At 71.8% G+C, this 46,722-nt stretch carries 33 protein-coding genes and 1 pseudogene; 23 read left to right on the top strand and 11 right to left on the bottom strand.

All coding sequences use genetic code 11. The features are described 5' to 3' along the window. The 5 genes and pseudogenes from H0487_RS07180 to H0487_RS07160 form a co-directional block, all read left to right on the top strand. A pseudogene (locus tag H0487_RS07180) lies at positions 1-486 on the top strand (hypothetical protein); the annotation flags it as partial. Positions 487-743: 257 nt separating this feature from the next. After that, positions 744-4,235: a DNA-directed RNA polymerase subunit beta gene (rpoB, locus tag H0487_RS07175; protein WP_183093547.1), complete on the top strand. Its 3,492-nt coding sequence runs from the start codon at positions 744-746 to the stop codon at positions 4,233-4,235. 86 nt (positions 4,236-4,321) lie between these two features. Next, a complete protein-coding gene (locus tag H0487_RS07170; protein WP_183093546.1) occupies positions 4,322-8,179 on the top strand; it encodes a DNA-directed RNA polymerase subunit beta' in 3,858 nt (1,285 codons plus the stop codon). Between the two features lie 83 nt (positions 8,180-8,262). Continuing rightward, positions 8,263-9,513, top strand: coding sequence for a geranylgeranyl reductase family protein (locus H0487_RS07165; RefSeq protein ID WP_183093545.1), 1,251 nt, complete (start codon positions 8,263-8,265; stop codon positions 9,511-9,513). Positions 9,514-9,580: 67 nt separating this feature from the next. After that, positions 9,581-10,453, top strand: a complete 873-nt coding sequence (locus tag H0487_RS07160) for an NUDIX domain-containing protein (RefSeq protein ID WP_183093544.1) — start codon at positions 9,581-9,583, stop codon at positions 10,451-10,453. Positions 10,454-10,464: 11 nt separating this feature from the next. Here the strand turns inward: H0487_RS07160 and H0487_RS07155 are convergent, their stop codons facing one another. Beyond that, entirely contained in the window at positions 10,465-12,174 is a 1,710-nt protein-coding gene (locus tag H0487_RS07155; RefSeq protein ID WP_183093543.1) for an RCC1 domain-containing protein, read from the bottom strand. A 77-nt stretch (positions 12,175-12,251) separates the two neighbouring features. Between H0487_RS07155 and H0487_RS07150 the strand changes: the two genes are divergently transcribed. After that, complete coding sequence (locus H0487_RS07150; protein ID WP_183093542.1) at positions 12,252-13,517, top strand: hydroxyacid-oxoacid transhydrogenase; 1,266 nt, start codon at positions 12,252-12,254, stop codon at positions 13,515-13,517. Positions 13,518-13,671: 154 nt separating this feature from the next. On the opposite strand, the gene H0487_RS07145 is transcribed toward H0487_RS07150, so the two are convergent. Beyond that, a complete protein-coding gene (locus H0487_RS07145) occupies positions 13,672-15,384 on the bottom strand; it encodes an RCC1 domain-containing protein (RefSeq protein ID WP_183093541.1) in 1,713 nt (570 codons plus the stop codon). Positions 15,385-15,568: 184 nt separating this feature from the next. Here H0487_RS07145 and H0487_RS07140 point away from each other — a divergent pair, with 184 nt between their 5' ends. From H0487_RS07140 to H0487_RS07120, 6 genes are all read left to right on the top strand, one after another. Next, on the top strand, positions 15,569-18,274 hold the full coding sequence (locus H0487_RS07140; protein ID WP_183093540.1) for an FAD-binding and (Fe-S)-binding domain-containing protein: 2,706 nt from the start codon (positions 15,569-15,571) through the stop codon (positions 18,272-18,274). Between the two features lie 106 nt (positions 18,275-18,380). Continuing rightward, a complete protein-coding gene (locus H0487_RS07135) occupies positions 18,381-19,643 on the top strand; it encodes a class I SAM-dependent methyltransferase (protein WP_183093539.1) in 1,263 nt (420 codons plus the stop codon). Between the two features lie 5 nt (positions 19,644-19,648). Beyond that, positions 19,649-20,638, top strand: a complete 990-nt coding sequence (locus tag H0487_RS23275) for a YjiK family protein (protein WP_246383079.1) — start codon at positions 19,649-19,651, stop codon at positions 20,636-20,638. A 37-nt stretch (positions 20,639-20,675) separates the two neighbouring features. Then, positions 20,676-20,981 carry a DUF1905 domain-containing protein gene (locus H0487_RS23270; RefSeq protein WP_312855852.1) on the top strand — a complete coding sequence of 102 codons (306 nt, stop codon included), beginning with the start codon at positions 20,676-20,678 and terminating at the stop codon, positions 20,979-20,981. A gap of 89 nt (positions 20,982-21,070) precedes the next feature. Further along, positions 21,071-22,072 (top strand): DNA topoisomerase IB, encoded by a 1,002-nt coding sequence (locus H0487_RS07125; RefSeq protein ID WP_183093538.1) that lies wholly within the window; start codon positions 21,071-21,073, stop codon positions 22,070-22,072. 16 nt (positions 22,073-22,088) lie between these two features. Then, positions 22,089-22,580, top strand: coding sequence for an O-acetyl-ADP-ribose deacetylase (locus H0487_RS07120; RefSeq protein WP_183093537.1), 492 nt, complete (start codon positions 22,089-22,091; stop codon positions 22,578-22,580). Here the strand turns inward: H0487_RS07120 and serC are convergent, their stop codons facing one another. Next, entirely contained in the window at positions 22,581-23,705 is a 1,125-nt protein-coding gene (gene serC, locus H0487_RS07115; RefSeq protein ID WP_220793158.1) for a phosphoserine transaminase, read from the bottom strand. An 84-nt stretch (positions 23,706-23,789) separates the two neighbouring features. Here serC and H0487_RS07110 point away from each other — a divergent pair, with 84 nt between their 5' ends. Continuing rightward, positions 23,790-24,278 carry a GNAT family N-acetyltransferase gene (locus H0487_RS07110; RefSeq protein WP_246383077.1) on the top strand — a complete coding sequence of 163 codons (489 nt, stop codon included), beginning with the start codon at positions 23,790-23,792 and terminating at the stop codon, positions 24,276-24,278. Between the two features lie 90 nt (positions 24,279-24,368). Further along, positions 24,369-24,938, top strand: a complete 570-nt coding sequence (locus H0487_RS07105) for a VldE C-terminal domain-containing protein (RefSeq protein WP_183093535.1) — start codon at positions 24,369-24,371, stop codon at positions 24,936-24,938. Positions 24,939-25,045: 107 nt separating this feature from the next. Here H0487_RS07105 and H0487_RS07100 read toward each other — a convergent pair whose 3' ends face one another. Further along, a complete protein-coding gene (locus H0487_RS07100; protein ID WP_183093534.1) occupies positions 25,046-26,149 on the bottom strand; it encodes a citrate synthase 2 in 1,104 nt (367 codons plus the stop codon). A gap of 62 nt (positions 26,150-26,211) precedes the next feature. Here H0487_RS07100 and pdxH point away from each other — a divergent pair, with 62 nt between their 5' ends. Beyond that, positions 26,212-26,886, top strand: coding sequence for a pyridoxamine 5'-phosphate oxidase (gene pdxH, locus H0487_RS07095; RefSeq protein ID WP_183093533.1), 675 nt, complete (start codon positions 26,212-26,214; stop codon positions 26,884-26,886). Between the two features lie 28 nt (positions 26,887-26,914). Here the strand turns inward: pdxH and H0487_RS07090 are convergent, their stop codons facing one another. Continuing rightward, on the bottom strand, positions 26,915-28,234 hold the full coding sequence (locus tag H0487_RS07090; RefSeq protein WP_183093532.1) for a serine/threonine-protein kinase: 1,320 nt from the start codon (positions 28,232-28,234) through the stop codon (positions 26,915-26,917). Positions 28,235-28,415: 181 nt separating this feature from the next. Here H0487_RS07090 and H0487_RS07085 point away from each other — a divergent pair, with 181 nt between their 5' ends. From H0487_RS07085 to H0487_RS07060, 6 genes are all read left to right on the top strand, one after another. Beyond that, a complete protein-coding gene (locus tag H0487_RS07085; RefSeq protein WP_183093531.1) occupies positions 28,416-30,143 on the top strand; it encodes a CocE/NonD family hydrolase in 1,728 nt (575 codons plus the stop codon). Between the two features lie 44 nt (positions 30,144-30,187). Beyond that, the gene (locus tag H0487_RS07080; protein ID WP_183093530.1) at positions 30,188-32,104 is read left to right on the top strand and encodes a CocE/NonD family hydrolase; all 1,917 of its coding nucleotides are present in this window, start codon (positions 30,188-30,190) and stop codon (positions 32,102-32,104) included. 29 nt (positions 32,105-32,133) lie between these two features. Beyond that, on the top strand, positions 32,134-33,876 hold the full coding sequence (locus H0487_RS07075) for an ABC transporter ATP-binding protein (protein WP_183093529.1): 1,743 nt from the start codon (positions 32,134-32,136) through the stop codon (positions 33,874-33,876). Then, positions 33,873-35,759, top strand: a complete 1,887-nt coding sequence (locus H0487_RS07070; RefSeq protein ID WP_246383073.1) for an ABC transporter ATP-binding protein — start codon at positions 33,873-33,875, stop codon at positions 35,757-35,759. Before H0487_RS07075 ends, H0487_RS07070 begins: the two co-directional genes overlap by 4 nt. A gap of 573 nt (positions 35,760-36,332) precedes the next feature. Next, positions 36,333-37,943, top strand: coding sequence for an MDR family MFS transporter (locus H0487_RS07065; protein WP_183093528.1), 1,611 nt, complete (start codon positions 36,333-36,335; stop codon positions 37,941-37,943). Continuing rightward, positions 37,940-38,398: a MarR family winged helix-turn-helix transcriptional regulator gene (locus H0487_RS07060; RefSeq protein ID WP_183093527.1), complete on the top strand. Its 459-nt coding sequence runs from the start codon at positions 37,940-37,942 to the stop codon at positions 38,396-38,398. Before H0487_RS07065 ends, H0487_RS07060 begins: the two co-directional genes overlap by 4 nt. 17 nt (positions 38,399-38,415) lie before the next feature. Here the strand turns inward: H0487_RS07060 and H0487_RS07055 are convergent, their stop codons facing one another. Further along, the gene (locus tag H0487_RS07055; RefSeq protein WP_183093526.1) at positions 38,416-39,993 is read right to left on the bottom strand and encodes a glycoside hydrolase family 13 protein; all 1,578 of its coding nucleotides are present in this window, start codon (positions 39,991-39,993) and stop codon (positions 38,416-38,418) included. After that, positions 39,990-40,697, bottom strand: coding sequence for a hypothetical protein (locus tag H0487_RS07050; protein ID WP_183093525.1), 708 nt, complete (start codon positions 40,695-40,697; stop codon positions 39,990-39,992). Before H0487_RS07050 ends, H0487_RS07055 begins: the two co-directional genes overlap by 4 nt. A 68-nt stretch (positions 40,698-40,765) precedes the next feature. On the opposite strand from H0487_RS07050, the gene H0487_RS07045 reads away from it, so the two are divergent. Beyond that, the gene (locus H0487_RS07045; RefSeq protein WP_183093524.1) at positions 40,766-41,452 is read left to right on the top strand and encodes an iron-dependent transcriptional repressor DtxR; all 687 of its coding nucleotides are present in this window, start codon (positions 40,766-40,768) and stop codon (positions 41,450-41,452) included. Positions 41,453-41,571: 119 nt separating this feature from the next. Here H0487_RS07045 and H0487_RS07040 read toward each other — a convergent pair whose 3' ends face one another. The 4 genes from H0487_RS07040 to H0487_RS07025 are packed head-to-tail and all read right to left on the bottom strand — an operon-like array spanning position 41,572 to position 45,354. Further along, entirely contained in the window at positions 41,572-42,408 is an 837-nt protein-coding gene (locus tag H0487_RS07040; protein ID WP_183093523.1) for a Sir2 family NAD-dependent protein deacetylase, read from the bottom strand. Beyond that, positions 42,386-42,652, bottom strand: a complete 267-nt coding sequence (locus H0487_RS07035) for a DUF2277 domain-containing protein (protein ID WP_183093522.1) — start codon at positions 42,650-42,652, stop codon at positions 42,386-42,388. Before H0487_RS07035 ends, H0487_RS07040 begins: the two co-directional genes overlap by 23 nt. 18 nt (positions 42,653-42,670) lie before the next feature. Further along, complete coding sequence (locus H0487_RS07030; protein WP_183093521.1) at positions 42,671-44,830, bottom strand: beta-propeller domain-containing protein; 2,160 nt, start codon at positions 44,828-44,830, stop codon at positions 42,671-42,673. Further along, entirely contained in the window at positions 44,827-45,354 is a 528-nt protein-coding gene (locus tag H0487_RS07025; RefSeq protein ID WP_183093520.1) for a SigE family RNA polymerase sigma factor, read from the bottom strand. Before H0487_RS07025 ends, H0487_RS07030 begins: the two co-directional genes overlap by 4 nt. Positions 45,355-45,455: 101 nt before the next feature. On the opposite strand from H0487_RS07025, the gene H0487_RS07020 reads away from it, so the two are divergent. Further along, positions 45,456-46,637 (top strand): saccharopine dehydrogenase family protein, encoded by a 1,182-nt coding sequence (locus H0487_RS07020; RefSeq protein WP_183093519.1) that lies wholly within the window; start codon positions 45,456-45,458, stop codon positions 46,635-46,637. Positions 46,638-46,722 lie beyond the last annotated feature (85 nt).

Genomic DNA, 46,722 nt, shown 5'->3' with positions numbered 1-46,722 from the left:
GTCGTCGTCCTGACCTGGCCCGGCAGCCTCGGCGGTGACTCGCCGGCGAGCACCGCGGACCAGGCCGCAGACGCCGAGACCGCGGCGACGACGGCCGAGGAGGTCGCTGCCGACGCCGTACCGGTCGTGCTGTCCTACGACTACCGGACCCTCGACCAGGACTTCGCCGCGGCGGAGGCCTACCTGACCGAGGAGTTCGGCGCCAAGCGCACCGCCCTGTTCGCCCAGACCGCCGAGGACGGCTCGACCCTGACCGACCAGATCGTCGAGGACAAGGTCGTCGTGACGGCCCGGGTGTCCGGCACCGGGCTGACCCGGGTGTCCGAGGACGGCAAGCGCGCGACGGTCGTGGTCTTCGTCGACCAGGACAGCCAGCGGGGCACCGAGGCGCCGCGCTCGCTGCGGATGTGGGCCACCCTCGACATGGTGCTCAGCGGGGGCGACTGGCTCCTCGACGACATCTGCACCGAGGATGATTGCGGCTGATCCGAGCCGCTCGCCGGGGCACGCCGCGCCGGGCTGTCGCTTGACCTGACGACGGTCGGCACAGCATGATCCTGCGAAGGCTCGTTCCTGTCCGGTTGAGATTCCTGGACAGAGGGTGGCGCTGGCATTGGATTGCGCCCTGAGTTCGTGTATCGTAGCGCTTTGCGCCTGCCCTCAGATGCGCTTCGGCCTGCCCGGTGGCTGGAGATGTGGGGGGAAGGCGCGACTCAGAGAGCGAACCCGTCGAAGGACACCTCTTGGCCGCGCGCACCACCCCCGGTAAGTCCCGCATCTCTTTCGCAAAGATCTCCGAACCGCTCGAGCTCCCGCAGCTCCTCTCGCTCCAGACCGACAGCTTCGACTGGCTCGTCGGCAACCCGGCCCACCAGGGTCGCGTCGAGGCGCGCCGCGCCGCTGGCGAGGACGTCTCGGACAAGTCCGGCCTCACGGAGATCTTCGAGGAGATCTCGCCGATCGAGGACTTCTCCGAGACGATGTCGCTCTCGTTCGAGAACCCGGTCTTCTACGACCCGAAGTACACGGTCGACGAGTGCAAGGAGAAGGACCTCACCTACTCCGCCCCGCTCTACGTCTCCGCGGAGTTCACCAACAACGAGACCGGTGAGATCAAGGGCCAGACGGTCTTCATGGGCGACTTCCCGCTCATGACGCCCAAGGGCACCTTCGTCATCAACGGCACCGAGCGTGTCGTCGTCTCGCAGCTGGTCCGTTCGCCGGGCGTCTACTTCGAGCGCACGGCCGACAAGACGTCCGACAAGGACATCTACACGGCCAAGCTGATCCCGAGCCGCGGTGCGTGGCTGGAGTTCGAGATCGACAAGCGCGACATGGTCGGCGTCCGTCTCGACCGCAAGCGCAAGCAGAACGTCACCGTCCTGCTCAAGGCGCTCCAGGCGATCGCCGAGGACACCGGCGAGGCCTACGACTACGACGCCGTCATGGCCGACCTCCGTCAGTTCGAGTCGATCCAGCTGACCGAGGAGAAGGACAACACCCAGGGTCCTGACGACGCGCTGCTCGACATCTACCGCAAGCTGCGCCCGGGCGAGCCGCCGACGCGTGAGGCCGCGCTGACGCTCCTGAAGAACTACTACTTCAACCCGAAGCGCTACGACCTGGCCAAGGTCGGTCGCTACAAGATCAACAAGAAGCTCGGCCAGGACCAGGCCTTCGACCAGCAGACCATGACCATCTCGGACATGGTGGCGACGATCCGTTACATCGTCGCGCTGCACGACGGCCGCACCGAGCTGGCGACCCCGATCGACGCCGCCCTCCCGATCAGCTCCGACGACATCGACCACTTCGGCAACCGCCGGATGCGGACCGTCGGCGAGCTGATCCAGAACCAGCTGCGCACCGGTCTGGCCCGCATGGAGCGCGTCGTCCGCGAGCGGATGACGACCCAGGACGTCGAGGCCATCACGCCGCAGTCGCTGATCAACATCCGCCCGGTCGTCGCGGCGCTGAAGGAGTTCTTCGGAACCTCGCAGCTCTCGCAGTTCATGGACCAGACCAACCCGATCGCCGGACTGACGCACAAGCGTCGCCTCTCGGCGCTCGGCCCCGGTGGTCTGTCCCGCGACCGCGCCGGCATGGAGGTCCGTGACGTTCACCCGTCGCACTACGGCCGCATGTGCCCGATCGAGACGCCGGAAGGCCCGAACATCGGTCTGATCGGCTCGCTCGCGTCCTACGGCCGGATCAACCCGTTCGGGTTCGTCGAGACGCCGTACCGCAAGGTCGTCAAGGGTGTCGTCACCGACCAGATCGACTACCTGACCGCGGACGACGAGGACAAGCACGTCATCGCCCAGGCCAACGCCGTGCTCGACAAGAACGGCAAGTTCGCCGAGGAGCGCGTGCTGGTCCGGCTTCGCCAGGGTGAGGTCTCCGAGATCCCGGGCGAGGAGGTCGACTACATGGACGTCTCGCCGCGCCAGATGGTGTCGGTCGCGACGGCCCTGATCCCGTTCCTCGAGCACGACGACGCCAACCGTGCGCTCATGGGCGCCAACATGCAGCGTCAGGCCGTCCCGCTCATCCGGAGCGACAGCCCGATCGTCGGCACCGGCATCGAGTTCCGTGCCGCGGTCGACGCCGGCGACGTCCTCGTGGCGACCAACGCCGGTGTCGTGCAGGGTGTCTCCGCCGACCTCGTCGAGGTCATGAACGACGACGGGACCTACCAGACCTACAAGCTGGCCAAGTTCCGCCGCTCCAACCAGGGCACGTGCATCAACCAGCGCCCGCTGGTCGTCGTCGGTGACCGTCTCGAGGTCGGTTCGCCGATCGCCGACGGTCCCTGCACCGACAACGCCGAGATGGCGCTGGGCACCAACCTCCTCGTGGCGTTCATGCCGTGGGAGGGCCACAACTACGAGGACGCGATCATCCTCAGCCAGCGCCTGGTGCAGGAGGACGTCCTCACCTCGATCCACATCGAGGAGCACGAGGTCGACGCCCGCGACACCAAGCTCGGGCCCGAGGAGATCACCCGGGACATCCCGAACGTCTCCGAGGAGATGCTGGCCGACCTCGACGAGCGCGGCATCATCCGCATCGGCGCCGAGGTCACGACCGGTGACATCCTGGTCGGCAAGGTCACCCCGAAGGGTGAGACCGAGCTGACGCCGGAGGAGCGGCTGCTCCGCGCGATCTTCGGTGAGAAGGCGCGCGAGGTCCGCGACACCTCGATGAAGGTGCCGCACGGTGAGTCCGGCACGGTCATCGGCGTCCGCGTGTTCGACCGCGAGGACGGCGACGAGCTGCCCCCGGGTGTCAACCAGCTGGTGCGGGTCTACGTCGCCCAGAAGCGGAAGATCTCGGTGGGCGACAAGCTCGCCGGCCGTCACGGCAACAAGGGCGTCATCGCCAAGATCCTGCCGATCGAGGACATGCCGTTCATGGAGGACGGGACCCCCGTCGACGTCGTGCTCAACCCGCTGGGTGTGCCGCGACGCATGAACATCGGTCAGATCCTCGAGCTGCACCTCGGCTGGCTGGGCAAGCAGGGTTGGGACATCAACCTGTCGGGTGACCCCGAGAACTCCGACTGGAAGCAGCGGCTGATCTCGATCGGTGTCGACAAGGCCGAGCCCAACACGAAGGTCGCCACGCCCGTCTTCGACGGTGCGCGGGAGGACGAGATCATCGGCCTGCTCGGCGCGACGCTGCCGACCCGTGACGGCGTCCGCCTGATCGGCGAGGACGGCAAGGCCCGGCTCTTCGACGGTCGCTCCGGCGAGCCGTTCACGGACCCGGTGTCGGTGGGCTACATGTACATCCTCAAGCTCCACCACCTCGTCGACGACAAGATCCACGCGCGCTCGACCGGTCCGTACTCGATGATCACCCAGCAGCCGCTCGGCGGTAAGGCCCAGTTCGGTGGCCAGCGCTTCGGTGAGATGGAGGTCTGGGCGATGGAGGCGTACGGCGCCGCCTACGCCCTCCAGGAGCTCCTGACCATCAAGTCCGACGACGTGCCGGGCCGGGTCAAGGTCTACGAGGCGATCGTGAAGGGCGAGAACATCCCCGACTCCGGTATCCCCGAGTCGTTCAAGGTTCTCGTCAAGGAGATGCAGTCGCTCTGCCTCAACGTGGAGGTCCTGTCCCAGGACGGCACCGCCATCGAGATGCGCGACGCGGAGGAGGACGTCTTCCGCGCTGCTGAAGAGCTCGGCATCGACCTGTCCCGTCGCGAGCCCAGCTCCGTCGAAGAAGTCTGAGTGAGACGGCGGCGCGCCCCCGGGCGCGCCGCCTCCCTCAGTCCCCAGCCTCAACTCTTCAGAACTAACGAAGGACAGCAGCCATCGTGCTCGACGTTAACTTCTTCGACCAGCTTCAGATCGGCCTGGCCACCGCGGAGGACATCCGCACGTGGAGCCACGGCGAGGTCAAGAAGCCGGAGACCATCAACTACCGCACGCTCAAGCCCGAGCGTGACGGCCTCTTCTGCGAGAAGATCTTCGGTCCCACCCGGGACTGGGAGTGCTACTGCGGCAAGTACAAGCGGGTGCGCTTCAAGGGCATCATCTGCGAGCGCTGCGGCGTCGAGGTGACCCGGTCCAAGGTCCGTCGCGAGCGGATGGGCCACATCGAGCTCGCCGCTCCGGTCACCCACATCTGGTACTTCAAGGGTGTCCCGAGCCGGCTCGGCTACCTGCTCGACCTGGCCCCGAAGGACCTCGAGAAGGTCATCTACTTCGCGGCCTACATGATCACCGCCGTCGACGAGGACGCGCGTCACCGTGACCTGTCCTCGCTCGAGGCCAAGGTCGGCCAGCAGCGCAAGATGCTCACCGACCGCCTCGACGGTGCGATCAACGACCGCGCCAAGAAGCTCGAGGAGGACCTCGCGGCCCTCGAGGCCGAGGGTGCCAAGGCCGACCAGAAGCGCAAGGTCAAGGACGGCGCCGAGCGGGAGATGGCTCAGGTGCGCAAGCGCTCCGAGGCCGAGATCGCCCGCCTCGAGGAGGTCTGGGACACGTTCAAGAGCCTCAAGGTGCAGGACCTCATGGGTGACGAGGTCCTCTACCGCGAGATGAAGAACTGGTTCGGCAAGTACTTCGAGGGCCACATGGGCGCCACGGCGATCCAGAAGCGCCTCGAGAGCTTCGACATCGAGGCCGAGGTCGAGTCGCTGCGCGAGACCATCGCGACCGGCAAGGGCCAGCGCAAGGTCCGCGCCCTCAAGCGCCTCAAGGTCGTCGACGCCTTCCGCAAGACCGGCAACAAGCCCCAAGGCATGGTCCTGGACGCCGTCCCGGTCATCCCGCCGGACCTTCGTCCGATGGTGCAGCTCGACGGTGGCCGTTTCGCGACGTCCGACCTCAACGACCTGTACCGCCGCGTGATCAACCGGAACAACCGGCTCAAGCGCCTGCTCGACCTCGGTGCTCCCGAGATCATCGTCAACAACGAGAAGCGGATGCTCCAGGAGGCCGTCGACTCGCTGTTCGACAACGGTCGCCGTGGTCGTCCCGTCACCGGCCCGGGCAACCGGCCGCTGAAGTCGCTGTCCGACATGCTCAAGGGCAAGCAGGGTCGCTTCCGTCAGAACCTGCTCGGCAAGCGCGTCGACTACTCCGGCCGTTCGGTCATCGTCTCCGGTCCGCAGCTCAAGCTGCACCAGTGCGGTCTGCCGAAGCAGATGGCGCTGGAGCTGTTCAAGCCGTTCGTGATGAAGCGCCTCGTCGACCTGTCGCACGCGCAGAACATCAAGTCGGCCAAGCGGATGGTCGAGCGCGCCCGTCCGGTCGTGTGGGACGTCCTCGAAGAGGTCATCACCGAGCACCCCGTGCTGCTCAACCGTGCGCCCACGCTGCACCGCCTCGGCATCCAGGCCTTCGAGCCCCAGCTGATCGAGGGCAAGGCCATCCAGATCCACCCGCTCGTCTGCACCGCGTTCAACGCGGACTTCGACGGTGACCAGATGGCGGTGCACCTGCCGCTGTCCGCCGAGGCGCAGGCCGAGGCGCGGATCCTGATGCTGTCGACCAACAACATCCTCAAGCCGTCCGACGGCCGGCCGGTCACCATGCCGACCCAGGACATGATCATCGGTCTGTTCTTCATCACGACCGACCGTGAGGGCGCTGTGGGCGAGGGCCGGATGTTCTCCTCGCCGGCCGAGGCGATCATGGCGTTCGACCGGAAGGAGATCACGCTCCAGAGCAAGGTCAAGATCCGGTTCACCGACGCCGTCGTCGAGGGCGTCGAGCCGGGCGAGGCGATCACCCTCGAGACCACCCTGGGCCGGTCGCTCTTCAACGACACCCTGCCGGCGGACTACCCCTTCGTGAACTACGAGGTGGGCAAGAAGCAGCTCGGGGCGATCGTCAACGACCTCGCCGAGCGGTACGGCAAGGTCGAGGTCGCGGCCTCGCTGGACGCCCTCAAGGACACCGGTTTCCACTGGGCCACGCGCTCGGGTGTCACCGTGTCCATCGCCGACGTCACGACGCCGTCCAACAAGGCCGAGCTGCTCTCGGGCTTCGAGGCCAAGGCCGCGAAGATCCAGACCCAGTTCGAGCGTGGTCTGATCACCGACGACGAGCGTCGTCAGGAGCTCATCGAGATCTGGACCGAGGCCGGCAAGCAGGTCGGTGACGCCATGGAGAAGGCCTTCGACAAGAAGAACCCGATCTTCATGCAGGTCACCTCCGGCGCCTCCGGCAACTTCAACCAGATCCGTCAGGTCGGCGCCATGCGTGGTCTGGTGGCCAACCCGAAGGGCGAGATCATCCCGCGGCCGATCAAGGCCAACTTCCGCGAGGGTCTCTCCGTGCTCGAGTACTTCATCTCGACCCACGGTGCCCGCAAGGGTCTGGCCGACACCGCGCTGCGGACGGCCGACTCGGGCTACCTGACCCGCCGTCTGGTCGACGTGTCGCAGGACGTCATCATCCGTGAGGACGACTGTGGCACCGAGCGCGGTCTGCCGAAGGTCATCGGCGTCCGCGGCGACAACGGTGTCGTCACGAAGGACGAGAACGCCGAGACCGCGGCCTACGCCCGTACCTCGGCCGTCGAGGTCGCCCACCCGACGACCGGCGAGATCCTCGCCGCCGCCGGTGACGACCTCGGTGACGTCAAGATCGCCGAGCTCATCGAGGCCGGCATCGAGACGGTCGTCGTCCGCTCGGTCCTCACCTGCGACGCCCGCACCGGTACCTGCGCGAAGTGCTACGGCCGCTCGCTGGCCACCGGCAAGCTCGTCGACATCGGCGAGGCGGTCGGCATCATCGCCGCCCAGTCGATCGGTGAGCCCGGCACGCAGCTGACGATGCGTACGTTCCACACCGGTGGTGTGGCCTCGGCCGACGACATCACGCAGGGTCTGCCCCGCGTCGTCGAGCTGTTCGAGGCCCGTACGCCCAAGGGTGTCTCGCCGATCTCCGAGGCCGCCGGCCGCGTCCAGATCGAGGAGACCGACAAGGCCCGCAAGGTCCTCGTCACCCCCGACGACGGCAGCGACGTGAAGGAGTACGTCGTCTCCCGCCGCTCGCGGCTCCTCGTGGCCGACGGCGACCACATCGAGGTCGGCGCGATGCTCACGCAGGGCACCCCGGACCCGAAGGAGGTGCTGCGCATCCTCGGCGTTCGTCGGACCCAGCAGCACCTCGTCGACGAGGTCCAGGAGGTCTACCGGAGCCAGGGTGTGTCGATCCACGACAAGCACATCGAGATCATCGTGCGGCAGATGCTGCGCCGGATCACGGTGCTCGAGTCGGGCGAGACCAACCTGCTGCCGTCCGACCTGGTCGACCGGGTGCTCTTCGAGGAGGAGAACCGTCGGGTCGTCTCCGAGGGCTCCAAGCCGGCCTCGGGCCGCCCGGAGCTCATGGGCATCACCAAGGCGTCGCTCGCCACGGAGTCGTGGCTCTCGGCGGCCTCCTTCCAGGAGACCACCCGAGTGCTCACCGACGCCGCGATCAACGGTCGCTCGGACTCGCTGCGCGGTCTGAAGGAGAACGTGATCATCGGCAAGCTGATCCCGGCGGGAACCGGTCTGGAGCGCTACCGCGCCATCCGGGTCGAGCCCACCGAGGAGGCGCGTCAGGCGGCCTACGCGGTGACCGGCTACGAGTCCTACGACTACGAGTTCGGCAGCACCGGCGGCCAGGCCGTCGCGCTGGACGACTTCGACTTCGGTTCCTACCAGAACTGAGCCAGTCGGCCACGAGGCCCCGTCGCACCCTCCGGGGTGAGGCGGGGCCTCGTGCTTTCCTGTCGCCTGAGAGAATGAGCGGCATGACGACTCCCCAGCGCACCGACGTGCTCGTCGTGGGCGCGGGCCCCGCCGGGTCCGCCGCCGCGGCCTGGTCCGCGCGCCTCGGGCTCGACGTCGTCCTCGCCGACGCGGCGGTGTTCCCGCGCGACAAGACCTGCGGCGACGGGCTCACCCCGCGCGCGATCGGCGAGCTCGGGCGGCTCGGGCTGACCGACTGGCTGCGCGCGCACACGGTCAACCAGGGCCTGCGTGCCCACGGCTTCGGCCAGACGCTCCACCTCCCGTGGCCGGGCGGCACCCTGCCGGACTGGGGGAGCGCGGTCGCCCGGACCGAGCTCGACGACCACCTGCGGACGACGGCGCTCAAGTCCGGCGCCATCGGCATCGACGGCGCCCGGGCGGTCGACGTACGGCTCGAGGGCGGCCGCGTCGCCGCCGTCGTCTTCGAGCGCGGCACCCGCGGTGGCGAGCGGTTCGAGATCGAGTGCCAGCGGCTGGTCGTCGCCGACGGCGTCCGCTCGCCGCTCGGCAAGATCCTCGGCCGGGAGTGGCACCGCGACACCGTCTACGGCGTCGCCGGACGCTCCTACGTCGCCTCGTCGATGAGCGACGACCCCTGGATCAGCTCCCACCTCGAGCTCCGCGACGCGGACGGCAAGGTCGTCCCCGGCTACGGCTGGATCTTCCCGCTCGGCAACGGCGAGGTGAACATCGGCGCGGGCACCCTGGCGACCGCGCAGCGACCGACCGACGTGGCCGTCAAGCCGTTGATGCGCCTCTACGCCGAGCAGTGCCGCGAAGGGTTCGGGCTCGAGGGCGACCTGCGGGCCGAGACCTCCGCGCTGCTGCCGATGGGAGGCGCCGTGTCCAACGTCGCGGGCCCCAACTGGGCCCTCATCGGCGACGCGGCGGCGTGCGTCAACCCGCTCAACGGTGAAGGCATCGACTACGGGCTGGAGTCGGGCCGGTTCATCGCCGAGCTCATGGTCGAGCAGCCGGGCAGCGACCTCGGGATCGTCTGGCCGGCGGTGCTCCGCGAGCACTACGGCGAGTCGTTCTCGATCGCCCGCCGGCTGGCCGGCGTCGCCACCCGGCCGCGCGTGGTCAACGCGCTCGGGCCGATCGGCATGCGCTCCGACCTGCTGATGACCCTCGCCCTGCGCTGGATGGGCAACCTGGTCACCGACGAGGACCGTGACCGGGCCGCCCGGGTGTGGCGCTGGGCCGGACGCACGTCGCTCACCCGCGACGAGCGTCCCCCCTTCTCCTGAGCAGGTCGCGTGACCGAGCCGCTCAGAGGGGCGGGGCAGTAGGTTGGGCGTCGGCGAGGAGGACGGCATGGGGCAGCGGGTACAGCGGTTGGCGGCGTACGCCGTCATCGTCCGCGGCGACCAGATCCTGCTCAGCCGGCTCGCGGAACGGGTGACGCGACACGAGCTGTGGACGCTTCCCGGCGGCGGCGTCGACCACGGGGAGGACCCCCGGGCGGCGGTCGTCCGCGAGATCCACGAGGAGACCGGGCTGCGCGCCGAGGTCGGCGACACCTCGCACGTGTTCTCGATGCACCTCCCCGACACCTGGCGTCGCGGCCGGCGGGTCGACGCCCACTCCGTGCGGATCGTGTACGACGGCTGGGTCGCCGCGGACGCCCCCGCGCCGCACGTCGTCGAGGTCGACGGCTCGACCGTCGAGGCCGCCTGGCAGCCGCTCGCGGCCGTCCTCGACGGCAGCCTGCCGACCGTCGGCCTCGTCATCGACGCGCTCGAGCGGCTGCTCCCGCACCGGCGCCAGCGGGTGGCGGCGTACGCCTACGTCGAGCGCGACGGCGCCCTGCTGCTCACCCGGAACTCCGCGCTCGGGCCGCACCCGGGCGTCTGGACCCTGCCCGGCGGCGGGGTCGACCACGGCGAGTCGCCCGCGGCGACCGTCCTGCGCGAGCTGCACGAGGAGTGCGGTCTCGACGGTGAGCTCGGCCCGTTGCTGACCGTGGACGACCACCACTTCACCGGCACCGCGCCCAACGGCCGGCGCGAGGACTTCCACGCCATCCGGATCGTCTATCGCGCGACGGTGCCGACCGACGTCGAGCCGCGCGTCGTGGAGGTCGACGGGACCACCGACGCGGTCGCGTGGGTGCCGTTCACCGAGATCGCCGACGACGCGACCCGCTACAGCAGACTCGTCACCGCCGCCGTCGCCGCCGCTCGCTGAGCCGCACACCACTAGACGAGCCAGCCCGGCACCGTCGTCTGGCCGAGGTGGTTGCGCCCCCAGCACCGGGCGGTGCCGTCGACGCGCAGCCCGCAGGTGTGGTTCGCGCCGGCGTCGACGGCGAGGAAACGGTCCCCGGGGGGAGTCGCCTTGCCGTAGCCGGTCGCACCCCAGCAACGCACCACGCCGGTACCGCTCACCGCGCAGGCGTGGTCCCGCCCGGCCGACACAGCCACGTAGCTGCCGGACGGGGGCGAGGCCTGGCCGCTGCCGTCGGCGCCCCAGCACGCCAGGGAGCCGCTGGCGCGGACGGCGCAGGCGAAGCCGCTCCCCACGGACACCGACCGGAACGCGCCCGCTGGCGGCGTCGACTGGCCGCCGGAGCTCGAGCCCCAGCAGTCGAGGTCGCCGCTGGCCGCGACGGCGCACGAGGCGGTGGCGCCCGCGGACACGACCCGGAAGCCGCCCGCGGGGGCGTTGGTCTTGCCCTGGGTCGCCGAGCCCCAGCAGGCGATCGTGCCGGCGGGCCGCAACGCACACGTGTGGCTGCTCCCTACCGACACGGCCGCGAAGGTGCCGGACGGCGCCGTCGCCTGGCCCGCGGTGTTCGTGCCCCAGCAGATGACCCTGCGGTTGGACCGCACGGCACACGCGTGGCCGCCGAGTCCGCCGCTCACCGCGGTGAAGTAGCCGGTCGGGGCCCCCGTGACCACCGGGTCGGTCGGGCTGCCCCAACAGTCCAGGGTCCCGTTGGCCGCGACCCCGCAGCTGCTCTCGTTGCCCGCGCCGACCGTGAGCACCTGGAGCGACCCGGCCGGCGGGGTGGTGCGGTCCTCGTCGGCCTCGCCCCAGCACGTCGTCGTACCGGTGGTCCGGACGGCGCAGGCGTGCAGGTCGCCGAGTGTGACCGCGGTGAACGTGCCGCTCGGGGCGTTGCGCTGGCCGTAGGTGTTGTCGCCCCAGCACGCGATCGTGCCGCTCGCCCGCAGCGCGCAGGTGTCGAGCGGGCCGGCGGTCACGGCGGTGAAGGTCCCCGCGGGCGGCGCCGCCTGACTGGCGGTGTTGTCGCCCCAGCAGGTCACCGCGCCCGTCGTACGGATGCCGCACGCGTGCGCGTCGCCCACGGCGACCGCGGTGAAACCGCCCGACGGCGGTGAGGACTGTCCCTCGGAGTCGCCGCCCCAGCAGGCGATCGCGCCGTTGACCCGCACGCCGCAGGTGTTCGCGTAGCCGGCCGCGACCGCGATGAAGACGCCCGACGGTGGGGACGACTGGCCGGCGAGGTCGGCGCCCCAGCACCCGACCCGACCGCTCGAGCGGATCCCGCACGTGTGGCCGAAGCCGGCGGAGAGCGCGACGAAGGCGCCCGTCGGCGGGCTGGCCTGGTCGTTGTTGTCGAGACCCCAGCAGGCCACCGTCCCGGTCGTCCGGAGGGCGCAGCTGTGCCGGAACCCGCTCGTCACGCTGGTGAAGACGCCCGACGGCGGGGTCTGCTGGCCGTCGCTGTCGGCTCCCCAGCAGGCGAGGGTCCCGTCGCTCCGGATCCCGCAGCTGTGGGCCGCGCCGGCGTCGATCCGGCCCACGACCGCGCCGGCTGCCGACGCCGCGGCGGGCGACTCGGCGCTCGCTCCGAGCGGCGCGAGCCACCCGAGGACGAAGGTGGCAACGATCAGCGCGACGGCCACCGGCGTACGACGAGGGCGGTGCGAGGTCCGTGGCACCTGCTCACCGTCGCACGGCGTGGTGTCGCCGGCAGACGATTCGGCCAAGTCCCGCGGCGCGGCGCTAGGTTGTGCCGGTGACCGAGACCGTCTTCACGTATGCCGCTCCCGCACTCAAGTTCGGGCGGGGCGCCTCCCGCGAGATCGGCTACGACCTGGCGGGCTGGGGAGCCCGACGGGTGCTGCTCGTGACCGACGCGGGAGTGGTCGCGGCCGGCCACCCGGCGCGGGTCGCCGAGGCGATGACCGGGCGCGGGATCGAGGTGACGACGTACGACGAGACCCACGTCGAGCCGACCGACGAGTCGCTCACCCACGCGGTGGAGTTCGCCCGCGCCGAGGGACCGTTCGACGCCGTCGTCGCGGTCGGGGGCGGGTCGTCGATCGACACCGCCAAAGCGGTCGCGCTCCTGGTGACGAACCCCGGTGACCTCATGGACTACATCAACGCCCCGGTCGGGAAGGCGAGGGCGCCGCAGCAGCCGCTGCTCCCGCTCGTCGCCGTACCGACCACGACCGGCACGGGCAGCGAGAGCACGACGATCTGCGTGATGGACGTGCTCGCGCTCAAGGTGAAGACGGGCATCAGCCACCCGGCGCTGCGGCCGCGGCTCGCCGTCGTCGACCCCGACCTGACCGCGACCCAGCCCGCCGGCGTCACCGCCGCGGCCGGGATGGACATCCTCTGCCACGCGCTGGAGAGCTACACGGCCCGCTGGTACGGGGACTTCGACGCCAAGCAGCCCGAGCAGCGCGTGCCGTACTGCGGCTCCAACCCGATCGCGGACCTGTGGTCCGAGCGGGCGCTCGGCCTGCTCGCCGGCGCGTTCCGCGACGCGGTGCGGGAGGGCGGTATGGCGCCGGAGGTCGCGGAGCAGATGTCGCTCGCGGCGACGTTCGCCGGGCTCGGCTTCGGCAACGCCGGCGTCCACATCCCGCACGCCAACGCCTACCCGATCGCCGGTCGGGTGCGGGACTTCCGGCCCGCGGGCTACCCGGGCGTGGAGCCGATCGTGCCGCACGGCATGGCGGTCGCGTTGACCGCGCCCGAGGCGTTCCGGTTCACCTTCGACGCCGCCCCGGACCGGCACCTGCGGGCCGCCCGCCTGCTGGACCCCGCTGCCGAGGGCAGCGGCCCGGACGTGCTGCCCCGCACGTTGGCGACGCTCATGCGCGACATCGGCACCCCCAACGGGCTCGGCGAGGTCGGCTACGGCGAGTCCGACGTCGACGACCTCGTCGGCGGCGCCGTACAACAGCAACGCCTCCTCGCCACCGCCCCCAAGCCCGTCACCGAGGCCGACCTCGCCACCATCATCGGCTCCTCCCTCCACCACTGGTGACACCGCCGAACTTGCGGGGTTCGGTCGACGAACCCGCAGGCTTTGGTCGTTGAGTCCGCAGGATGTGGGCTGACCGGCAACGGCGAGCTCCGAACTTTGCGGGTTCGGGGGCCGAACCTTGCGGGTTCGTGGACCGAAGTGTGCGGGTTCGGGGTCAGCTGAAGGTGCCGGGGACGGTGGTCTGACCGTTGTTGTTGCGGCCCCAGCAGACGACGTTGCCGTTGGTGCGTACGGCGCAGCTGTGGTCGGCGCCGACGCTGACGGTGCGGAAGGTGCCGGCGGGCGGGGTGGCCTTGCCGAAGCCGGTGGAGCCCCAGCAGACGATCGCCCCGGAGGCGCGGACCCCGCAACTGTGGGTGCCCTTGGCGCTGAGGCTCACGAACGCGCCGGTCGGGGCGTCGGTCTGGCCCATCGTGGTGCTGCCCCAGCAGGCGAGGGTGCCGGTGGTGCGCAGGCCGCAGGTGTGGGCCGTGCCGGCGCTGACGATGTCGAAGCGGCCGGTCGGCGGGGTCGCCCGGCCGGAACCGTCGCTGCCCCAGCACTCGACCGTGCCGGTGGTCCGGATCGCACAGCTGTGCAGGCTGCCCGCGGTCACCTGGAGGTAGCCGGCGCCGGCCGGGGGAGTCGCTCGGTTGAAGGCGTCGTCGCCCCAGCACACGAGGGCGCTGCTGACGCGGACGCCGCAGGAGTGGTCGGCGCCCGCGCTCACACTGATGAACGCACCGGTCGGCGGGCTCGCCTCGCCGGCGGCGTCGGACCCCCAGCACGACAACGTGGCGTTGGCCTTGAGCCCGCAGGCATGGCCGCCGCCGTCGCTGATCGAGGTGTAGGCACCGGACGGGGTGTCGGTGACCACCGGGTCGGCGGCGGGTCCCCAGCAGTTGACGAGGCCGCCCGGGGTGATGCCGCAGGTGCTGCCGTTGCCGGCGCTGACTGCCGGGACCAGGAACTTGGCCGTCGGGGAGGGCGACGCCTGGTTCTCGTCGTCAAGCCCCCAGCAGACCGCGGTGCCGCTGGGGCGGACCGCGCAGCTGTGGTACGAGCCCGCCATGACGTTCACGAAGATGCCTGTCGGCACGACGCCGGCGCCGCTGCCCCAGCAGGCCACGGTGCCGTTGGACCGGAGCCCGCACGTGTGGGTGAGGCCGGAGTCGATCTTGGTGAAGGTGCCCGTCGGCGCGCTCACCTGGCCGTAGAAGTCGAGGCCCCAGCAGGCCACCGTGCCCGTCGAGCGGAGCCCGCAGGTGTGGACCGTCCCGGCGGACAAGGCGATGAACGTGCCGGTCGGAGCGGTGGACTGGCCGAAGGAGCCGTCGCCCCAGCAGGACACCGTGCCGTCGACCTCCAGCCCGCAGGTGTGGTTGCCGCCGGCGGCGAGGGTAGTGAAGGCGCCCGGTGGCACGGTCCCCTCGCCGTAGCTGTTGTCGCCCCAGCAGATCGCCGATCCTCGTCGTACGCCGCACGCATGGCCGGTGCCGGCGGTGACCCCGGTGTACATCCCCGGAGGTGGGGTGGACTGGCCGAGCTGGTTGGCACCCCAGCAGGAGACGGTGCCGTCGGTGCGCAGGCCACAGGTGTTGTCGAAGCCGGCGGCGACCTGGGAGAAGGTCCCGCTCGCCGGGGTGGACTCGCCGTTGGTGTTGCGTCCCCAGCACAGCACGGTGCCGGTGCTGCGCAGGCCGCAGGTGTGGTACCAACCGCCGTCCATGGCAGCGGACACCGTCTCCACGGCCACGGACGAGACCGCCCTGCCCGGCTCGCCGCTGGCACCGCCGGCGCCGGTGGCCGGAGGCCCTCCGGCGAGGGCGGCCGCGGCGACGAGCGCACAGATCAGCGCGAGGACGGTACGGGCCAGCGTGCGGATCATGCGTGCCTCCGGCGGGTCTCTGAGGGAGCGTCAGGGAAGTCCGTCTCGAACGTAGATCGCGGCGCGCCTGCGCGCTGAGGGACGGTGGACCACGCAGGTAAAACTTCGGCAGCGCCGCTCGGGCGAACGCCTGGGTGACCGGCCGCGGCAGCCGGTTGAGAGGGACACCACTAGATTGGCGCAGGTGGACGACGCGCAGGGTGTGGTGGCCGAGCTGGCCCGCCGTGGCGTGGATGCCGACGACTCGAGCCTGACCCGCGCCCTCTACTCCTCCGACGCCTCGGTCTACCGGGTGCTGCCGACGGCGGTCGCCCGGCCGCGGCACCGTGACGACCTGGAGGCCGTGCTCGAGGTGGCGGCGCTTGCTGGCACGTCGGTGACCGCACGCGGCGCCGGTACGTCGATCGCGGGCAACGCGGTCGGCGAGGGGATCGTCGTGGACCTGCGCCGGCTCGACCGGGTGCTCGAGATCGACGCCGAGGCGCGGACCGCCCGGGTGGAGCCGGGCATCGTGCACGCCGCGCTCCAGAAGGCGGCCGCGCCCCACGGGCTCCGCTACGGACCGGACCCCTCGACCCACACCCGCTGCACGATCGGCGGCATGGTCGGCAACAACGCGTGCGGATCCCGCGCGCTCGGCTACGGGCGATCCGCCGACACCGTCGTCGCGGCCGACGTGCTGTGGGGCGACCGCGCCGCGGCTCCCGGGGAGGTCGAGGCACGGCTGGCTGCCGTGGTCGCCGCGGAGCTGGGCCACGTGCGGACCTCGTTCGGCCGGTTCTCCCGCCAGGTGTCGGGCTACTCCCTCGAGCACCTGCTGCCCGAGCGGCTCTCCGTCCCGCGGTTCCTCGCCGGCTCCGAGGGGACCCTCGGTCTGCTCCGCGAGGTCACCGTCGCGCTGGTGCCCGAGGAGGAACGCGACCTGCTCGTGCTCGGCTACCCGTCGATGATCGAGGCGGCCGACGCAGTGCCCGTGCTGCTCGCCTCCGTCGCCGGAGACGCCCGAATGGTCGCGTGCGAGGGCCTCGACTCGCGGATCGTCGACCTGGTGCGGGCGCGTGGCGGGGCGGTCCCCGACCTCCCGGCCGGCGCCGGCTGGCTGTTCGTCGAGGTCGCGGGCCCGGAGCGGGCCGGTGCGGTCGCGACGCTCGCGGGGGTGTCGGGTGCGCTCGCGTCGCGGGTCGTGAGCTCGGCCGCCGAGGCGGCGGCACTGTGGCGGATCCGCGAGGACGGTGCCGGGCTCGCCGCGCGAAGCCTGTCCCGCCCGGCCTACAGCGGTTGGGAGGACGCTGCCGTCCCGCCCGATCGGCTCGGCGCCTGGCTGCGCGACTTCGACGGCCTGCTGCGGACCCACGGCCTCGACGGGGTGCCGTACGGCCACTTCGGCGACGGCTGCGTGCACGTCCGGATCGACTTCGACTTCTCCGGCGGGGCCGGCGCGTTCCGGGAGTTCCTCTTCGCGTGCGCAGAGCGCCTGCGCGAGCACGGTGGGTCCTTGTCCGGCGAGCACGGTGACGGCCGTGCCCGCTCCGAGCTCCTCCCGCTGATGTACGACGAGCGCTCGCTGTCGCTGTTCCGGGCGGTCAAGCACGCGTGCGACCCGCAGGACCTGCTCAACCCCGGGGTCCTCGTCGACCCCCGTCCGCTCGACGCCGACCTGCGGCCGGTGCTCCCGCTCCTCGTCAGCGGGGACATCGCCGAGGCGGTCCACCGCTGCACCGGCGTCGGGAAGTGCGTCGCCCCGTCTCCCGCGGGGGTGATGTGCCCGTCCTACGTGGCGACCCGTGAGGAGAAGGACTCGACCCGGGGTCGCGCCCGCGTCCTCCAGGAGGCGGTGACCGGCGGTCTGGCCGGCGGTCTCACCGACCCGGCGGTCCTCGAGGCGCTCGACCTCTGCCTGTCGTGCAAGGGCTGCGCGTCGGACTGTCCGACCGGGGTCGACATGGCCGAGCACAAGTCCGAGGTCCTGCACCAGGCCTACGCCGGCCGGAGGCGGCCGCGCTCGCACTACGTGATGGGCCGGCTGCCGCGGTGGGCGCGGCTCGGGGCGCCGCTGGCCCGGGCCGGCAACCTGGCGCTCAAGGGCGGGCCGTTCGCGTCGCTCGCCAAGGCGGTCGCCGGGATGGACGCGCGCCGGTCGCTGCCGCCGCTCGCGACACCGCGACTGCGCAAGGCCGCGCCGACGTCGACCCTGGAGAAGGTCCAGGGCCGGGCGGGCGGCGTGGACGTCTGGGTGTGGGCCGACTCGTTCACCGAGTACTTCCGCACGGGCCCCGGCCTCGCGGCGCTCACCTACCTCGAGAGCGCCGGACTGACCGCCCGGGTCATCGACGAGCGGGCGTGCTGCGCGCTGACGTGGACGTCGACCGGACAGCGCGACGCGGCGGAGCGGATCCTCGACCGCACCCGGGCGACCCTGACGCCGTACCTCGACAGCGGAGTGCCGGTCCTCGGGGTCGAGCCGTCCTGCACGGCCGCGCTGCGCTCGGACGCCGGTCTCGGTGTCGTGACGCTCGCCGAGCTCATCACCCGCCTCGACCTGCCGTTGCCCGACCTCAGCGACGTCCGGGTCGTCGCCCAGCCGCACTGCCATCACTCGTCGGTGCTCGGCTGGGCCGCCGATCGAGCGCTCCTCGAACGGGCCGGCGCGACCGTGACCGTGGTGCCCGGCTGCTGCGGCCTCGCGGGGAACTGGGGCGTCGAGAAGGGTCACTACGAGACGTCCGTCGCCATCGCGGAGTCCCACCTGCTGCCGGCCGTGCGGACCGCGCTGGCGGCCGATCCCGCCACCGTGGTGCTGGCCGACGGTCTGTCCTGCGCGCTCCAGCTCGACGACCTCGAGGGCGTCCAGGCCCTGCACCTGGCCGAGCTCCTCACGCGCGGCCGCTAGATTTGCCCGGTGAACCCCCGCCACCGTCGACTCGTCATCCCGGTCGCGCTGGGCGCCCTGCTCGTGATCGTCGTCGTGGCCGCGCTGCTCAAGTGAGGGCCTGACGATGGGATCCACCACCGACAGCCTCGAGACCGGGCTGGCTCGGGTCCGGGACCGGCTCCTCGCCGCCGACGACCTCGTGCGCGGCCTGGCCTCGGGACGCCAGAAGGGCCGTCAGCCGCAGTGGCGCCGCGCGGAGCTGCGGTGGGTCGACCTCAAGTCCGGTCGCCACCTCCAGGTCACGACGTACGACGCCACCCAGGCGCACACCGCCAACCATGCCCTCGGCGAGGCGGCCGCGGCTGCGGTCGACGCCCTGCTCGCGGAGCCGTTCGGCAACTGGCACGTCGAGACCACCACCCAGGTGCACCAGACCCGGGTCACCAAGAAGCTCGACGTCATCACCCACACCGCCGACCGCGCTGACGCCGTCGTCGCGGAACGCTCCCACGACCGGGAGAAGGAGCGGCTGCTGCCGGGCGACGACCCGGTCCTCGTCGCGCTCGGCCTGGCTGACGCGCAGGGCCGGATCAAGCCCAGCCGGCAGGCGAAGTACCGTCAGGTCGAGGAGTTCGTCCGGATCCTCGACACGACGATCGCCGACGCCCGGGCCACCGGCCGGCTCCGGAAGCCGACCGCCGACGATCCGCTGCGGATCGTCGACCTGGGCTGCGGCAACGGCTACCTCACCTTCGCCGCCCATCGCTTCCTCACCGAGCACCGCGGCGTCCCGGTCCGGCTGGTCGGGGTCGACGTGAAGCAGCAGTCGGCCGACCACAACGCCCGGCTGGCCGCCGACCTCGGCATCGACGCCGACTTCGTCGTCGGCACCATCGACGGTGCGATCCTCCCCGAGCGCGACGAGCGGCCCGACGTCGTCCTCGCCCTGCACGCCTGCGACACCGCCACCGACGAGGCGCTCGCCCGAGCGGTCGCGTGGGAGGCGCCGGTCGTCCTCGCCGCGCCCTGCTGCCACCACGACCTCGCCGCCCAGCTGCGCACCGCCCCGACCCCGCCGCCCTACACCTCCTTGACCCGGCACGGCATCCTCCGCGAGCGCTTCGCCGACACGTTGACCGATGCGGTGCGGGAGATGCTGCTGCGCCAGCGCGGCTACCGTGTCGACGTCATGCAGTTCGTGGAGAGCCAGCACACGCCGCGCAACACCCTGCTGCGCGCCGTCCGCACCGGGGCGAGCGCCGACCCCGCGCTGCGGCAGGAGTACGACGACCTCGTCGCCAGCTGGCAGGTGACGCCGCGGCTCGCGGTCCTGCTGGGGCTCCCGGGGCAGCCCGGGCTGCCCACCGACACCACGGAAGCGAGGTGAGCCGGGTGGAGAAGATCCTGCTCGCCCTGGCGGCGCTGCCCTTCGGCCTCGGCTTCGCCGCCGCGGCCCCGTCGACCTCGAGCACGACGGCCGCGGACGAGGTGGCGTTCACGTTCGCCGACCCTGCGATCATCGAGTCGAGCGGCCTGGTGGCGCGCGACGGGCTGTTCGCCACGGTCAACGACTCCGGTGACGGCGGCCGGGTGTTCACGGTCGACCCCGCGACGGGGGAGACGGTCGCCGTCACCACCTGGGTCGGGGAGCCGTTCGACGTCGAGGCGATCGCGCCCACCCCCGACGGGGACGTCCTCGTCGGCGACATCGGCGACAACATCGACCAGCGTGACGGGATCGAGCTGGTGCGGGTGCCGTTCGGCGAGGACGGCGCCGTGACGCCGACGTCCTACGAGCTGCGCTACCCCGACGACGCCCACGACGCCGAGGCGCTGCTCGTGCACCCGCGGACCGGGCAGGTGCTCGTCGTCGCCAAGGAGTTCATCGGCCAGGTCTATGCCGCGCCGGCGGAGCTGGACCCCGACGGGCCCAACCGGCTCCGCGAGATCGGCGAGGCGATGCCGATCGCGACCGACGGGGCGTTCTTCCCCGACGGCGAGCACGTCGTGCTCCGGGGCTACAGCTCCGCGACGGTCTATCGCTGGCCGTCGCTCGAGGAGGTCGGCGAGGTCGACCTGCCGTTCCAGCCGCAGGGCGAGGGCATCGCGGTCGACGAGGACGGTGAGGTCTTCGTCAGCTCCGAGGGCCAGTTCACCGAGGTCCTGCGGATCGAGCTGCCGCAGGCGCTCCAGGACGAGATCGACGGCGTCGCGCCCCCGGAGGACGAGGGTGACCCCGCCCGCGGCGATCGTCCCGCCGACGACGGGGTGGTCGCGCCGGAGCCCGATCCCGCAGACCGGCCGTGGTGGCCGTGGTGGATCGGCGGTTTCCTGGCGGTCGGGGTGCTGCTGGGCTTCGCCCGCTTCGCCTCGAAGAAGTGACGCCCCCGTTGTCCGCGGTCGCTGCCACGATGGCGGCGTGACGACCTACGACTTCACCGCTCCGCTGTGGCGGTGGCTCGCCAAGGACGAGGAGACGTCGGGGTCCTGGTTCTTCGTCAGCCTGCCGTTCGACGTGTCCGACGAGATCGAGGCGACCGCGGGCCCCGGCAAGGGCTTCGGCAGCGTGCGCGTCGAGGTCACCGTCGGCGCGACGACCTGGCGCACCTCGGTGTTCCCCAGCACCGAGCAACGGACCTACGTGCTGCCCGTGAAGAAGGCCGTCCGTACGGCGGAGGGCCTCGCCGAGGGCTCCGAGGCGGTCGTCTCCCTCACCCTCGTCTGAGGTCGCTCAGCCGAGGTGCAGGACCGGCGGGGTCGCCCGCTGCGGAACGGCTGGCGTCTACGCGAGGCCGGTCGGGTTACCTTCGCTCCGTGCCCGTGCTGCGCCGTACCTCTCCCGACCAGCTGGGTTGGTCCCGCCGGCGCGCCGGTCGCGGGTGGGTCTACCTCGACGAGCACGGTGTGCGGTTGGACGGCGAGGAGGCCGAGCGGTGCAGGGCACTGGTGATCCCGCCGGCCTGGCAGGACGTCTGGATCTGCCCGCACCCGCGCGGCCACCTGCAGGCGGTCGGCACCGACGACGCCGGTCGTCGGCAGTACATCTACCACCCGGCGTGGGTGGAGCAGCGATCCCAGGAGAAGTACGACCGGGTGCTGCGGTTCGGACGCCGGTTGCCGCGGGTCAGGGAACGCGTGCTCCTCGACCTGGCGCTGGGTGACTTCGGCGAGGACGTCGGGTGCGCGCTGGCCGTGCGTCTGCTCGACCTCGGCTACTTCCGCATCGGCAACGACGTGTACGCGCTCGAGAACGGCTCCTTCGGTCTGACCACCCTGCAACGGCGCCACGTGCGGCGCAACAAGGACGTGCTCGTCTTCAACTTCACCGGGAAGTCGGGTGTCGAGCACCGGATCGAGGTCGACGACCCGGTGGTGATCGAGCTGCTCGACAGGATGCGACGGCGCCGGTCCGCCGACGACCCCACGTTGCTGGCCTTCCGTGTCGGTCGCCGGTGGCGCTCGCTCACCCCCGACCTCGTCAACGACTACCTGCGCGACGCGACCGGGATGGAGGCGAGCGCCAAGGACTTCCGCACCTGGCACGCGACGGTCATCGCCGCGGCGGCGCTCGCCGAGGCGCCGGGACCCGAGGCCAGCCGGACCGCCCGGAAGCGTGCCGTCGCGGCCACCATGCGGGAGGTCGCCGAGTACCTGGGCAACACGCCGACCTTGGCGCGCTCGTCGTACGTCGACCCGCGGGTGGTCGATGCCTACGAGGAAGGCAACACCATCCGCACGGCCGTCCGGCGGACGTACGACGGACCGGACCAGCGGCAGGCCGCACTCGAGCGGGCCGTGCTCCGACTGCTCGGGTAGTGGCAGGCTCGGCGTCATGGACATCGAGGTCGTCGAGGGCGACATCACTCAGCAGGACGTCGACGCCGTGGTCAACGCCGCCAATCGCGCGATGCGGGGCGGCGCCGGTGTCGACGGCGCGATCCACCGGGCCGGCGGACCGGCGGTGCTGGAGGACTGCCGTCGGCGGTTCCCCGACGGCCTCGCGACCGGCGACGCGGGATGGACGACGGCCGGGGAGATGACGGCCCGCTGGGTGATCCACGTCGTCGGCCCCAACCGCACCCGCGGCGAGACCGACCGGTCGCTGCTGACGTCCTGCTACCGCCGAGCGCTCGAGGTGGCCGACGAGCTGGGCGCCAGGTCGGTCGCGTTCCCGCTGATCAGTGCCGGTGCCTACGGTTGGCCCCTCGACGACGCCGTCGACGCGGCGCTGGAGACGCTCCGGGCCACCCCCACCGAGGTGGAGATGGCCCGGGTCGTCGCGTTCGGCAGGTCGACGTACGACCTGGTCAGCGCTCGGCTGTGATCAGCTGTTCTCGACCACGTAGTCGATGCACTTCGTGAGCGCCTCGATGTCGGCAGGGTCGATCGCCGGGTACATCGCGATGCGGAGCTGGTTGCGGCCCAACTTGCGGTAGGGCTCGGTGTCGACGATGCCGTTGGCGCGCAGCGTCTTCGCGATCGCGGCGGCGTCGATGGAGTCGTCGAAGTCGATGGTGCCGATCACCAGCGAACGGTCCGCGGGGTTCGGGACGTACGGCGTCGTGTACGACGTCCGCTCCGCCCAGCCGTAGAGGTTGTTGCTCGACTCGGTGGTCCGCTCGACCATGCCCTTGAGGCCGCCCAGGCTGTTCATCCAGTCGAGCTGCTCGGCCATGAGGAAGATCGTGGCGACCGACGGGGTGTTGTAGGTCTGGTTGAGCCGGCTGTTGTCGATCGCGGTCTTCAGGTCGAAGAACGGCGGGACGTAGCGGTCGGAGGCGGCGATCCGCTCGGCGCGCTCGATCGCGGCCGGCGACATGATCGCGAAGTAGATCCCGCCGTCGGAGGCGAAGCACTTCTGCGGCGCGAAGTAGTAGGTGTCGACCTGGTTGAGGTCGACCGGCAGGCCGCCGGCGCCCGAGGTGGCGTCGATGAGGACCAGGGAGCCGGCGTCGGCGCCCTCGGGGCGGACCACGGGGGCCATGACGGCGGTCGAGGTCTCGTTGTGCGCCCAGCCGTAGACGTCGACGCCGGCCTCGGCGACGGCCTCGGGCCGCGAGCCGGGGTCGGACGAGATGACGCTGGGGGCGTCGAGCCACGGCGCGGCCTTGACCGAGCCGGCGAACTTGCTCGAGAACTCACCGAAGGTGAGGTGCTGGCTCTTCTTCTCGATGAGGCCGAACACGGCGATGTCCCAGAACGCGGTGGCGCCGCCGTTGCCGAGCACGACCTCGTAGCCGTCGGGAAGGTCGAAGAAGGACGCGAGACCGTCCCGCACACGGCCGACGGTGTTCTTCACCGGAGCCTGGCGGTGGGAGGTGCCCATCAGCTTGTCGCCGGTCGCCGCGAGCGCGTCCAGGTGGCTGGGCTGGATCTTCGACGGGCCGGCACCGAAGCGGCCGTCGGCGGGCTTGAGGTCGGCGGGGATCTGCAGGTCGGTCACTTTCATCTTCCTTCGAACCGAGGGACGAATGCTGACGACGCTGTCAGGAGAGGACCAGTGTGACAGCCACGTCACGACGGTGATAAATCGATGACCGTGATGGACAGGGTGGTCGAGGTGCGGGTGGTGGGCTACCGCCACCCCGATGCCGTCGCGCTCGTCGACCGGGTCCAGCAGGAGTACGTCGAGCGCTACGGCAGCCCGGACGAGACCCCGGTGGACCCGGCCATGTTCGACCCGCCCGACGGCCTGTTCCTCGTCGCCTACGCCGACGGGGTGCCCGTCGGCACCGGCGCCTGGCGGCGCACCGCGGTGCGTGCCCTCGGGGGATCGGCCGGCGTCGAGATCAAGCGGATGTACGTCGTGCCCGAGCACCGTGGGACCGGCCTGGCTCGGCGGATCCTCGCCGAGCTCGAGGACTCGGCCGCCGCGGTCGGCGCCGACCTCCTGGTGCTCGAGACCGGCCTCATGCAACCGGAGGCGATCGCGCTCTACGAGTCCTCCGGCTACGTCCCGGTCGACGGCTTCGGCCACTACGCCGCCAGCTCGCTGAGCCGCTGCTTCGGCAAGCGCCTCTGACCCGGACGGGCCACCCGGTCCGGTCCGATCGGACCGACCTGACGGGATCCGGCGAGGACGGCCGGGGAGCGACCTAGCGTGGGCGCCCTCATGGACCGATCCCGCCTGCTCACCGCGCTCACCGCGCTCGTCGCCCTGGTGGCGTCGCTGGTGGTCGCCGCCCCGGCCCGGGCCGTCGAGCCCATCGAGGACTACCCGTCGTACGAGCCGCAGCGCCGCTGCTCACCGGGCGACAAGCCGGGGACCGTCGAGATCGGCCGTTGGATCGTGCGGAGGTACGGCGGCGGGCTCGGCGGCATCGGTCGACGGTGCAGCCGCAGCAGCACCTCGGAGCACTACGAGGGCCGCGCGTTCGACTGGACGGTGTCCGCCCGCAGCCGGGCCGACCGGGTCCGGGTCCGGACGTTCCTCCGCGACCTGTTCGCGTCCGACCGTTTCGGCAACACCCACGCCCGCGCCCGCCGGATGGGCGTCATGTACGTCATCTGGGACGACCACATGTACGCGGCCTGGGACGGCTACCGCGCCGAGCCCTACCGGTCGTCGGGCTGCCGTCGGATACGGACCTGCTCGCCCACCCTGCGGCACCGCGACCACGTGCACCTGTCGCTGACCCGCCCCGCTGCGCGGGGCGAGACCTCGTGGTTCAGGGGCCGGTGACGCTCAACGTCAAGCACTGATGTTCCGCGGCCTGACGCCACCCTCCTGACGAACGACGCCGGCCCCGCCCTGAGGCGGAACCGGCGTCGTCGTGCGTCTCTGGTGGCTCAGCCGAGCCAGGCCGGGTCCCAGCCGTCGACCTCGTCGGCCTTGCGGGCTGCCGGGCCGGTGTAGATCGCCGACGGGCGGATGAGCCGGCCGGTGGTCTTCTGCTCGAGGATGTGGGCCGACCAGCCGCCGGTCCGGGCACAGGTGAACATCGAGGTGAACATGTGGGCCGGGACCTCGGCGAAGTCGAGGACGATCGCCGCCCAGAACTCGACGTTGGTCTCGAGCACGCGGTCGGGACGACGCTCGCGGAGCTCGGTGAGGGCGGCCTGCTCGAGCGCCTCGGCGACCTCGTAGCGCGGCGCGCCCAGCTCGCGCGCCGTACGACGCAGCACGCGGGCCCGCGGGTCCTCGGCGCGGTAGACGCGGTGGCCGAAGCCCATCAGCCGCTCTCCGGAGTCGAGCAGGTTCTTGACGTAGGCGCGGGCGTCGCCCGACTTCTCGACGTCCTCGATCATGCCGAGGACGCGGGACGGGGCGCCGCCGTGCAGCGGGCCGCTCATCGCGCCGATGGCACCCGACAGGGCGGCGGCGACGTCGGCACCGGTGGAGGTGATGACGCGGGCGGTGAACGTCGAGGCGTTCATGCCGTGCTCGGCCGCGGAGGACCAGTAGGCGTCGATCGCGTGCGCGTGCTTGGGGTCCGCCTCGCCGCGCCAGCGGATGAGGAACTTCTCGGCGAGGGTCTTGCCCTCGTCGACGAGGCGCTGCGGCACGACCGGCTGGTGGAGGTCGCGGGCCGACTGCCCCGCGTAGGCCAGCACCATGACGGCCGCACGGGCGAGGTCCTCGCGGACCTTCTCCGGGGTGGAGTCGTAGGTGTAGCGGATGCCGAAGGCGGGCGCGAGCATCGCGATCGCGGCCTGGAGGTCGACCCGGACGTCACCGGTGTGCACCGGCAGCGAGAACGGCTCGGCCGGGGGCAGGCCCGGCGAGTAGGTGCCGTCGATGAGCAGGCCCCACACGTTCTCGAAGGGGACCCGGCCGACCAGGTCCTCGATGTCGACGCCGCGGTAGCGGAGCGCGGAGCCTTCCTTGTCGGGCTCGGCGATCTGGGTCTCGAAAGCGACGACGCCTTCCAGTCCGTGGTGTACCTCAGGCATTCGCCGTCTCCTTCGACTAGTGAGAATCACGGGCATTCTGCCCCACCTACTACCGTCGGCCTATGCCTGGTGCAGAGGATCCTGATCTCGTCCCGGATCTCGGGCGGCTCCGGAAGGAGTACGGCGACGCCGGACTGACCGAGTCGGCGGCCGACCCCGACCCCTTCACGCAGTTCCGACGGTGGTTCGCGGACGCGCAGGCCGCGCACCTGCACGAGCCCAACGCGATGATCGTGGCGACCGTCGCGCCCGACGGCCGGCCGGGCGCGCGCACCGTGCTCCTCAAGGGGCTCCGTGAGGGTCCCGACGGGGGGTTCGCGTTCTACACCAACACCGCGTCGCGCAAGGGGGACGACCTCGCATACGACCCCCGCTGCGCGCTGCTCTTCCCGTGGCACCCGCTGGAGCGCCAGGTCCGCGTCGAGGGCGTCGCGGAGCGGCTCGCCGACGCTGAGGTGGCGGCGTACTTCTCGGCGCGACCCCGGGGCAGCCAGCTCGGCGCCCACGCCTCGCCGCAGTCGCGGGTCGTGGCCGACCGGGCCGAGCTCGATGCCCGGTTCGCGGCGGCGGAGGCTCGCTTCGCCGGCGGCGACGTGCCGGTGCCGGCCGAGTGGGGCGGCTACCGGGTGCGTCCGGAGACCTTCGAGTTCTGGCAGGGCCGACCCGGCCGGATGCACGACCGGCTGCGCTACCGCCGCGACGGCGACGGCTGGACGATCGACCGGCTCGCCCCCTGAGGGCTCGCCTTCCGAGCCGTGCGCGGGCTCAGACCGCCTTCGAGCCGCGCGGCCTGTCCTTCTCGCCGCCGGCGCACAGGTAGCGCAACGGCACCGACGCCCGGACCCCCGTCGGACTGACCACCGCCGTGATGTTGCCGCGCTGCGGCTGACGGCCCTGGAAGGTGAGGTCGATCGAGGAGAGCAGCGTGTTCCGTCCCTCGTCCACCTGGAAGGTCTCGGTGTCGACGATGCTCCCGTCGGGCATCCGCCACGTCACCCGGACCTCACCCCCGCCGCCGGTCGTGAGGATGGCGGCCGCGAAGTGCATCGTCGCGCGCGGGCACAACGCCTGCGGCGGCGTCGCCGACATCGCGACCCGGTTGACCACGAGCGGTGCCTGCGCCCGGTACTCGGCGGTGGCGTCGGGCGTGAGGAGCAGCCACGCGCCGGTACCGCCGCCGGCGAAGACGGTGGCGAGACCGAGCAGGATGACGAACCAGGAGACGATCCGCCGCCAGAGTGGGCGGCGCGGCTGCGGCGGGATGATCCGCACGACGACCTTGGGCGCGGTCGGCGCCGGAATCGGCTTGACCTCGGGCACGGCGTCCGCGGGCGGCTCCCACCGGCTCGGTGCGGGCTCCGCGACGGGTTCGACGACGGACTCCACCGCTGGCTCGACCGCTGGCTCGACCGCTGGCTCGACCGCTGGCTCGACGACCGCTTCCGGCGCGACGACCTGCACCCGCCGCAGGTGGTTGGTCGGCCAGTCCTCGGCGGGGATCGCCTCGAGTGCGGTGACCAGGTCGAGCGGCGACGGCCGTTGTCCCGGGCTCGTCGTGAGTGCCGTGCGCAGCGCGGTGGCGGCGGCCGGCGGCAGGTTCGTGGCGGAGCCGGTCATGCCGATCGCGTCGCGCGGCTCGAGCGGGTGGACGCCGGCCAGCACCTCGAACGCCAGCACCGCGAAGCCGTGGGCGTCGTCCTGGCGGGCCCCGGCGGTGGTGGTGCCCTCGGCCGGGGGTGCGGTGTCGGGCCGGGACAGCGCGGCCCGGCCGTCCGGCATCACGAAGACCGCCGACGGGCTGAGCCGGCCGTGGACGAGCCCGCACTCGTGCATCGCGTGCAAGGTCCCGGCGACGTCGCGCAGGGCGTGGAGGGCGGCGGCGGCGGGCAGCGGAGCGATGCCGGCGAGGTGGTCGAGGGTCACGTCGGGGACCAGCTCGCTGACGAGACCGGTGTCGGGCGCCAGCGGGTCGACCTCGTAGGCCGGGGCGAGCCCGGGCGGCGCGGCGAGGTCCAGGATCCGGGCCTCGCGGCGGAGCCGGCGCAGGGTGTTGCGTCCGTAGTGGGTGATCTCGAGAACAGTCATCGGGGCAGCCTTATCGGGCGGGCCCTCCCCGTGCTTGACACGGTAGGTCCGGCTCCGCGGGCGTGGAGCAAAACTGCCCAGAATTCGTTCGCTCGGATGAACGGTCGGGAGGAGATAACCGCGACGCGCTGGCCTCGTTGCACCCGGTGGGCTCCGGAGGGGGCGCTCGAAGGAGGCTCAGGTGGTCGGACGACGTCGAACGGCGCTCGCAGCGGCGGCTGTCACGCTGGCCGCGCTGGGCGCGGGCCTGCTGACCGCGGCACCACCCGCGGCGCGGGCCGAGGAACCCGCCCCGGTGGTCGTGCAGCAGCGGTTCACCACCGCCGACGGGGTCGCTCTCCAGACGACGCTCACGAGCCCCGGGCCGGTGACCGCCCGGCCGACGGTCGTGGAGTTCTCGCCGTACGGCAACAACAGCCAGTCGTTCTCGTTCGGCCCGGACTACAACTACCTGCTCGTCCAGATCCGTGGCACCGGGTCGAGCCGGGGCTCCTTCGACGCGCTCGGTCCGCGCACGCAGAAGGACGTCGTCGAGGTGCTGCGGTGGGCCTGCGCCCAGCCGTTCAGTGACGGTCACCTTGCGGTGGCCGGCTTCTCGGCGAGCGCGATCATGCTCTTCAACAGCTGGCACCAGCACCTGCCGTGCGTCGACGCCGCCGTCACCCGGTCCGGCACCCACGAGCTCTACCGGGACCTGCTGGTCCCCGGGGGGATCCAGAACCTCGCGCCCGGGGCCGGCGTGCTCGGCCTCATCAGTGCCCCGTTGGTCCTCCAGGGAGCCGACCGGGTGGGAGACCCGCAGTCGGCGCTGGACGCCTTCGCGGGCATGTTCTCGACCGGCGTCAACGCGGGGCTCGCGCACCCGAGGCTCGACGCCTGGTGGCAGCAGCGCGGCTGGCGCGGCGACCGGAACGACATCCCGGTGCTGCTGATCGACGGGTTCTTCGACGTGGAGTCCCGTGGTGCGTTCCAGGCCTACCAGGCCCTCAAGGCCGACGGTGCCCACCTGCTGGTGCAGGGCGGTCACGACGGCTACCCGGCGGGCACCGACGGCGGGGTCGCCGAGGCGCAGGCCTGGCTCGACCACTTCGTCCGCGGCGTCGACAACGGCGTGGAGACCCACCCGCGCGTCCGCATGCTGATGTCGAACGGCGACCGGATGCGCTACCTGGCCGGTGACGCCGTGGCCCGCGACGCTGCCGACTGGCCGGTGCCCGGCACGACCTGGGTGCCGCTGGCGCTCGGTGGCGACCGCTCGCTCGGCCTGACCCGCCCGGCGACGGCCACGACCCAGAGCTATCTGACGGTGCCGAGCATCCCGACCATGACCGACGTCCCGACGGCCGCGCTGGTGGGTGCCGCGGGCCTCGACCTGCTGACGGCCCAGCTGCCGCTGCTCGTCCAGGACCAGCTCGCCGGTCTCGCCGGCCTGACCTACACGACGGACGTGCTCTCGGCGCCGGTCGACCTGGCCGGACCACTGTCCTTCGAGGTGCCCCTTGCCACCACGACGCCGGACAGCGGGATCTGGGTCGTCCTCTCCGACGTGGCGCCGGACGGCACGTCGCACCCGCTGACGGTCGGACGCCTGTCGACGTCGTACCCGGGCGTGGTGCCGGCGAAGTCCCTGGTCGACCCGAGCGGAGCGATCGTCCAGCCGTACGGCAGCTACACGACCAAGCAGCCCGCCCGCGCCGGGCAGGTCCGGACCTACCGGGTCGAGCTCTGGCCGGTCGGCAACCGGTTCCAGGCCGGGCACCGGATCCGGCTGACGGTGGTCGGCACCTCCGCGTTCTCGCTGCCCGCGGTCCCGGCCGTCCACTCGATCCGGGTCGGTGGCCCGGCCGGCGCCCGGCTGCTGGTGCCGGTGCTCCCCGGCTCGGACCTGACCGCAGCGCTGGGCCAGTGATGGGGCCAGTGAAGGGGCCAGCGAAGGGGCCAGCGAGGGTGCCAGTGAGGACCGTGCGTCGCGCGCTCGGCGTCGCGCTCGCTGTCGCCGCGCTCTCGGTCGTCGTCCCCGACCAGCCGGCGCCGGCCTCGGCGGCACCGGGTCCGCGACCGTTCGGCCGGACCTGCGAGGAGGTCAAGGGCGTCCGCTTCTGCACCGGCGCCCGGGTCGCGTCCTGGGACGGCACCCCGCTCGACGTCGACGTGACGCTCCCTCCCACCGGCGACGGGCCGTGGCCGACGATCGTGCTGCTGCACGGCCTCGGCGGCGACAAGACCGCGCTCGAGCCCAACGCGCCCCAGCAGGTCTCGGTGGCGCCGCGGATCCTGCCGCTGCGCAAGCACTACAACAACCTCTACTACGCGCGCCGCGGGTACGCCGTGGTCGCGGCCACCGCCCGCGGGTTCGGCGACTCCTGCGGGGGCGAGGGCACGCCGGCCGCCTGGCTCCAGATCGGGGCGTGCTCCCAGGGGTTCATCCGGCTGGCGGACTCGCGCTACGAGGCCCGCGACACCCAGCACCTGCTCGGGCTGCTCGTCGACGAGGGCATCGCGCACCCCACCAGGATCGGCGTCACCGGCTTCTCCTACGGCGGTGGCCAGGCGGTCCAGCTCGGCGAGCTCCGCAACCGGATCCGGCTGCCCGACGGCACGTTCCGCCGGTGGCGCTCACCCGACGGCACGCCGATGCGGATCGGCGCCGCCTACGGCCAGTGGCTCTGGACCGACCTGCTCTCGGCGGTGCTGCCCAACGGTCGGTTCCTCGACTTCCGGCCCCGGACCGGCGATGCCTCGCTGCAGCCGCTCGGCGTGATGTCCCAGAGCTACACCCGGGCCTTGTTCATCCTCGCGGCGTCGGAGGGCTACGTCGTCCAGCCGCAGCCGGGCGACCTCGAGCTGCCCGACTTCCCCGGCCCGTCGCTCCCGATCAACCCGCCGCTCGTCGCCGGCTCGGGGGAGTGGGACCTCGCGACCGCTATCGCGCTGATGGAGCTCGGCGAGCCCTACGGCGACGAGATGCGCCAGGTCGCCCGGGAGTTCCGCCGCTACCACGGCTCGGTCGACATTCCCGGCCGACCGGCGCCGCTGCTCCTCGAGAGCGGCTGGAACGACGACCTCTTCCCGATCACCGAGTCGCTGCGGCAGTACACCAGCGTCCGATCCCGCTACCCCGCGTCGTTCGTCGCGCTGCTCCTCGGCGACGTCGGCCACGCGCGCGACGCCAACCGGCGACGGGCCGCGCTGGCGTTCAACGACGCCGCATCGGCGTTCTTCGACGAGCACCTGCTCGGCCGCGGCCGCGGGCCGGCGAAGGGCAGCGTGCTCGCCTACACGACCCGCTGCCCCGCTCTCGGCGAGGACGCGGTGCCCGACGGCGGCCCGTTCCGGGCGCGCAGCTGGGCGGCGATCCACCCCGGTGAGGTCACGTTCGGCGGCGCCGCCGCCCAGACCGTCGACAGCACGGGCGGTGACCCGACGATCGGCCTGAACTTCGACCCGATCCCCAGCACCAACCCGCTCGGCACCGCCGACCCGTGCAAGACGGTCCGGGAGAGCTCGCCGTCGGGAACGGCGCTCTATCGACACCGGGTCCGGCGGCCGTTCGTCCTGCTGGGCCGGCCGACCGTCCGGGCGACCGTGGCGACCACCGGGGTCGGCGGTCAGCTCGCCGCCCGGCTGTGGGACGTCGGGCCCAACGGACGTCAGCTGCTGGTGACCCGCGGTGCCTATCGCCTGCTCGACGACCAGACCGGGCGCGTCGTCTTCCAGCTCAACGGCAACGGATATCGGTTTGCGCGAGGGCATACGGTCAAGCTGGAGCTCGCGCCGAGTGACGCGCCGACGTTCCGCGCGAGCACGACGGTCTTCTCGGTCGACGTGCGTCGCCTGCGGGTGTCGCTGCCGACGACGCAGCGCCGCTGAACCACCGCGCGACGAACGGACGACCCCTGATGCTGGCCCGACTCCTCCGGGAGTACCTCTCGCCGTACCGAGGCTGGCTGGCAGCGATCGTCGTCCTGCAGCTCACGGCGACGGTGGCGATGCTGTATCTCCCCAGCCTCAACGCCGACATCATCGACAACGGCATCGCCCAGCGCGACACCGGCTACATCGTCCGGATCGGCGTGATCATGCTCGTCGTCTCGCTGGTGCAGGCGGCGTGCTCGATGACGTCCGCCTGGTACGGCGCGCAGGCCGCGATGGCGTGCGGCCGCGACCTGCGGGCGGCGGTCTTCGGCCGGATCGGGTCGTTCTCCAGCCGTGAGGTCGCGACGTACGGCGCCCCGTCGCTCATCACCCGCGCGACCAACGACGTCCAGCAGGTGCAGATGCTGGCGATGACGACCTGCCTGATGGCGGTGACCATCCCGATCATGATGTTCGGCGGGATCGTGATGGCGATGCGCGAGGACTTCGGGCTGTCGTGGCTCGTCGTCGCCGTCGTCCCGGTGCTGTTCGTCTGCATCGGCCTCGTCGTCTCGCAGATGATCCCGGCGTTCCGCTCGGTGCAGGAGCGGCTCGACGACGTCAACCGGGTGCTGCGCGAGCAGATCACCGGCATCCGGGTGGTCCGCGCGTTCGTCCGCGAACCGCAGGAGACCCGCCGCTTCGGCCGCGCCAACGACGACCTCACCGAGGTGTCCGTGCGGGCCGGCCGCTGGATGGCGGCGCTCTTCCCGCTGGTGATGGCGGTGTCCAACGTCGCCAGCGTCGGCGTCATCTGGTTCGGCGGGCACCGCGTCGACAACGGCCAGATGGAGGTCGGGGCGCTGACGGCGTTCCTCTCCTACCTGATGCAGATCCTCATGTCGGTGATGATGGGGACCTTCATGCTGATGATGGTCCCGCGGGCCGCGGTGAGCGCAGACCGGATCGCGGAGGTGCTCGACACCGACTCCTCGATCGCGCCGCCCGCGGTGCCGGTCACGGAGGTCGCCGTCTCCGGCCACCTCGACCTCGAGGACGTCGGGTTCACCTACCCGGGCGCCGAGCAGCCGGTGCTGGACCGGGTCAGCCTGTCGGTACGGCCGGGCCGCACGGTCGCGGTCATCGGCTCGACCGGTGCCGGCAAGACGACGCTGGTCAACCTGGTGCCGCGGCTCCTCGACGCGACGACGGGGCGGGTGCTGGTCGACGGCGTCGACGTCCGCGACCTCGACCCCGAGCTGCTGTGGTCGCGGATCGGCCTGGTGCCGCAGCGGGCCTTCCTGTTCACCGGGACGGTCGCCTCCAACCTGCGCTACGGCAGCCCGGACGCCACCGACGACGAGCTCTGGCACGCCCTGGAGATCGCGCAGGCCGCCGACTTCGTGCGCGCCATGCCCGAGCAGCTCGACGCCCCGGTCGTGCAGGGCGGGACCAACGTGTCCGGCGGCCAGCGGCAGCGGCTCGCCATCGCCCGGGCCCTCGTACGACGGCCCGAGATCTATCTCTTCGACGACGCGTTCTCCGCACTGGACGTCGCCACCGACGCCCGGCTCCGGGCGGCCCTGCGCCCCGAGCCCGCCGCCACGGGCGACACCGGCGTGGTGATCGTCGGCCAGCGGATCGCGACGATCCGGGACGCCGACGAGATCCTCGTCCTCGAGGACGGCGTCGTCGTCGGCCGCGGCACCCACGCCGAGCTGCTGGCCACCAACCCGACCTATCAGGAGATCGCCGCCAGCCAGGGCATCGCCGAGGACGCCGCATGAGCGCGCCGACGACCGAACCGGGCACGGGCGCCAAGCCCGGGACGATGAAACAGACCGAGCGGGTCGTCCAGGGCCCGGGCTTCGGCCGCGGCCCGATGGGTGGCGGCATGGTCGGCCAGAAGGCTCACGACTTCCGCGCATCCGGGAAGCGGCTGCTCGGGCTGCTGCGACCGGACCGGTGGCGCGGGGTGGCCGTGCTGCTGCTGGCCGTCGGCAGCGTCGCGTCGGTCGCCGTCGGACCGTGGCTGCTCGGCAAGGCCACCGACGAGATCTTCTACGCCTTCATCGTCGGGGACGACGTCGACTTCGGCGCGGTCGGCGACCTGCTCCTGCTGACGCTGGCGATCTACCTCGCCGGCCAGGTGCTCGGCTGGTTCCAGGGCTGGCTCGTCAACGACGTCGTCCAGGGCACGGTCCGCCGGATGCGCGAGGACGTGGAGGAGAAGGTCCACCGGCTCCCGCTGGCCTACTTCGACCGGCAGCCCCGCGGTGAGCTGCTCAGCCGGGTCACCAACGACATCGACAACGTCGCCCAGAACCTCCAGCAGACCATGAGCCAGCTGCTCACGTCGGTGCTGATGGTGGTCGGCGTGCTCGGGATGATGTTCTGGCTGTCGCCGCTGCTCGCGGCGATCGCGCTGGTCTCGGTGCCGCTGGCGATGATCGTGACCAGCCGGATCATGAAGCGCTCGCAGAAGCAGTTCATCAACCAGTGGCGCCAGACCGGCCGGCTCAACGCCCAGATCGAGGAGGCCATCTCCGGCCACGCCCTCGTCACCGTGTTCGGTCGCCGCCGGACGGTCGAGGCGGACTTCGCGGCGCTCAACGAGGACCTGTACGCGTCGTCGTACCGGGCCCAGTTCGTGAGCGGCCTGGTCATGCCGCTGATGATGCTCATCGGCAACCTCAACTACGTGGTGATCGCCGTCGTCGGGGGCCTGCGCGTGACCAGTGGCGCGCTGACCCTGGGGGAGGTGCAGGCGTTCATCCAGTACTCCCGGATGTACACCCAGCCGATCACCCAGATCGCGTCGATGGCCAACCTGCTCCAGTCCGGCGTCGCTTCGGCGGAGCGGGTCTTCGAGCTCCTCGACGCCGAGGAGGAGGTCCTCGCCGGCACCGGGGCGCCCGCCGAGGAGACGCACGGCGAGGTCGCGTTCGAGCACGTCTCGTTCTCCTACGACCCGGGGCAGCCGCTCATCGAGGACCTCTCCCTGGTCGCCCGGCCGGGGGAGACGGTCGCCATCGTCGGTCCCACGGGCGCAGGCAAGACCACGCTGGTCAACCTGGTCATGCGCTTCTACGAGCTCGACGCCGGCCGGATCACGCTCGACGGTGTCGACATCAGCGCGATGCCACGTGCCGAGCTGCGCGGCCGGATCGGCATGGTCCTCCAGGACACCTGGCTCTTCGAGGGAACCATCCGCGACAACATCGCCTACGGGCGGCCGGACGCGACCGAGGAGGAGATCCGGGAGGCCGCGCGGGCGACGTACGTCGACCGGTTCGTCCACTCGCTGCCCGAGGGCTACGACACCCGGGTCGACGACGAGGGCTCGAACCTGTCGGCCGGGGAGCGTCAGCTCATCACGATCGCGCGGGCCTTCCTGGCCCGGCCGGCGCTGCTGATCCTCGACGAGGCGACCTCCTCGGTGGACACCCGGACCGAGCTGCTGCTGCAGAAGGCGATGGCGGCGCTGCGCTCGGACCGCACGTCGTTCGTGATCGCGCACCGGCTCTCCACGATCCGCGACGCCGACCTCATCCTGGTGATGGAGGGGGGCCGGATCGTCGAGCAGGGCGGTCACGCCGAGCTCCTCGACCGAGGCGGCGCGTTCGCCCGGCTGCACGCCGCCCAGTTCGCTGCAGCCGAGCAGGTCTAAATCACTTGGCTTCCGCCGTGCGGCGGCCTACCTTTTTCGTACACGAGAAAGGAGGTGATCCGAGGAATGTATTCCTATAGGACGCGTGAGGTGGTTGCCGGTTAGGCGATCGAGCGAGCGACAGCGTCGAGCGAGGAACGAGCTCGAAGCGCTGGCCGCGAGCGAGTGAGCCAGGTGCGAAGCACCTTGGCGACCCCAGCGACGGGGTGGGATCACCCCGATCTCTGAGCCGGGCTGCCGGCCAATCCAACGCAGCCACCCGACCCGCAGGCGAACCGGGCACGTCCCCCGGTGCGGATCCCATCTGGGACCCACGCCTGCGGGTCGCCTCATTTCGGGGCGAGCTCGCAGCTGGCCCGGGCATCGCTGTAACTCAGTGTTCAGTTCACTCCCCGAGCGTTCGGTGCACTCCCTCGGTGCTGCGACCGGTCCTGGCGCCGTGCAAGCGGACTGAACACTGAGTTACCAGCTGCGCGGCTCGGCTGACGCGCAACAAGTTGACCTGCGCAACCAATCGATTTAAGGTTGACGACATCAACCAATCGTCGAGAACCTGATCCGAGGCCAGTCCGCATGTCCCAGCCCGCGACCGCCGCCACCAGCGGCCAGATGTCGCACCGCGAGGTGATGGAGGCCCTGACCGGGCTCCTGCTCGCGATGTTCGTGGCGATGCTCTCGAGCACCGTCGTCACCAACGCCCTCCCGGCGATCGTCACCGACCTCCGGGGCAGCCAGACCGGCTACACCTGGGTGGTCGTGGCGACCCTGCTGACGATGACCGCCACCACCCCGATCTGGGGCAAGCTCGCCGACCTCGCGAGCAAGAAGGCGCTCGTCCAGGTCGCCCTCGTCATCTTCTCCATCGGCTCGATCATCGCCGCGTTCGCGCCGAACATGGAGGTCCTCATCGGGGCCCGCGCCATCCAGGGGCTCGGCATCGGCGGCCTGACGGCGCTGGTGCAGGTCGTCATCGCCTCGATGGTGTCGCCGCGGGAGCGCGGACGCTACAGCGGCTACATCGGCGCGACCTTCGCGACGGCGACCGTCAGCGGACCGCTGCTCGGCGGCGTCATCGTCGACAGCCCGCTCGGCTGGCGCGGCTGCTTCTTCATGGGGCTGCCGATCGCCGCGCTCGCGTTCGTCGTCCTCCAGCGGACCCTGCACCTGCCCGTCGTACGACGTGACGGCGTGAAGATCGACTACCTCGGCGCGACCCTCATCATGGCCGGCGTCAGCGTGATCCTGGTGTGGGTGTCACTGGCCGGCAACCAGTTCGCCTGGGCCTCGGTGACCACCGCCGCCCTGATCGCGGGCGGGCTCGCGCTCATCGGCGCCGCGCTGTTCGTCGAGGCGCGGGTCGCGAGCGAGCCGGTGATCCCGCTCCACCTCTTCAAGAACCGGACCATCGCGCTGGCCACCACGGCCTCCGTCATGGTCGGCGTCGCGATGTTCGGCACGACCGTCTATCTCGGCCAGTACTTCCAGCTCTCCCGTGGGATGAGCCCCACCGAGGCCGGCCTCATGTCGATAGCGATGGTCGGCGGCCTGGTCGTCTCCAGCGCCGTCACCGGCCGGCTGATCACCGCCACCGGCCTGTGGAAGCGCTACCTGGTGGGCGGGACGGCCCTCATCATCGTCGGACTCGCGCTGCTCGGCACGATCGACGCCGAGACCCCGCTCGCCGTGATCATCGGCTACATGGTGGTGACCGGCGTCGGGCTCGGAGCCTCGATGCAGAACCTGGTCCTCGCGGTCCAGAACAGCGTGGAGCTCAAGGACCTCGGGGCCGGCAGCTCGGTCGTCGCGTTCTTCCGGTCGATGGGCGGCTCGATCGGCGTCTCGGCGCTGGGTGCCGTGCTCGCGCACCAGGTCTCCGGCCAGGTGAAGGACGGGATCGCCCGGCTGGCGGCCGACGGTCGCCTCAGCCCCGAGCAGCTCGCCGGGCTGGAGCACTCCACCGGGGACATCCCCGACCTCGCGGCGCTGCCCGAGCCGATCCGTGCGGTCTACGAGGCCGCGATGGGTGACGCCACCGGCCACCTCTTCCTCATCGCGGTGCCGTTCGCGGTCCTCGCGTTGGCGTGCGTGCTGTTCATCAAGGAGACTCCGCTCCGCACGAGCTTCGGGCCGGCCGACGCCGCACCCGAGGCCACCGGAGACCTGGAGGAGGAGCTCTCGCGATGACCACCGACCCGCACCCCAGCCACGCCGAGACGCTGCGTCTCCTCGAGCAGGAGGTCGGCGTGCTGGTACGTCGGGTCCGTCGCGTGATCGGCCAGCGGGCGCTCGCGATCCACCCCGACCTCCAGCCCGTCGCCTACCTGATGCTCGGTTACGTGCTGCACCACGGACCGGTGCGCGCGTCCGCGCTCTGCCAGGCCTTCGACATGGACAAGGGCTCGGTCAGCCGCCAGGTCCAGACCCTGCTCGACCTGGGGCTCCTCGACCGCGCGCCCGACCCGGCCGACGGCCGGGCCACCCTGCTCTCGGTCACCGAGGAGGGTGAGCGAGGCATCGCCGACGTCAGCGAGCACCGCCGCAAGCTGCTCGCCGAGCGGCTCGGCGACTGGACCGAGGACGACCTGACGCAGTTCGTCGGGCTGCTCAGCCTCTACAACGCCGCGCTCTCCGACGACTGACGGCTGGGCTCGGGCGGTCAGCGCAGCCAGACCGCGGTGTTCGCGGGCAGTCGGTCGGTGACCGGCCCGCTGCTCACCAGCACCTCGCCGGCGGGCAGCGCCACCGAGCGCTGGCCGGCGTTGAGGACGACCGTCACGTCGCCGCGGCGGACGAACAGCAGGTGGCGGCGGGCCTCGGCGACACAGTCGAGGTCGGTGCCGCGGACCCAGCGGGTGCGGGCCGCCAGCACCCGGCGGTAGAACGCCAGCGTCGAGCCCTCGTCGTCCTCCTGGGCGGCGACCGTGATCCCGCTCCAGTCGTCCGGCTGCGGGATCCACGGCTGGCCGTCGCCCGGTCCGAATCCGTACGGCGGCGCGTCGCCCGACCATGGCAGCGGCACCCGGCAGCCGTCCCGTCCCGGCTCGCCGGTCCGGAACCACGACGGGTCCTGCCGGGCCTCGGGCGGGACGTCGACCTGCTCCAGGCCGAGCTCCTCACCCTGGTAGAGGTAGGCCGAGCCGGGGAGGGCCAGCATCACCAGGGTCGCGGCCCGCGCCCGGGCGAGACCGGCCGCGCCGCCGCCGTACCGCGTCGGATGGCGGATGACGTCGTGGTTGCTCAGCACCCAGGTCGGCGGTGAGGCATCGGCCGTCGCCAGCGCCGCGATCGAGCCGTTGACCACCTTCGCGAACTCCCGTGCCGACCAGTCCGTCCCGAGCCAGCCGAAGTTGAACGCCTGGTGCAGCTCGTCGGGGCGGACGAACTCGGCCATCGACTCGGCGGTCTGGGTCCAGGCCTCGGCGACGCCGATCCGCTCGGTCTCGCCGTCGCCGTACTCCTCGAGGACCCGCCGCCACCGGCGATAGACGTCGTGGACCTCCGGCTGCTCCCACATCGGCTCGTCACGCAGCACCCGCTCGACCATCGAGCCGGTCGGGGTCGCGGAGAGGGAGGACCGGTCCTGGTCCCGCAGGCTCGCCTCCTTGTAGAGGCCGTGGGCCACGTCGACCCGGAACCCGTCGACCCCGCGCTCCAGCCAGAAACGCAGCACGCCCTCGAACATGTCGCCGACCTCGGGGTTGCGCCAGTCGAGGTCGGGCTGGGTGGAGTCGAACAGGTGGAGGTACCAGGAGCCGTCATCGAGCCGGGTCCACGCGGGTCCGCCGAAGATCGAGTCCCAGTTGTTCGGCGGCTTCGCGCCGGCCCGGCCCTTGCCCTCGCGGAACAGGTAGCGCGCCCGCTCGCTGCTGCCCGGCCCGGCGGCGAGCGCCGCCTGGAACCAGGCGTGCTGGTCGGAGGTGTGGTTGGGGACCAGGTCGACGATCACCCGGAGGCCGAGCTCGTGGGCGCGGTCGATCAGCTCGTCGGCGTCCGCCAGGGTGCCGAAGAGCGGGTCGACGTCGCGGTAGTCGGCCACGTCGTAGCCGTGGTCCTTCTGCGGCGAGGTGTAGAACGGCGTGATCCACAGGGCGTCGACACCGAGGTCGCGCAGGTAGGGGAGCCGCGAGGTGATCCCCGGGAGGTCGCCGACACCGTCGCCGTCGGCATCGGCGAAGCTGCGGACGTAGACCTGGTAGACGACGGCCTCCTGCCACCAGGTGGTCGCGGTGGTCATGCGAAGTCGTCCGGGTTGATGGCGATCCAGACCTGCTCCGCGGTGGCGAGCAGCTCCCCGCCGGCCGTGTAGAGCGAGGACGCGGTGAGCGCCTTGCGGCCCTCCGAGCCGCGCAGCGCGCCGACCGCGACGTGCGGCTCGCCGACGGCCGGGAGGCGGTGGACCTGCGCAGTGATGGTGCCGAGCACCGCCGGGCGCTCGTCGACGCCGGCCGCCCAGCCGCTCGCGCAGTCGAGCGCCGCCCACACGATCGGCACCGTGACGTCGTACGGCGTCCAGGCGGTCGCGAAACGCTCGGGGTCGTGCGCGACCCGGCCCGGGAAGATGTGGAGCCCTTCGCCCTCGGCGCGGTCGGGGCCGCAGGCGAAGCAGGTCGGGAACGGGTGGGCCGCGAAGCCGGCGTACCGGGTCTGGGCGTCGGCGGCCTCCTCGACGGTCACGGGCGGCACCGGCGTCAACGCGGCGGCGTCGATCCGCGCCTGGGCGACGGTGCGCCCGTCGAGGGTCGCGGCGAGGCCGGCCTCGCTCTCCTCGAGGGCCAGCGGGATGTCCAGCGGGGGCGGGAGCCGGAGCGCGACCGTGACCGGTGAGTCGGGCGCGGCGAGACGCTCGGCGAGCGCTCCGGACGTCCACCCGCCGTTGCCGGAGCGCGGTGGGCCGTGGAACTGCTGCGGCACGATCAGGGGCTGGGTCGTGGGCTGCATCCGTCCAGCCTGCCAAACAGGCGGGTGGCTGAGTACGTCTGTGGGGGCCGATAGGTGAGAATGGCCGCGTGAGCGATCTCATCGACACCACCGAGATGTACCTGCGGACCATCTACGAGCTGGTCGAGGAGGGCATCGTGCCGCTGCGGGCGCGCATCGCCGAGCGCCTGCACCAGAGCGGTCCGACGGTGTCCCAGACGGTCGCGCGAATGGAGCGCGACGGACTGCTCACGGTCGAGGGTGACCGTCACCTCGAGCTCACCGACGACGGCCAGCGGCTGGCGACCCGGGTCATGCGCAAGCACCGGCTCGCGGAACGGCTGCTCACCGACGTCATCGGCCTCCCCTGGGAGCTCGTCCACGAGGAGGCGTGCCGCTGGGAGCACGTCATCTCCGAGAACGTCGAGCGGCGCCTCCTCGAGCTCCTCGACCACCCGACCGAGTCGCCGTACGGCAACCCGATCCCGGGCCTGGCCGAGCTCGGCCAGGAGAACCACGGCGAGGACTTCATGACCGATGTCGAGCCGCTCTCCAAGGCCGCCGGACCGGAGTCGAGCCGCGCGCTGGTGCGCCGCATCTCCGAGGAGATGCAGAAGGACGAGGCGTTGATGAGCGCCATGCGCCGGGTCGGCGCGCTGCCCGACAAGACGATCACCATCCAGGCCACTGCCGAGGGCGTGCTGGTCGGCTCCGGCGGCGAGACCGCCGAGATCTTCCCCGAGGCCGCCGACCACATCTTCGTACGGCGTTTGTAGGGCCGAGCGCGTCGCGGACGCCGCTCGCCGCCCAGGCCATCGCTTCGCTCGGCCCAGGGGCTTGCGACGTGCGGCTTCGCCGCCGTGCGCCGCGCTGCCGGCCAGCGCCGTTGACGCCGTCAGGGGTGACGCGCCGCTGGCGTCCGCATGGCCGAAAGCACTGGGAGCCAGTCGCTCGTGCCGGCCTCGACCTTGTGGGTCGCCAGGTCGTCGCCGCGGGTGGTGCCGCGGTTGACGATCACGACCGGCACGCCCAGCTTGGCGGCGCGCTTCACGAAGCGCAGGCCGCTCATCACCGTGAGGCTCGACCCGGCGACCAGCAGTACGCCGTCGGTCGCTGCGAGCGCGTCGACGGCTTCGTAGCAGCGCGCCACCCGGGCGGCCGGGACGTTCTCGCCGAAGAACACCACGTCGGGCTTGAGCGCACCGCCGCAGTCGTCGCACGGCGGCACCACGAAGTCGGCGGTGTCGTCGAGGTCGACGTCGCCGTCGGGCCGGCTCGCGACGGCCGCGTGCCGCTCCAGCCAACCCGCGTTGAGGGTGGCGAGGCGGTCCTGGAGCGCCGGTCGGGGCGTCGTACGGCGGCAGGACAGGCAGACCACGTCGGCGACCCGGCCATGGAGCGCGACCAGGTGCGGGGTGCCGACGGCCTCGTGCAGGCCGTCGACGTTCTGGGTGATGACGAGCTCGGCGCCGAGCGTCGCGACCGCGTGGTGACCGGCGTTGGGGACGGCGCTGCCCATCCGGGACCACCCCAGGTGCGAGCGCGCCCAGTAGCGCTGCTGGGCGGTCGGCCCGGACACGAACTCCTGGAAGGTCATCGGCATCCGGGACGGGGCGCCGGGCCCGCGGTAGTCGGGGATGCCCGAGTCGGTGGAGAGCCCTGCTCCGGTCAGGACGACGAGCGGTCGCTCGGCGCAGAGGGCGAGCGGCTCAGCCGTAACGGAGGCGAGCACGCTCCCGCGCCTTCTCCGCCTCGACCTCGCGGTCCTTGGGCGGTGCCGTGGTGACCAGCTCCTCGAGGAGGTGCTGGGTGATGTGCGCGATCTCGTGGACGGCGCGGTCGAACGCCTCCTGGTTGGCCTGCGACGGCTTGGTCGCGCCGCTGACCTTGCGCACGTACTGGAGCGCCGCCGCGGTCACCTCGTCCGAGGTCGCGGGGGGCTCGAAATTGTGGAGGACCCGGATGTTGCGGCACATGCACCGAGCGTACGTCGTTCAGGAACGGTCGCGCAGGTCGAAGAACTCGACGTCCTCGCCTGTCACCAGGACCACCCGTCCGTCCGGCATCGGTACGGCGCGCACCTCGTCGATGTCGTCGCCGTACTCCACCTGGACCATCCGGTTGAGCAGCTCGCCGTCCTCGATCTTCAGCACCGACAGGTAGCCGACGCCGCCGCGCCGGATCACCGTCAGGATCGTGCGGTGGTCGTGGATGAAGGTGAAGGTCCGCGGGTCGGCGCCGGCCAGCGCCTCGGTGTTGGCCGCGTAGTGCTGGACGTTCATCCGGTGCACCTTGCGCAGGTCGGCGGTGTTGAACAGGCCGACCTGGGCGCCCCAGCCGCGCCCGCCGAACGACGGACCCTCGCCCACGCCGACGAGGCGCTTCGGGCCGAGCGGGTGCAGGTACGACGAGAAGCCCGGGATCTTCAGCTTCGAGATCAGGCGCGGCTTCTCCACGTCGGTCAGGTCGATCGCATAGAGCGGGTCGACCTGCTCGAAGGTCACCACGATCGCGAGATCGTCGAACCACCGGACCGACTTGAGGTCCTCGTTGCGGCCGAGCTCGTCGAGCCGGCCCTCCTCGACCAGGTCCTGCCCGTCGCGGGCGAGGGTGACGACGGAGTTGAAGTTGCCGGTCTCCGAGGTCGGTCCGACGGCGACCCGCAGCACCCCGCCGGCCTCGTCCATCGACCAGCGGTCGGCGACGGCGCCCTCGACCTCGCCGGAGGCGACGTGGGTCGCGCGGGTGCCGTCGACGGCGAAGTCGAACAGGTAGGTGCTGCCCCCGGTCACGCTCGGGAGGATGCGGGTGCCGATGCAGCCGATGCAGTCCAGTCCCCGCCCCCAGCTGGGGCTGGCCGCGAGGTAGAGGTGGTCGACCGACTCGTAGGCGATGTCGGTGGCACCGGCCAGCCCGATGGCCTCGACCTCGGTCGGATCGGTCGCCTCGAAGCCGACGACGCTGACCGTGTCGAGGCTCAGCTCGTCGGACGGGATCGCCACGTCGGTGCAGTCGAGCAGCTGCTCAGGTTCCCCGTCTGCCCCGTCGTCTGCCCCGTCGTCTGCCCCGTCGACAGGGCTGTCGGTGATGGTCGGCAACCAGTCCTCGATGGTCGACTGCTCGACCAGGTCGCGGTTCTTCTCCAGTGCCGCCCGCCGGCCCTGCTTCTTGCCGGGCCGGAGGAAGCCGAGGTCCGGCAGCCCGCTCGACAGCACGAGCCGGATCGCGTCGCCGTGCTGCCGCGCGGAGAGCAGCCGGGCGTCGTAGGCCACGTCGTCGGTGATCTCCGGCGACTCCGGGTCTGCGACGGAGACGGTCACGACCCGGGTGCCGAGTCGCGCGCCCACGCCGTAGGCCGTCCGCGCCCGCGGCGCCTCCTCGTCGATGCCGACCGCGACCACGGTGTCGCCGGCGAGCATGATCTCGCCGTCCTCCAGGCCGGGCAGGTCGATCGAGGACAGCCGGTCGGTCCGCCGGCCGGTGACGTCGTAGACCACGAGCTCGTCGTCGCGCAGCCGCAGCAGCAGCGTGCCGTCGGTCTTGACCAGGTCGGGCTCGTCGACGCCGATCTCCTGGACGTTGGTGCCCGTGTCGCTGTTCTGCTGGCGGACGGTCTTGGCGCTGCTGTAGGGCGCGTAGGCACGGGCGTTGGACCGCTCGAGCATGCTCGCGGTCCCGGTCACCCAGTTGCCGGCGTCGGTGGCGAAGTCGTCGCTGAGCTGCCCGGCGCCGTCGAGAGCCGTCGTCTGCAGGAGGAGGTCGCGCCCCCAGTAGGGGCTGTAGGCGTCCTCCCAGCCCCACGCCGTCACCCGGGCCAGCCCGCGGTCGACGTAGGTCGCCAGCAGGTCCTCGCACGACTCGGCCGGGTCGAGGTCGGCCTGGAACGCCACGTGCGTGGCTTCGCCGCCGGGGCGTCCGAGGTCGGCGTCGAGGTCGCCCCGACCACCGCCGTCGCCGGCGACGAGGGAGCCGGCGAGGAACGCGCCGACGACGCCGGTCGCGACGCCCGCGACGAGCAGCGGACGGACGAGGAACCGGTGGCGCCGTCCGTCGGCGCCGGTCCGGCGCTGGCCGAGGCGGCCGGCGCGGAGGATGTCGTGGGTGGGGGCCTTGCCCACAGGCAGGTCGTCCCAGAGGTCTTCGAGGTCGGTCATCGCGCACTCCCGCCGGTGATGTCGAGAAGGTGGTCGTTCGCAGCCAGCTGGGCGAGGGAACGGGACAGACGGCTCTTGACGGTGCCCGCCGGCACGCCGAGGACGTCGGCGGTCTGCCGCTCGGTGAGCTGGACGAAGTAGCGGAGCACCACGACGTCCCGGTTGGGCTTGGTCAGGCACGACAGCGCCCGGTGGACCGCGTCGGCCACGGCGAAGGCGTCGGTGCCGTCGGCGATGGCGGTGGTGGCCCCGGTGTCGTCGAGCTCTCCTGTCGCCGCCCGATCCTTCCACCACCGGCTGCGACGGGTGTCGCGCAGGCAGTTGAGGAGCATCCGGTAGACGTAGGCGTCACGGTTGTCGGCGTTGCTCACCTTGTCCCAGCCGGTGTAGCACCGGACGAGCGTGGTCTGGGCCAGGTCCTCGGCCTCGTGGGGGAGGGCGCCGAGGAAGACCGCAGCGCGCACCAGCGTGCCCCAGGCCTGCTCGACGTAGGCGGCGTACGCCGCCTCGCTGTCACGATCCACGTGGTCTCCGATGCCCTCTCCGTGCTGGCTTGCTGACCGTACGACGGAACGACGACCCCGGGAGGTTCCATCGACCCTCGACCGGTGGGACGATGCCGGACATGGCTGAGTCTGAGACCAAGCGCACCTACGACCTCGTCCTCCTCGGCGCGACCGGCTTCACCGGCGGTCTCACCGCCGACTACCTGGCGGAGAACGCTCCCGAGGGCCTCCGCTGGGCGATCGCCGGCCGGAGCAAGGAGAAGCTCGAGGACGTGCGCGAGCGTCTCGGTGTGGACGTCGACCTCGTCGTCGTCGACTCCTCCGACGAGGCCTCGCTGCGCGACATGGCCGCCTCGACCCGCGTCGTCGCGACGACCGTCGGTCCCTACCTGGAGTACGGCGGCCCGCTCGTCGCCGCCTGCGCGCAGGAGGGGACCGACTACCTCGACCTCACGGGCGAGCCGGAATTCGTGGACCGGATGTACGTCGAGCACCAGGCGACCGCCGAGGCGACCGGCGCGCGGATCATCCACTGCTGCGGCTTCGACTCGATCCCGCACGACCTGGGCGCCTACTTCACGGTGCAGGAGCTGGCCAAGGACCTCGGCGGCGCGGTCACCGGCCCGGTGACGATGCGCGGCGTCGTCCGCTCCAACGGCACCTTCTCCGGCGGGACGTTCCACTCCGCCCTGAACGCGTTCGCCCGCGCCAAGCAGATGCGGGACGCCAGCCAGGCCCGCAAGCGGGTCGAGCAGCGCCCCAAGGACCGCAAGTCCCGGGCGACCGCCGGCAAGCCCTCGCGCGACAAGCGGCTCGGCTACTGGCTGGTGCCGCTGCCGACCATCGACCCGTTCATCGTGGCGCGCAGCGGCGCCGCGCTGGCGTCGTACGGCCCGGCGTTCACGTACTCCCACTTCGCCGGCACCAAGACCCTGCGCTACGCCGCCGGCGGCGTCGTCGGGGCCAGCACCCTCGCGCTCGCCGCCCAGGTGCCGCCGGTCCGCAACCAGCTCAAGAAGCGGGTGCCCCAGGGCTCCGGTCCGTCGGAGGGTCGCCGCGACGCGTCGTGGTTCAGCGTCGAGTTCGTCGGCGAGAGCGGCGGCAAGACGGTGCAGACCAAGGTCTCCGGCGGGGACCCCGGCTACACCGAGACCGCGAAGATGCTGGCCGAGGCCGCGCTGTGCATCGCGCTCGACGACAACCCGACGACGTCGGGCCAGGTGACGACCGCGACGGCGATGGGCGACGCCCTGCTCCTGCGGCTGCGGGCCGCGGGCATCTCCTTCGACCGGGTCTCCTGACGCTCCTCGCCGGCCGGCCCCTCGTCGGCCGGCGAGTCGCCCGTCGTCGGGGTCACTGGATGACGGTGTTGCTCCCCGCGCCGCC

The organism is Nocardioides stalactiti (assembly GCF_014180715.1).
GTDB classification, from domain to species: domain Bacteria; phylum Actinomycetota; class Actinomycetes; order Propionibacteriales; family Nocardioidaceae; genus Nocardioides; species Nocardioides stalactiti.
The sequence above is the reverse complement of the archived record's forward strand: the minus strand, read 5'-3'. Positions and strand labels throughout refer to the sequence as shown.

Coding starts and splice junctions, on each gene's coding strand:
- H0487_RS07020 (WP_183093519.1), top strand. CDS start 45,456: ATGGCTGAGTCTGAGACCAAGCGCACCTACGACCTCGTCCTCCTCGGC.
- serC (WP_220793158.1), bottom strand. CDS start 23,705: ATGAAAGTGACCGACCTGCAGATCCCCGCCGACCTCAAGCCCGCCGAC.
- H0487_RS07100 (WP_183093534.1), bottom strand. CDS start 26,149: ATGCCTGAGGTACACCACGGACTGGAAGGCGTCGTCGCTTTCGAGACC.
- H0487_RS07065 (WP_183093528.1), top strand. CDS start 36,333: ATGTCCCAGCCCGCGACCGCCGCCACCAGCGGCCAGATGTCGCACCGC.
- H0487_RS07135 (WP_183093539.1), top strand. CDS start 18,381: ATGGGATCCACCACCGACAGCCTCGAGACCGGGCTGGCTCGGGTCCGG.
- H0487_RS07060 (WP_183093527.1), top strand. CDS start 37,940: ATGACCACCGACCCGCACCCCAGCCACGCCGAGACGCTGCGTCTCCTC.
- H0487_RS07160 (WP_183093544.1), top strand. CDS start 9,581: ATGGGGCAGCGGGTACAGCGGTTGGCGGCGTACGCCGTCATCGTCCGC.
- H0487_RS07050 (WP_183093525.1), bottom strand. CDS start 40,697: ATGCAGCCCACGACCCAGCCCCTGATCGTGCCGCAGCAGTTCCACGGC.
- H0487_RS07055 (WP_183093526.1), bottom strand. CDS start 39,993: ATGACCACCGCGACCACCTGGTGGCAGGAGGCCGTCGTCTACCAGGTC.
- pdxH (WP_183093533.1), top strand. CDS start 26,212: ATGCCTGGTGCAGAGGATCCTGATCTCGTCCCGGATCTCGGGCGGCTC.
- H0487_RS07145 (WP_183093541.1), bottom strand. CDS start 15,384: ATGATCCGCACGCTGGCCCGTACCGTCCTCGCGCTGATCTGTGCGCTC.
- H0487_RS07070 (WP_246383073.1), top strand. CDS start 33,873: ATGAGCGCGCCGACGACCGAACCGGGCACGGGCGCCAAGCCCGGGACG.
- H0487_RS07090 (WP_183093532.1), bottom strand. CDS start 28,234: ATGACTGTTCTCGAGATCACCCACTACGGACGCAACACCCTGCGCCGG.
- H0487_RS07075 (WP_183093529.1), top strand. CDS start 32,134: ATGCTGGCCCGACTCCTCCGGGAGTACCTCTCGCCGTACCGAGGCTGG.
- H0487_RS07165 (WP_183093545.1), top strand. CDS start 8,263: ATGACGACTCCCCAGCGCACCGACGTGCTCGTCGTGGGCGCGGGCCCC.
- H0487_RS07105 (WP_183093535.1), top strand. CDS start 24,369: ATGGACCGATCCCGCCTGCTCACCGCGCTCACCGCGCTCGTCGCCCTG.
- H0487_RS07120 (WP_183093537.1), top strand. CDS start 22,089: ATGGACATCGAGGTCGTCGAGGGCGACATCACTCAGCAGGACGTCGAC.
- H0487_RS07030 (WP_183093521.1), bottom strand. CDS start 44,830: ATGACCGACCTCGAAGACCTCTGGGACGACCTGCCTGTGGGCAAGGCC.
- H0487_RS07035 (WP_183093522.1), bottom strand. CDS start 42,652: ATGTGCCGCAACATCCGGGTCCTCCACAATTTCGAGCCCCCCGCGACC.
- H0487_RS07110 (WP_246383077.1), top strand. CDS start 23,790: ATGACCGTGATGGACAGGGTGGTCGAGGTGCGGGTGGTGGGCTACCGC.